Genomic DNA, 57,671 nt, shown 5'->3' on the forward strand with positions numbered 1-57,671 from the left:
GATAACGACAGTCAACTTGATGTTAATGAAACTTGGAGCTATACTGCTAACTACACAATTACTCAAACCAATATTGATACTGGTTCAGTAACCAATCAAGCAACTGTTACAGGTACAAGCACCAATGGAAATGACGTAAGTGATCTATCAGATAACGATAGTATTCTTGAAGATGACCAAACGCAAACTAATCTTTGTCAATCCGATGGTATTGCACTTATTAAAACAGCTACTTTCAATGACGAAAACACAGATGGATGTAGCAATGCTGGAGAAACCATAACATATAACTTTACGCTTACAAACACAGGAAATACTAGTATTGCTAATGTTGTTCTTACCGACCCAATGTTGGGTGGTACAATTGCGCTAGCTTCAGGTGATACCGACAACAACAATCAACTAGATGTTAATGAAACTTGGAGTTATATCGCCGATTACACGATTACTCAGGCCAATATTGATACTGGTTCAGTAACCAATCAAGCAACTGTTACGGGTACAAGTATCAATGGTAATGATGTAAGCGATCTATCAGACAACGATAGTGTACTTGAAGATGACCAAACGCAAACTACTTTGTGTCAACCTAATAACAGTATTTCTCTTGAAAAAACAAGCACTTTTAATGATACTAATGGAAATGGATATGCTAATATTGGAGAAACCATAACATATAGTTTTATCATATACAATACTGGAGATTCAGTTTTATATGATATTACTTTGCAGGATAACTTACCTGGAATTACAATTAACGGTAGCACCATTCCTCAACTTTTACCGGGGGAAATAGATAACACAACCTTTACTGCTACTTACAGTATAACTGAGCAAGACTTAATTAACGAATTCGTCACTAATCAAGCCATAATCACCGCTGAAGACTCCTCTGGAAACTCAATAACTGACACTTCTGACGACCCTAATAACTTAGATGATATTGATGTTGACAATGACGGTGACCCAGATGACCCAACAATAACAGTTTTACCCATAGAGGAAGTTCCTTTTGAAGTTTTTAATGCTGTTTCCCCTGATGGAGATGGGGCTAATGATTTCTTCCGCATTAACGGTATAGAAAATTACCCTAACAACAACCTTAAGGTTTTTAATAGATGGGGCGTTTTAGTTTACCAAACTGATGCCTATGGAACTAATGGAAACTTATTTAAGGGAATTTCTGAAGGACGAGCAACAGTTAGTAAAGATCAAAAGTTACCTACAGGTACTTATTTCTATATACTAACACGGTGGAACGCTAACCAAGAAGCTATGACTAACAAAGGGTATTTATACCTAAAAAGAAATTAAAAAACACAAAACCTAATGAAACATTATTATTTATTACTACTACTATTTATTAGTTCAAATGTGTGTTTTTCTCAACAAGACCCACAGTATACACAGTACATGTATAATACTCAAGTTGTAAACCCAGGTTATATTGGTTCTAAAACTACTCTTGGTTTAGGATTGTTATATAGAACGCAATGGGCAGGATTTGAAGGAGCTCCAAACACTGGTACTTTCACCTTTAATACCCCTTTAGGCACACTCAAACGAAATGCAATAGGACTCTCTATTATTAATGATAAAATAGGTCCTTCAAACGAAACAGGCATTACGATAGATTATGCATACTCTTTATTGTTATCAGGAAATTCAAGAATATCCTTTGGAATTAAAGGTGGTCTAAGCATACTTGATGTAGATTATTCTAAACTAAACATATATGATAATAATGATTGGCAGTTTGCAGAAAACATTGATAAAAAAGTACAACCTCAAATAGGTGTAGGTATTTACTATAACAACGACAGACTCTACCTTGGATTATCAGTACCTAATTTTTTCAATTCAAAACACTATAATTCAGATAGCACCAATAACAGTGACGAAAACGCTATAGCTATAGAACGTTTACATTACTTCTTAATAGCTGGTTATGTTTTTGATATTAGTGAAAACCTTAAGTTTAAACCTACAACAATGTTTAAATGGGTTAACGGATCTCCTTTACAGGCTGATTTATCTGCAAACTTCCTGTTCAATAATAAATTCACCCTCGGAGCCTCATATCGATGGGATGCTGCAATTAGCGCCATGGCAGGATTTCAAATAACTAATCAGTTATTCTTAGGAATGGGATATGATTTCCAAACTACAGACATCGAAGACCATAGTAATGGTACTTACGAGTTCTTTTTAAGGTTTGACATCTTTAATAACCCCGAACGCATACTAACACCTAGATTCTTTTAAACTCTTAATATCATGAAAAAGCATTATTTAATATTTTATTTTTTTGTTGCCTTAACAAGTACTTCTGCTTTCACTCAAATTGCACTAGTTGAAAAGGCAAATACCAAGTACAATACGTATGATTTTATAGATGCACAAAAAATCTATTTAAAAGTCGTTGAAGAAGACTATGGATCAGCTGAAATTTATAGAAAACTGGGAAATACATACTATTTTAACAGCAATTATTCAAGTGCTGCAAAATGGTATTATAATTTAATAGATCGGTTCCCAAATGAAGCCCTTACAGTTGATTATTTTAGAGCAGCTCAATGTTTAAAAAGCATTAATCAACCTGAAGAAGCTGAAAAACTCATGGAAGTTTACAGATTTAAAGGAGGAAAAGTTACCTCCTTAAAATCCTATAAAAATGTTGCTGACACTTTATTCAAAAAAGGTGTGCAGGATAAACTTTTTGAAATAGAAAAAGTTCCTGTAAATACAGAGTATTCAGATTTTGGCCCAGCCTTTTATGGTAACAATATTGTTTTTGCCTCAAGTAGAAAAAACCCAAATTTATCAAAAGAACAATCTACTAAACTTGCTGGGTGGGACAATCAACCTTTCCTAAACTTATATCAAGTTCCTTTAGATAAAGACATGAATTTTGGGCAAGTAAAAGCTTTTGACAGAAGTATTAATTCACCTTACCATGAATCTACCGCTATTTTTACAAAAGATGGAAACACCATGTATTTCACCAGAAACAATTATTTAAATGGTAAAAAGAAAAGAGACAAAGATCATGTTGTTAGACTCAAAATATATAAAGCCACCAGAAATGGAAATACTTGGGGAAATATACAGGAACTCCCTTTTAACAACGACAATTACTCCGTTGGGCATCCAACCCTTAACCCCGAAGAAGACAGACTCTACTTTTCCTCAGACATGCCTGGTAGCTTAGGAATGTCCGATATTTGGTATGTTAAAATTTTAGGAGAAGGCATTTATACAAATCCTATAAACCTTGGCAACAAGATTAACACTGTTGAAAGAGAAACTTTTCCGTTTGTAAGTGACGATAACGATTTGTATTTTTCTAGTGATGGGCATTCATCAGGCATGGGAGGCTTAGATATTTTTGTAACAAAACTAATAAAAGATTCTCATGGAGAAATTTCTACTTTTGGAGACCCTATAAACAGTCCTAAAGACGATTTTGGGTTCATTATAAAAGAGGATAGAATAGGATATTTCACATCCAATCGTGATGGTAAAGAAGGTAGTAAAAGTGATGATATTTATCAAATTTGGGAACGCTGTGAAATCACCATTCAAGGACCTGTAATTGATAAAAAAACAGGTGAATTAATTCCAAATGCCGAAGTTACTTTAATAGATAGTAACAACAAAGAAGTAAAAACAATGACTGTAGGTAACGATGCTACTTTTTCTTTCTTATTGGACTGCCAAGAACAATATACCTTAAGAGCAAAGAAAAAGGAGTATTTTCCGAAAGAAAAAGTTATAGAAACCCCTAGCAACCCAAAAACCATTAAAATGCCTATTAAGCTAAACATGCCTTTAGCTTTAGAACTTTCTGACCCTTGCCCTCCAAATGATTTAGGGTGTAGATTAACGTTACAACCTATTTATTTTGATTACGACAAATCTAATATTCGTCCAGATGCAGAAATTGAATTGGCTAAAATTTTAGCCGCTTTAAATGAGTACCCTACTTTGAAAATTAGTATTGAATCACATACAGATTCAAGAGGTAACGATTCTTATAATTTAAAGCTATCTGAAGACAGAGCACAAGCTACATTAAATTGGCTACTGAAAAAAGGAATAGATATAACAAGATTAACCGCTCAAGGATACGGAGAATCAAAGCTCATTAACAAATGTACTAACAAGACAGCGTGTGCTGAAGATGAACATCAACTCAATCGTAGATCTATGTTTATAATTAAAGATTAACTTAAGAAAGCTCTTTTTTTGTAGTATATATAACGGTAAAATCTCTTAAGAACAAGAAAGTTTTACCGTTACTTTTTTTATTTAACTTAGCTATAAAATAGGAGCTAATAAACGAGCTACTCTTTCTGTAAAACGTATTAAAACAGGTCTACTATTCCATTGTTTCATCTCTATTTTCTCACTGTACTTTAAATCTTCTAAGAAAGCATTTTTCAGCTGACTAGCAAAATCTTTATCATATATCAACGCATTAATTTCAAAATTTAGATCAAAGCTACGTTCATCTAAATTTGCTGTTCCCACAGAACAAACTAATTCGTCAAACACCATTGTTTTTGCATGTACAAATCCCTTTTTATATCTGTACACCTCTACTCCTATCTCTAAAACTTCTTTATAAAAAGAGTTTGACACTCCATTAACTAATTTCGAATCTGAAATACTAGGCACCAGTAGTTTTATAGTAACTCCACTCAAACTGGCTATTTTAAGAGCATCTAAAAAAGAAGCTCTGGGGACAAAGTATGGTGTAGTAATTAATATTTCTTTTTTTGACAACAGTATTGCTTGAATAAGCGCATACATAATATCTGGATGATCAGAATCAGGTCCGCTTGAAATCACCTGAACTAATTGCTTATGCTCACTAGTCGTTGCTTGGTTGCCTACAGGAAAAAGATCTTCTTCTACAATAACATTTTGATCTGCACAAAAATTCCAATCTGCTAAAAAAACACGCTGTAAATTCAAAACAGCAAGCCCTTCTATTTTAATATGTGTATCTCTCCAATAACAATTAAACTTGTTTGGGTTAATATATCTCTCTGAAACATTAACTCCTCCCACAAAGCCAATTTCCCCATCAATTACAATAATCTTTCTATGATTTCGATAATTAATTCTATTGGCTAATAACAACCACTTAATTTTATAAAAAGGATATGCTTCGACTCCACTATCAATTAAAGATTTCACAAACGATTTACGGATATCTTTACTTCCAAAATCATCGTAAATAAAACGCACTTTAACTCCTTGTTTAGCCTTTTCTTTTAAAACCTCTCCTATTTCATTTCCTATAGTATCATTTTGATAAATATAATACTCAATATGAATATGGTTTTTAGCTGCTTTTAAAGCCTCAATAACTTCTGGAAATTTACGTTCTCCATTCAAGAGTAAACTAACCTTATTGCTATTTGTTAATACATTTTCTTTATGTATAAACTTAGTTAAGTTGTAAAAGTGACCTAAATTATTTTTAGAAGTTGACAGTGTTTTTTCGGTGTAGTTTTTTAGCTGTTCTTTAAGTTCAAAAAAAATGTTTTTATCTACTTCAAGCTTTTTATTGTATAACTTATAGGTTCTATGATTTATCCCAACCATTAAGTAAATAATAACCCCTCCCACAGGAAACAGAATAAGTAAAAACAAATAAGCTATTGCCTTAGATGGTGTTGATGTATTAATTATAATAACCGCAACCGTAGCAACAATGGCTATGTATAGAATTATAAGTAGTGTTGTTATCAAAATAAAAATATTTTTTTCTGCTAAAGATATTTAAAATATTAGCACCTTATACTAAATCAGTAAAAACTAGATAATACTCTTAAAAACCTCAACCATAAAAAACAAAAAACCTTAACTCTATACGAATTAAGGTTTTTGTTTTTAAATAAGTACGGGCGGAGAGACTCGAACTCTCACACCTCACGGCACTAGATCCTAAGTCTGGTATATATTGCACCAATAAGACATAAATCATCTCATTTTCAATGATTTATCCTTTTCGTCATTTTATTTAAAGTCATTTAATATCAGTTAATTTCAACATTTGTTGTACCTATGTTGTACCCAAGTTTCCTAATAAATATGTATCTTTAGGAAGGTTTTAAAACCAAATGTTGTACCTGATTTGACTTTCGTACTCAAAACAGGTTTACAATGTCAACAAGCGCAAAAATTATACTCCGTAAAAAGGTCAACTCTAAAGGCCAATATCCACTTGCAATTAGAATAACTAAGGACCGTCGTTCTACCTACAAACATATAGGGCATTATATTGAATTAGAGGATTGGGATACAAAAAATCTTAAAATAAAGAAATCACATCCTGATGCAGAAAGTTTAAATAACCTCTTGACATCAAAACTTTCAGAAGCTAGAAAAGGTTTGATTGCCTTGCAGACCAACAATAAAGATGCGACAGCTTTCCAAATAAAAAAGGAAATTTACAAGCCCACATCAAGTCTTACATTTTTTGATTTTGCGGATGAACACCTTGAATCCCTTGAAGCTGAAAATAAAATAAATCGGCATTCGACAGACTCTGCTTGGCTTAGTTATATTGAGAAGTATAGTAAGGCTCGAAATCTTACATTTCAAGAAATAGATGAGCGTTTTCTCAAAAAGTTCAAAATATATTTAAAAGGCTCTTGCACTCTTTCTGAAACTACCGCTATGAATGTTATGGTCCTGATAAGACTTCTTTTTAACCGGGCAATAAAAGATAAGGTGGTCAGTAAGGAAATATATCCTTTCGGAACAAGTAAGTTTAAAATTAAATTCCCAGAAACTACTAAAACAGGCCTATCTGGTAAAGAAATTAAATCTCTTGAAAATTGCCCAGAGCTTTCAGATATGGAAAGACATTCACTAAATGTTTGGTTATTCAGCTTTTATTTTGCCGGAATGCGTGTTTCGGACGTTTTATTTACACGATGGTCACAAATTTATGACGGTAGATTACATTATAGAATGGGCAAGAATTCAAAATTATTGTCGCTAAAAATACCCAATAAGGTCGAAAAAATCTTGTTGGAATATATTTCAGACAAAGAAAATGATAACGATTTTATATTCCCAGAAATGAAAAAAGCAGATTTGACCGATGCAAAAGATATATATAGGAAGAAAAAGGTCGCTAATAAAAAGTTTAATGACCATTTGAAAAAAATTGCAAAAAGAACTGGCATTCAAAAAAAGGTAACTATGCATATTGCTCGTCATTCTTTTGGGAATATTGCCGCGGACAATATTCATCCATTAATGCTTCAAAAGTTATATCGTCATACAGACCTTAAAACGACAATTAACTATCAAGCTAACTTCATCCATAAAGATGCTGATGATGCCTTGGATAGCGTAGTTAATTTTTAATTTCCTCACTTTTTATAATTACGATTTTAGAACTGAAAACCTTAAATAAAACTATTTTTAGGAAAAATTTTAACAAAAAATATTTTGTTTTTTATACCTTTGCATCAAGAATGAAGCAAATTTTTCACAAAATATCATCCTTTTTAATGGCAATTGTAGTGCTTTTCTCTACAATGTCATTTACTATTGATATGCATTATTGTGGTGATAATTTAGTTGAAACTGCCATATTCCACAAAGCAAAAGGTTGCGGTATGGAAATGGAAAAACCTTCAACTGATGGTTGTTCCATTAAGGTAAAAGATTGTTGTTCTGACGAACAATTAATCATTGATGGTCAAGATGAATTAAAAATATCTTTTGACAAACTAACATTTGACCAACAAGTATTTGTTGCGTCTTTCGTTTATACTTATATCAACCTTTTTGAAGGGTTGGAAAAAAATGTAACTTCATTTAGGGATTATGTCCCCCCACTCGTCATAAGGCAAATCTACAAGCTTGACGAGACTTATTTAATTTGATTTTTAAGCAATAGACTTTTTTATCCAGTGGATGTTTTCCATTAGGATAATTCTTTGTATTCGGTGTTTTCTTAACACCATTGTCTAATTGTTTAATTATCAAGCCAATGCTAAACAAAAGCATAAAATTTCTAATAGAAAACAAACTTGTTGCAGTATTACTACTCGTTCTATTCATAGGATGGGGAATAGTAAATGCACCTTTTAATTGGGATACTGGTTTTTTACCATCCAATCCTGTAGCTGTAGATGCCATCCCTGATATTGGCGAAAATCAGCAAATCGTTTTTACCAAATGGGATGGTCGTTCTCCGCAGGATATAGAGGACCAAATAACGTACCCATTAACAACATCGCTTCTAGGCATCCCAGGAGTCAAAACCATTCGTAGTTCCTCTATGTTTGGGTTTTCGAGCATCTATATCATCTTTGAAGAGGATATAGAGTTTTATTGGAGTCGTAGCCGTATTCTCGAAAAACTAAATTCATTACCGAGTGGATTACTTCCAGAAGGAGTAAACCCAGCTTTAGGACCAGATGCGACAGGCTTGGGGCAAATATTTTGGTACACACTTGAAGGTCGCGACGAAAACGGAAAAGTTACCGGCGGATGGGATTTACACGAATTACGAAGTATTCAGGATTACTATGTAAAGTACGCCTTGTCATCTGCAAGTGGTGTTTCGGAAGTAGCTTCCATTGGAGGTTATGTTCAAGAATATCAAGTAGATGTTAATCCAGAACTGATGCGTCAATATAATATTGGCTTGCATCACGTTGTAAAAGCCGTAAAAGAAAGTAATAAAGATATTGGTGCTCAGACCTTAGAAATAAATAAGGCCGAATACTTGGTACGTGGCTTGGGTTATGTCAAGTCTATTGCTGATATAGAAAATGCCGTCGTCACATCAGAAGATTACACAGCAATTAAAATAAAAGATATTGGTAAAGTGTCTTTAGGTCCAGCAACTCGCAGAGGAATATTAGACAAAGAAGGTGCGGAAGTTGTAGGAGCAGTTGTAGTAGCTCGATATGGTGCAAATCCGATGGAAGTCATTAATAATGTTAAAGAAAAAATAAATGAATTAAGTCCTGGATTACCATCGAAAGTATTGAGCGATGGAAGAACCTCGCAAGTAACCATTGTACCTTTTTATGATAGAACAGAACTTATACAAGAAACACTTGGAACACTTAACGAAGCTCTGACTTTAGAAATACTAATTACCATTTTGGTAATCATCATTATGGTATTTAATCTTCGCGCTTCGGTTCTGATATCCGGGCTTCTACCTGTAGCAGTTTTAATGGTATTTATTGCGATGAAACTCTTTGGAGTTGATGCGAACATTGTTGCATTATCAGGTATTGCTATAGCAATTGGTACAATGGTAGATGTTGGTGTTATACTCTCCGAAAATATTATAAGGCACTTAGATGAAAATAATGAAAAAGCACCAATAAACACAGTAGTTTATAATGCTACTGCCGAAGTGTCTGGAGCAATTGTAACAGCAGTAATGACCACTATTATTAGTTTTATTCCTGTATTTACAATGATTGGTGCGGAAGGAAAATTATTTAGACCGTTGGCATTTACAAAAACATTTGCTTTAACGGCATCCATCATTGTGGCGTTGTTTCTAATTCCACCATTTGCGGCGTTCTTATTTAGAAAAAAGAGTATAAAAAAGACATCTGGTTATTTAATCAACGGTCTTTTGGTCGCTCTCGGTATTGTTGCAATAATCTTTGGTTATTGGCTAGGACTAATTCTAATTGCATTTGGAGTTACTGCCCTACTAAAAATGCAGGATAAAATAACAGAAAAACGAGCCAATCTTTTAAATATTGGAGTTTCTGCATTAGCAATAGTTTTTCTTTTAGCAGAATATTGGCGACCACTAGGTGTAGATAGAAGCATTTTTTGGAATCTCATTTTTGTTGGACTTATTTGTTTTGGGTTATTAGGAGCATTCACTGTATTTAGAAACTATTACACACGAATCTTAAGATGGGCTTTAGCTAATAAATTACTATTCCTATCTATTCCAACCCTTATCGTCGTAGCTGGTTTTTCCATTATGAAAAATACAGGGAAAGAATTTATGCCATCACTAAATGAGGGTTCATTCCTACTGATGCCAACTTCTATGCCCCACGCAGGGGTTGAAGAAAACAAACGAATTTTACAACAGTTGGATATGGCTGTAGCCAGTATTCCAGAAATCAAAACCGTTGTTGGTAAGTCAGGTAGAACAGAATCAGCTTTAGACCCTGCTCCTTTATCAATGTATGAAAATGTTATTCAGTACAAACCAGAATATGCATTGAATGAAGAAGGAAATCGTCAACGCTATAAAGTAAATGATGATGGATTATTTGAATTGAAGGACGGACGATTTATTGCAAATCCTAATAATTCTGAAAACGTTGCTTTCAGTACATTCGACAGCTCACAATTAATCGAAGATAGCAATGGCGAATTTTACCGAAACTGGCGACCAGAAATAAATTCTCCTGACGATATATGGAAAGAAATAGTAAAAGTAACCAAGCTACCAGGTGTAACTTCAGCACCTAAATTGCAACCGATTGAAACCCGATTGGTAATGCTTCAAACAGGAATGCGTGCTCCAATGGGAATTAAAGTAAAAGGACAAGATTTAAAACAAATTGAAGCTTTTGGAATTCAATTAGAAGATATTTTAAAGCAAGCTGAAGGCGTTAAAGTCGAAGCTGTTTTTGCAGACAGAATAGTTGGAAAACCTTATTTATTAATTGATATACATAGGGAAAAACTGGCTCGTTATGGTATATCTATAGATGATGTTCAAAACGTGCTGAAAGTTGCTGTAGGTGGAATGGTGTTAACGCAAACGGTTGAAGGTCGTGAACGATATGGAGTTCGTGTACGCTACCCAAGAGAATTGCGAGCCAACCCGAACGATTTAAAACAAATTTACGTACCTGTCGAAAAAGGAAGTCCCGTTCCATTGAGCGAATTGGCATCCATTCGATACGAACAAGGTCCGCAAGTCATAAAAAGTGAAGACACCTTTTTAGTGGGCTACGTACTGTTCGACAAATTAGATGGTTTTGCAGAAGTTAATGTGGTTGAAAATGCCCAAGCTCTAATTCAAGAAAAGATAGATTCTGGGGAATTAATTGTACCAAAAGGTATCAATTACCAATTCACGGGTACATATGAAAATCAATTACGGGCAGAGGCAACATTATCCGTGGTAGTGCCTTTAGCCTTACTCATTATCTTCTTGATTTTATATTTCCAGTTCCGTTCGGTAGCCACTTCATTAATGGTTTTTACAGGAATTGCCGTAGCGTTTGCAGGAGGTTTTGTAATGATTTGGTTGTATGGACAAGACTGGTTTTTAAACTTCAATTTTTTCGGAGAGAATTTACGAGACCTATTTCAAATGCACACGATTAATTTAAGTGTTGCTGTTTGGGTTGGTTTCATCGCCTTATTTGGTATAGCAACAGATGATGGTGTGGTTATGGCAACCTATTTAACCCAAACCTTTGATAGAAATACACCTGAAACAAAACAGGAAATAAGAGCATCTGTTGTTGAAGCTGGAGAAAAACGTATTCGTCCTTGCCTGATGACCACAGCCACCACCATATTGGCATTATTGCCAGTTTTAACATCAACTGGTCGAGGAAGTGATATTATGATTCCTATGGCAATACCAAGTTTTGGAGGTATGGTCATCGCTCTAATCACATTATTTGTTGTTCCTGTTCTATATAGTTGGAAACAAGAAGTACAACTTAAAAAAGTAGCGAAATGAAGAAAATAATTTTAATAGCGATTGGGCTTTTAACATTTGGTTTTTCAAATGCCCAACAATTGGAAACTCTCATTGAGGAGGCAATGAAAAACAGTCCAGAAATTCAAAAATTTGAATTACAGTACAGTATTGTTTCTGAAAAAGTGAATGAAGTCAACACGATTCCAAATACTGAATTTGGAGTTGGATATTTTGTTAGTGAACCAGAGACAAGAACAGGGGCTCAACGCTTTAAAGTATCAGCAAAACAAATGATACCCTGGTTTGGTTCGATAACTGCTAGGGAAAACTATGTGAGCTCATTGGCCGATGCCAAATATGAGGACATTGTTATTGCCAAAAGAAAATTAATCGCTGCCGTATCGCAATCCTACTACAATTTGTATGCGAACAAAGCAAAGCAAAAGGTATTAGTGCAAAATATTGAATTGCTCGAAACCTATGAGACTTTGGCATTGACTTCTGTAGAAGTTGGCAAAGCTTCAGCTGTAGACGTATTGCGATTACAAATGCGTCAAAATGAGTTGGAACAATTAAAGGAAGTATTAGCTCAACAATATTTGGCAGAGCAAACGGCTCTCAATAAACTTTTGAACCGTGATAAGGATATTGCTGTGAATGTAGTTCAAGAATTAACCATTCCTTCTGAAACCACTTTGGTAAATACAGAAAACTTATCCCTGCATCCAGAATTGATAAAATATGACAAGCTCTACCAATCTGTTGAGCAGTCAGAATTATTGAATCAAAAAGAAAGCCTTCCTATGATTGGTTTTGGTTTGGATTATGTCAACGTTGACAAGCGACCTAATATGAATTTTAGTGATAACGGAAAAGACATTGTAATGCCAATGGTATCAGTATCAATTCCAATTTTCAACAAAAAATACAAATCTCAAACAAAGCAGAATGAGTTTAAACAGCAAGAAATAACTGCACAGAAACAAGAACGATTGAACAAATTGGAAACTGTATTAGATAAAGCCGTAAACGATAGAATCTCAGCAAGAATAAGCAATGAGACTCAACTGAAAAATTTGGAGCAAGCCAATGATGCTGAAGAAATTTTAATCAAAAGCTATGAAACTGGAACAATTGATTTTAACGATGTTTTGGACATTCAGGAACTACAATTAAAGTTCCAAATGAACCAAATAGAATCGGTGAAAACCTTCTATGTTCAAACAACAATAATCAATTATTTAAGTAACTAAAAACAAGTATAATTTAAAATTAATAACAATGAAAAAAGTAAGATTAACAACAATTATGGTAATGGCATTTATAAGCTTATCAGCAATGTCTTGTAAAGATGCCAAAACAGAAAACAGTACCAACTCTGAAATGATTACTGAGGAAGACCATTCAAAAATGAACCACGATAATTCCGATGGTCACCACGATGTGGATAAAAAGGAAATGGCAATGAACGGAGATGGAAATTCCCAAACAATATTAAATGACTATTTCAACTTAAAGGATGCCTTAGTGGCAGATGATAATGCCAAAGCTAAAGAATTGGGTGCAACCCTCGCAACATCATTAGGAAAGCTTGACATTTCAAAATATACGGATGCCCAGCAATCAGAATTAAGGGACATTATGGAAGATGCTATCGAGCACGCAGAACATATCAGTGAAAGTGATATTAAACACCAACGCGAGCATTTTAAAGTTTTGAGCAAGGATGTTACTGATATGGTAGCTATTACGGGAACAAAAGTGAAACTATACGAGCAATTTTGCCCAATGTATGATGGCGGTACAGCTTGGTTGAGTACAAAAGAAGAAGTACGAAATCCATATTATGGAAGTCAGATGTTGAAATGTGGTAAAGTACAGCGAGAAATTAACTAAATGAAAATTGTAAAAATCATAGCACTGATTTTATTGGTTGGATTTGTGGGCATACAATTTGTGCCCACAGACCTCAATCAAAGTGATACTGTGCCTAAAACTGACTTCTTGTTGGTAAACAACACCCAAGAAAACATAAGCACATTATTACAAGAGTCCTGCTATGATTGTCATAGTAATAACACAGAATACCCTTGGTACAATATGGTACAACCTGTTGCTTGGTTTTTAAAAGACCACATTAATGAAGGAAAGGAAGAATTGAATTTCAATGAATGGGATGCGTATTCCAACCGAAGAAAAAACAGCAAACTAAAGTCAATAATTAGTCAGGTTAAAGATGATGAGATGCCACTAGCATCTTACACCTTGATTCACAAGGATGCTAAGTTGTCCAATTCTGAAAAGACCTTGATTATTGATTATATGAAGAACCTAAAAGAAAAATTAAAATAAAGCCCTGATATGGGAAGGAAATACTGATTGGTTGGTTAATAGCCCTTCCCATTTCAGGCACTATAAAAAGTATTATGAAACAAACCCTTAACATAAAGAATATGGTATGTGACAGATGCAAATCAACTGTATTACGGGAGTTGGAAGAATTGGGTTGTGACATAAAAACGGTTGAGCTTGGACAAATTGTTCTAAACAAAAAGACAGGCATCCAAACATTAGAATTAGAAAAAGTGCTGAGAAAACACGGTTTTGAAATCATAAAGGATGAAACAGAAATTTTGATAGAGGAAATAAAGATTGCACTCATAAAAAAAATCGAAAATCAGGACAATGCAAACCTTTCATCTTTTTTGACCAAAAGGTTTAATAAATCTTATTCGGCTTTAAGCAAATTGTTCAGCAAAACTGAAGGTGTAACGATTGAAAAATATGAAATCAATTTAAAGATTGAAAAGGTAAAAGAAATGATACAGTTGAGGCAATTAAATTTTTCTGAAATAGCCTACAGCTTGAATTACAATAATAGTAGTCATTTGGCAAGACAGTTTAAAAATGTAACAGGAATGTCAATGACGACATTTAAAAATCTACAAAAATGGAACAGAAAATCCATAGACCAAATTGTGTAAGGATTATCCAGAATTGTACAAATGAAGGTGGGTTGAAGAAATTAATTTTGTGTAATAATCATTAAAAAAAATGAACAATGACACATACATATAACATAACAGGAATGACCTGCGGAGGCTGTAAAGCATCCGTAGAAAAATATTTGGGTAATGTGGACAACGTTACCAACGTTTCTGTTAACCTTGAAAAAGCCGAAGCTGAAGTTACAATGGGTAGCCACGTTACTACGGAAGCCCTTAAAAAAGCGTTACCTGAAAAATATACTCTTTCGGAAAAGGATAACAAAAACGTTTTTCAGATGACATCCCAATCCTTGGATGCCACTGAGCAAAAATCAAAACTGCAACAATTACAGCCCTTGTTGCTCATCCTTTTTTACATTGCAACTGCGAGTATTTTGTTGCATTATAAGAATTGGGATGGTAATGCCGTAATGCTGGATTTTATGGGTTTGTTTTTCATAGTGTTCAGTTTCTTCAAGATGCTCGATTTAAAGAATTTCCCAGAATCCTTCAGAATGTATGACCCATTGGCAAAACGGGTTTCAATATATGGCTGGATATATCCATTCATCGAAACTGTTCTCGGGCTGATGTTCTTAATGCGTTTTGAAATTGAAATTGCTCTTATAGCCACACTTATAATATTAAGTATTACAACGATTGGTGTTACTAAAACGCTTCTGGATAAAAAATCAATTCGTTGTGCTTGTCTCGGAACGGCGCTAAAATTGCCAATGACTGAAGCCACATTTATAGAAAATGCCATTATGATTGTGATGGCGATTGTAATGTTAACCCAAATTATATAAAAGATGAAATCACATACACTTTGGATGATATTAGGTTGTGTACTTCCGTTGCTACTCATTTTTATTGCACCAAGTATAGGAATGGGCGAAAACGTATCCTTGTTCATTTTTATAATTCTAATGTTCGGATGTCATCTGTTAATGCCGCATCACAAGCATAATCACGATAAAGAAAACAACAATAAACCACAATTATGAAAACAATCAACATCAAAAAATTAGGATTGGCCACAGGCCTAACTGGAGCATTGCTCTATTTGGGTTGTATGGTGGTAATGTTTACGGTTGGCCGTGAAGGGTCTGTAAAATTCTTCAATAGCCTACTGCACGGACTGGATGTATCGACTGTAATTAGGATGGATATTCCACTTTGGGAAGCTTGTCTAGGAATTGTTCAAACGTTCATTTTGGGTTGGTTAATCGGTGCCTGTATTGCATCGCTTTATAATTGGCAAATAAAGAAATAAGATGAAAAATATATTAGTACCCACGGATTTTTCAGATAACTGCAATAAAGCAGCAGAATTGGCTATAGAAATGGCGGCACTTTTTAATGCAGAAATCCATTTTTTGCATCAAATAAGTACAGTAGTTAACTGGACAAAATTAACCAAGACCCAGGAGCAAAACTACCCTGATACCCTTGCAGCAATTGGCATAGCTAAAAGTAAATTGAGGGCTTTGGACAAAGAAGCTGAAGGTAAAGGTTTAAAGTCAAGGACGTTTTTAGAATTTATTACTGACGAAGATGCAATTGTAGCCCATTCCCACAACTTTAATCACGATTTCATTATTACCGGAAGTAAAGGCATACAAAATGGGTTTTTAAAGAAATTGTTAGGAAGCAATGCCCAAAAAATCATTCGTAAAGCAAGAGTACCAATTTTGGTTGTAAAAGAAGATACAGTAGCCTTTCCTTTTAAGGATATCGTATTTGTGTCTGATTTTAAGGAAGATATATCCAATGCCTTTATTGAGTTAAAAAGCATAGCCAAAAAGTGTAATGCTAAAATCCATTTGTTGAACATTAACACCACATCAGATTTTAATAGTGTTGAAAATGGATTGCAACCCATCAAAGAGTTTTTAACGCACTTCCCAAAATTGGAAAACTATGCAATGCACGTCTATAATGAATCTACCGTATTAGGTGGTATTGAAAAATTTGAAGGTTCAAATAATGTGGATTTAATAGCAATGTATACCCATAGTAGAAAAGGATTTGCAAGTGTCTTTTCAAAGAGTATTGCTGAAAGTGTTACTAATCATTCAAAAAAACCTGTAATGACAGTACATCTTTAAAATGGAAAAAGCAATCAATATCATAAAGTATTCAGGCGAGGTTCAAGCATTCAATATCGAAAAGCTAAAACGCTCTTTAAGGCATTCCAAAGCAAGTGAAAAACTTGTGCAAGAAATCGCCCAAGAAGTTCAGGAGCAATTAACTGAAGGAATGACAACCAAACGGATTTATGAAATAGCTTATAAGATGTTGAAACGCAAATCAAAATCAGGTTCTGCTAGATACAAACTCAAAAAAGCCATTATGGAATTTGGTCCAACTGGCTATCCTTTTGAGAAATATATTGGTAAAATCCTCGAATATGAAGGCTTCAATACAGATGTAGGTGTCGTTATGCAAGGTCATTGTGTAACCCACGAAGTAGATGTAGCTGCTTTGAAAGCTAACGAACATTATTTAGTGGAATGTAAATTCCATAGCGACCAAGGTAGAAATTGCAATGTAAAAATACCTCTTTACATACAGTCCAGGTTTAAGGATTTAGAAACTCAATGGTTAAAGCAAAAAGACCATTCACTAAAATTTCATAAAGGCTGGGTTTATACCAATACAAGGTTCTCAACCGATGCTATACAATTTGGCGAATGTTCAGGGCTTGGATTAGTAAGTTGGGATTATCCCGAAAAAAACAGCCTTAAAAGTAAAATTGATGGTTCAAGATTGTACCCGATTACGGCTTTACCTTCCTTAAGTAAGCAGGAAAAACAAAAGATACTAAACAAAGGCATTGTCCTGTGTAGAGAGGTTTGCGATAATCCAAAACTATTGGATGACTTGGGTATGGCATCATCCAAAAAGAAAACCATTCTTAAAGAAGCTAATGAATTATGTAACCATTAAAACAAAATGAAAAGCAATAAAATCATAAAAACAAATTGGTGTGTTATAACTGGTGGTCCTAGCACTGGTAAGACCACCACTATCAATATGCTTGCCGAACGAGGATATAAAACCACCATTGAACACGCAAGGCATTATATAGATACAATGCGTGTAAAGGGACAGACTGTTGAAGAATTGCGAAGCAATAAACGAGAGTTTCAACTTGGTGTTTTAGATATGCAAATCGAGCAGGAAGCATCGATAAACCCTAAAGATTTAGTTTTTCTGGACAGGGCAATCCCTGATGCATTGGCGTACTATCGGTTTTTAAAATTAGAAGTTGACGAAATTTTAAAAGAAGCAATGCGTAAAGTGAATTACAAAAAGGTTTTCGTTCTAGACAAACTGCCTTTAATCAACGACTATGCTCGATTGGAAAGTGAAAACGACCAAAATCAAATACATAATCTTATAACTGAAGTGTATGAATCATTACCGTTTCCAGTAGTACACGTCCCTGCATTACCACCATTGGAACGAGTGAATTTTATATTGAACAGCATTAAAAACAATTAAAATGGAACATCACGAACACCATAGCCACGAAAACCATTCCAAGGAGAAAGTAGAAATGGACCATAGTAAAATGGACCATTCTGGTCACAATCCTGCTCACGGAGAAATGGGACACGACCATCACAAAATGATGATAGAAGATTTTAAACAAAGGTTTTGGGTATCCACAATTTTAACCATACCAATTCTTCTATTATCACCAATGATACAGAATTGGTTGGGAGTGGACTGGAATTTCACAGGCAGTAATTATGTACTGTTCACTTTATCGAGTATTGTTTACTTCTACGGTGGATGGCCATTTTTAAAAGGTTTGGTGAGTGAGTTAAAGAAGAAGTCAGCAGGAATGATGACACTTATTGCCGTAGCAATTTCGGCAGCATATTTTTATAGTGTAGCGGTCATTTTTGGATTCGAGGGCAAAACGTTTTTTTGGGAATTAGCAACACTTATTGACGTAATGTTGATTGGTCATTGGCTTGAAATGCGTTCCATTTTGGGTGCAAGTAAAGCCTTGGAAGCTCTAGCGGCACTAATGCCAAACGAGGCGAATTTGGTAGATGGTAACCAAACTCGAAAAGTAAAAATAAGCGAGTTAAACGAAGGTGATATCATTCTCATTAAACCAGGTGAGAAAGTTCCAGCAGACGGTGTAATTGTAGAAGGTAAAAGTGACCTCAATGAAAGCATGCTTACTGGTGAAAGTAAGCCTGTAAGCAAAAGTGTTGATGAAGAAGTAATTGGTGGTGCTATTAATGGCAATGGGGTTATTAAAGTAAAAGTAAAAGGTATTGGAGAGGAAACCTATTTATCCAAAGTGATAGATATGGTTCAGACAGCTCAAAAGCAAAAGTCTAAAACGCAACGTTTAGCAGACGTAGCAGCAAAATGGCTTACAGTAATTGCATTGGTATTAGGTTTTGGTACATTCTTTACGTGGTTGGCTTTGGGAGAAACAGTATCATTTGCCTTAGAACGTATGGTAACTGTTATGGTTATCTGTTGTCCACATGCTTTAGGTCTGGCTGTACCTCTAGTAGCTGCTATATCTACTAGTATTTCAGCAAAAAATGGATTATTGATTCGTAACAGGACAGCTTTTGAAGCATCTCGCAAAATATCGACCATAGTATTCGACAAAACTGGAACACTTACAAAGGGTTCACACGAAGTAGTACGTATTGTTCCATTATCATCTGACTACGATAAAACAGAACTCTTAAAGTATGCGACGGCTGTTGAAAGCCCTTCCGAACACCATATCTCTAAAGGATTAAGACGAAAAGCAAAAGAGGAAAATATTGAGATTCCTTCAGTAACTGACTTCAAGTACAACGCAGGTGTTGGTGTTAGTGGAACAGTCAATGGAAAGAAAGTACAAGCTGGTGGTTATGTGCTAATGGAACAATTGAACAAGAATGTAACTGAAGATAAAGACGAGGGCATAGAAACCAAAATCTTTACGATTGTAGATGACGAAGTGATTGGCTTTGTAACCTTCGCAGATGAAATCAGGGAAAGTTCTTATGAGGCAATTGAAGTACTTCAGAAAAACAAAATTAAGGTCTCATTACTCACAGGTGATAATGAAAAAGTTGCTAAGGATGTAGCTGATAAATTAGGACTTGATGATTATATGGCTGAAGTATTACCAGACCAAAAACAGGATAAAATAATAGAGCTGCAAGCTTTGGGAGAATTTGTTGCTATGACAGGTGATGGTGTAAACGATGCTCCCGCATTAGCACAAGCAGATGTCGGTATTGCCATTGGTTCTGGAACGGATGTAGCAGCTGAGACCGCTGACATTGTTTTGGTGGATAGCAACCCAAAAGACATTGCCAACTTGATATTATTTGGTAAGGCCACCTATCGCAAAATGGTTCAGAATCTGGTTTGGGCAACAGGTTACAATATTGTGGCTTTGCCCTTAGCAACGGGGTTCATTCCTGGACTTATGATAAGCCCAGCATTTGGAGCTGCACTAATGAGTATCAGTACTATAATCTGTGCTATAAATGCACAATTATTAAAAGGAAACCTTAAGACAAAAACGACATAATGAAAAAACTAACCTTATTAATTGCAATAGCACTTCTAATAGTGAGTTGCAAAAACGAAAAGACAACTTCTGAAGAACAAAAGCACAATCATAATGTTTCAACTGAAAAAGTTGAACAATCAAAAAAGAAGCCTTTAAGTCCTCATACCGAAACAATGGCAATGATTGGCGATGCACATATTCACATAGACTATTCATCACCTGGAGTCAGAGGTAGAATAATTTTCGGCGGTTTATTGGCATACGACCAAGTATGGCAAGCAGGAGCACATATGGCAACTTGGATAGAGACCAATAAGGGCTTACGAATTAAAGGTAAAACACTTCCTGCTGGTAAGTATGGATTCTTTACAATTCCTTCAAAAGATGAGTGGACAGTCATATTTAATTCTAATTGGGAGCAGCACGGTAAAGATGAATATGATGAAAAAGATGATGTTATTAGGTTTAAAGTAAAACCTACTTTTTCTGAAGAAATAAAGGAACATTTAGAATACAAAGTCAGCAAAGTTAATAACGCTGAAGGGAAAATAAATTTGTCTTGGGAAAAAGTATCCATCGACTTCAATTTTAAAGTAGAACAATAGATGGTAAATAGGCACACAGCACAAAAAATTAGAAAAGTACACCGCTATTTGGGTCTCTTTTTAGGGATTCAATTCCTGTTTTGGACAATTAGTGGAATGTATTTCAGCTGGACAAATATCGATGATATACACGGTGACCACTTTAAAAATTTAGAGTATCAGCCCAAAGCGTTTAACAATCTTATAAGTCCATCACAGCTTGATGTTTCAGAAGGCGTTAATACCATTGCCTTAAGAGACATTGATAACGTGCCATATTATTGGGTAAATGGCAAGCAACTTTATAATGCTATTGATGGACATTTAAAAAATAAAATTACAAAAGACGAGGCACTTTATATCGCTAAAAACAATATGAAAAGCGGTCTAGAGGTAAATGCTATTGAGCAAATTAATGAGGTTGACAAACATCACGAATATAGAGAAAAGCTTTTGCCAGCTTTTGTGATTTCATATAAAACAGACGAAGCTCTTAAAGCCTACGTATCAATTAAAGATGGAAAATTTCAGACCGTAAGACATCGCAGTTGGCGGTGGTTTGACTTTTTATGGATGACCCACACAATGGATTACGATGGTAGGGATAATTTCAATACTACGGTCTTAAGAGCTTTCTCCCTTCTGGGTCTGATTACAGTATTAAGCGGCTTTTTATTATGGTACACATCATCACCCTCAGTTAGAAAATTATTAAAACGAAAAAAAACAAAGAAATGAAGAAATACACGATTTACATTGGATTAGTAGTCATAGGATTACTGTTGGGGTGGTTATTTTTTGGTAACTCATCAAACAACGAAGCAGAGCATAATCACAATGAAGTGGCAGAGGCCAATCAAATGTGGACCTGTTCAATGCATCCACAGATTATGCAACCAGAAGCAGGCGATTGCCCTATTTGTGGGATGGATTTAATTCCTGCCGAAAGTGGTGCGGATGGTTTGTTGGCAGACCAATTCAAACTAACGGAAAATGCTATGGCTTTGGCTAATGTTCAGACATCCATAGTTGGTAATGGTAGCGTGGAAAATAACGCCATAAAGTTATCAGGAAAAATAGTTGAAAATGAAGAATCCAACGCTGTACAAGTTAGTTATTTTTCTGGAAGAATAGAACGTTTGAAAGTGAGCTTTACGGGAGAAGAAATTCGTAAAGGGCAATTGTTAGCTACTATTTACTCGCCTGAATTATATGCAGCACAACAGGAGTTGATTACAGCTGCTTCCTTAAAAGAATCGCAACCAGCGTTGTACAAAGCCGTCAGAAATAAATTGAAACTCTGGAAATTATCGGAGAGTCAAATAAATAAAATTGAAACTTCTGGTGAGGTGTTAGAAAACTTTCCTGTATATGCTACGGTTTCTGGTACAGTATCAGAAAAATTAGTAGAACAAGGTGATTATATAAAGCAAGGCCAACCGCTATTAAAAATAGCGAAATTAAACACTGTTTGGGCAAATTTCGATGTCTATGAAAATCAGATTGATTTGTTCAAAAAAGGTCAAAATGTAATTATTACATCTAATGCCTATCCCAACAAAGAATTTAAAGGTAAAGTATCATTTATTGACCCAGTATTAGACACAAGAACACGAACGGTAAAATTAAGAGTGGTATTAAACAATAAAGATGACCTATTTAAACCTGGGATGTTTGTTGAAGGTAAAATTGATGGTGTTTCTTCAACCAAAGAGCAGTTACTAAGTATTCCATCAACGGCAGTTTTATGGACTGGAGAACGTTCAGTAGTGTATGTAAAAAGCAGTCCTGATGAACCAATTTTTGAAATGCAAGAAGTAAAGTTGGGTAATAGTATTGGAGATAATTATGAGGTATTAAATGGTTTGGAGAATGGTGATGAAATAGTCACTAATGGAACTTTTACTATCGATGCAGCGGCTCAATTGCAGGGTAAAAAATCAATGATGAACAAGGAAGGCGGAAAAGTAATGACCGGACACGAAGGACATTTGGGGATGCAAGAAACAACTTCAGACGACGGTAGTAATCACTCAGAAATGAATGAGAGAATAAAGGTCTCAGTGGATTTTCAAAATCAATTGAAGACTGCTTTTAATGATTATTTAGGCGTAAAAGATGCATTGGTAAAAGATGATGCAAAGAAAGTAGCTGACGATGCAAAGAAACTACTTAATAAATTGAATCTGATAGATATGACATTATTGAAGGACAACAATGCACATAATCACTGGATGAAGTTAGAGAAAGAACTGAAATCTTCAACTAAATCTATCGCAGAAACCTCGGATATAAAAGAACAGAGAAATCATTTTAAGCATCTATCATCACATTTGGGTAGTGCAATACAGCTATTTGGAGTAAACGAAAAGGTTTACAATCAATTTTGCCCAATGGCAGATAACAACAAAGGCGCTTATTGGTTGAGCAAAGAAGAAAAAGTTTTAAACCCATATTTCGGTGATGCAATGCTGACCTGTGGTGAGGTGAAACAAGTAATAGACTAATCAACCATTTAGCACAAAACTATTGTATTATGAGAACTCATATTATTTCAACAGGTGGCACAATTGAAGGTCTGGATTACGAAAATCTCAATCAAAAGCAAGCAAATACAATTGCTATTGAAGACATACTTTCTAATGCCAAAATCACTACTACTTATAGTATCGATAAAATACTGAATAAGGATAGTCGCTTTATTAATGATGATGACAGAGAACTAATAGCCAAAACAATCAAATCTTCTGACTCAGACAAGATATTATTGACTCACGGCACTATTACAATGGCTGAAACAGCCAAATTCTTGGGTAAGCTTAAAATCAACAAAACCGTCGTTCTCACTGGTGCATTTATTTTGGGAACAAAAAAGAATACCGATGCGCCTTTCAATTTAGGGTTTGCTATTTCTGCACTTCAGTTTCTAGAACCAGGAGTGTATATCGCTATGAACGGAACAATTTTTAATTGGGATAATGTGAAAAAAAATAATCAGAATAATCGATTTGAAATCATATAAGGTTCAGTATGCACTATGTTTGGAACCTCGATACATTGGACAACTTTTTTCTATCTTTTATTAGATACTGTCATTGTATTGTTTACGCTTTACTATTCTACTCGAAAGGATTCTAGCGGATATAAAAGATTTTTTTATTTGGGCATCCTGTTTATAACATACAATCTAACAGGTGGATTCTTACCTGTTGAAAATTTTCCAGGACCTTTTATTCTTCAGTATGTTATAACCTATGGTGTTGCTATAGCTCTCTGCGTTTATATCATTTATTATCTTTACAAAGAATATGATATTGTGGTTTTAAAGTATAATTCTTCTATCCGAAATTTAGCAATTTTAGTATCGATAAGTTTTATCATCCTCTTTTTAATTCCATACTTCTACACATCTTCCTTGAAGTCTTCAAGACTGCTTTTTACCATACCAATTTCGATAATCGCTTTTTTATTTTTAGGGATGTTTTACGAGAGGATTTCTAATCCGAGTAACCCAAATGAATATATTTTACGACGTAACAGATTATCAATGATTAGTGTGGCGAGTATTGCTTTATTACCTGTATTGACATTTATTGGAGATTACCAATGGTTGACTTTTACAGTTATGAATGCATCTTTTTACGCCATTACTATTATTGAGATAGATAGGCACATTTATTTTTTAGAAAATAAAACTAAAATGTATGAAGTATTTGCAATGAGCAAAGAACAGGCAATCAATTCAGCCGATGTGAAAATTATTTATGAAAATTTGACAAGAAGAGAAATAGAGATTACCTTGTCAATTCTCGGTAACCTTAGTTATAAACAAATCGCCAAGGATTTATTTATTGCAGAAAGTACCGTATCCAAACACGCCTCTAACATCTACAAAAAAACGGGTGCAAAGAATAGAAGACAATTTATTTCTCGCTACCGAAAAAAGTCTAAATAGCGTTATTCCTAGCTTGACAACAATTACCGTAGGAATATACGGCTTATTCCGTATATATCTACGGAATAAAATGTCTTTCTTTCAAAATTATGTTATTACATTTCATTAGTTCTTTAGCCGCCCCTTGTCGTAAAAACTCCTACTTTTTAAAGTACCTGTTCTACGCATTTACTAACTAAAGAATTCTAACAACAACTAACCCACCGAAACTAAGAATACCCACAATATTGTTGGGCTTAACTGTATTTATGGTTGCAAATGGATTTAGAAACGTTAGGCAAAAACCTTCTCGTAGCTTTAGACGAGATAAGGCTCGAAAATCTACCGATTTTGGAACAATCCTATCGTTCCATCGAGTTAAGTAGAAATTTGCTTACCGTTTTTAAAAGAAACATTTTGGTTAATGACTTTGAAAGTATCGAAAAAGAAATAGTCTTCTTCAAGAAAATCAAACAAATACCATTGGTCAAGCTCATATATTTTTCAGAGATTCATTCCTTTGAAATTCAATTTCCAAAAGTGGACAGGGCTGCTCAATTGAAATTTATAAAAAAGAAAATCAACAAATTAAACCGCTTCTTCCTTTATAATCTTGATTTTGGACAATATGTAAATTCTGGTGCAACACACTTCGACAAAGCTTATTATACCAGAGACCATCTTGACACCTATCATATTACTACTTCAAAATTCTATTTTCAAGACCCAGATTTTTGCACACCAAGAGATATGCTTTTGGGTAAGTTCAAGGCCTATACTTCCCTTATCAACTATATGGACCAAAAGAAACATTTTATTAAAAACAGAGTGAACGGAAGTGTTGTGAATATAAAATCTACAGAAAAAATTCCTTGGCCATTCACTAATACGGATTGGGTAGAACTTCTCTATGCATTATCCGCGAGTGGAATTGCAAAACAAAAAGGTCTAAGTATTATTAAATTATCTAAAATTTTGCAAGAGGTATTCGACTTTACCCCAAAGGAAATCTATAAAACCTATCAGGACATAAAGAATAGGAAAAATAGCCGGACATTGTTTCTTGACCAGCTAACTACTTCCCTTCTTTCGGAAATGGACAAAAGTGAGGAATAGTTATTGGTTTGTTTCTTCTTTTATTTGTTAAAATAAGACCGTACTACGGTTGACCTACGGTAATCATATTACACACCTGTTTTCCATAAATTTTGATACAATTTAAGAGTCTCTTAATTACAGAAACACTACAAAACAGCACTAAAACAAATCAAATTTCAAAATGTTAAATTTTAACCGTAGTACGGTTGTACTGGGGAATAAAATCCATTAAAGCTATTCAAATTTGTAGAACGAAAGTCAAATCAGGTCAGAGGCTATCAAATTAATTGACAACGATGCGATAGTCTCTTACTTTAAAAACCGTTCTATTATGCCGACAAGTATTATTACAACAGACGACCTTCGGGAATTCAAAATGGAATTGCTCGATGACATCAAAAAATTATTATCTAAACAAACTACTGGAAAACTCAAAAGATACCTCAAATCTTCTGAGGTTATGGATTTGCTTCAGGTAAGTCCAGGTACTTTACAAAATCTTCGAATCAATGGCACTTTGCCCTACACTAAAGTTGGTGGTATTATCTACTACGATGCCGAGGAAATACAAAATATAATGACTTCAAACCGTGTAGAGCACGGTTCAAAATCCTAAATAATGAACTATATAAAGCTACTTAATGCGGCTTTTGAAAAGTTCTATTTTGATGACCGCCTAAATCCTACCCATATCAGTCTGTATATGGCGCTGTTCCAAGAATGGAACAGTAGTCGCTTTGCAGATGAGTTTTATGTGAACCGTAGAGATTTAATGCGTTGTGCTAAAATAGGCTCAAAATCCACATACCACCGCTGCGTTACGGATTTGGACTCGTGGCTTTACTTATCCTATTTCCCATCTAACAATCCCTATAAAGGCAGTAAAATCAAGATGTCCATTATTGGTACAAGTAACGAACCAGATATGGGACGGTACAATCCCACATTAGAACAGCTTGCGGAACAGTACTATCCCATACGTGAACCAGTTGTGGGACAGCACCATCCCATAAATGGACAAGTACTGGTATCTAATACAAACAATACTAAACAAGAAAACTATATAAAACAGCCAAAAGGCAGGCAGGCGGTTATTGATTTTTTTGAAGAAAATAGTTTTGATGCAGATGAGGGGAAAAAGTTCTTTGAGCACTATGAAACTCGGAACTGGCAAACAAGCGATGGGCAAACAATTCGTGATTGGCGAGCTCTAGCCACAAATTGGATGGACAGAACAGAATTATTCGACGAAAAAAACGAATCAAACAAAAAACAAGCGTCCCAAATCAAGGACAACTTGCGAACCACTAAAAACAAAGATTATGGACAACCCCTCTAAAATTACCGAAGGTGGCGTAGAATATTCGCTAGGAAAATTTGATGGCAAAAGCATATTATACGATTTCCCAAAAATATTAATCTATTTGAATGCCAAAGGAAAACTACTTTTTGGTGAAAAGTTCAGGATTTATACCGAAGATAGAGATATACTTTTGAAGCTCTGCTCTTACTTCATTAAGGATAAAGATAATTGTGAAAAATATGGAATTGATATTGACAAGGGTATTCTACTTTCTGGTCCAGTAGGTTGTGGAAAAACCAGTTTGATGAAACTTTTAAAATATTTAGTTCCGCTGCAACGACCTTATTTGCTTGCGCCGTGTCGCAATATTGTTTTTGGATTTAATCATTTGGGCTATAAAACCATAGAAGATTATGGCGATAGTAGCTCCATCTGTTTTGATGATTTAGGCGTAGAACCGATAGGCCGTCATTATGGAAAGGACTGCAATGTTATGGGTGAAATACTTCTTTCTCGATACGAACTTTATCTTAAAACAAAAACAAAAGTAAAAACCCACGCTACTACCAATTTGAATGCAGAAGAATTAGAAGAACGCTATGGTAATCGGGTTCGTAGCCGAATGCGCGAACTGTTCAATTTGATAGCTTTTGATACTGGTGTTGAGGATAAGAGAGTTTAATCTTATAAAATCAAGAATCATTTACGGAAATGCGTAAGAAATTATGTTAAATTTTTAATATATTTAGAAGCGATTACACATAGAATAAAGTTTGACTGAGCTAATGAGTATTCATTGGCTTTTTTGTTTTTTATAAATAGTTTTTAGTAAACTATTGAATATACCAAATCAGAGGACAACAATATCCCCGAAGTTCAATATAAAGAGGTGTAGAAGAACATATTTGAGATATTCTGAAAGGTAGTCCAGAAGCTTTTGATAAGCGTAAAAAGAAATATAATTTTTAAAGAAAGAACCTGTAAAAAAAATTGAACGAAGAAGAAGAAAAAATATTCAATTTTGAGGAAGAAGCGTCAAAGCCTCAGACCTATCGAGCTCTATTTCCTAATGAGCGCGAAGGTATTGTAATTATTCATCTTTATGAAGGTATCGTTAGTGGCAGATACGAAAACAATAGGTTTACAGGTGAGGATATTCATAGGCTTTTTGAAGCTACTATGACTGCTAACCAAAAAAAAACCACCTATGTAAAATCATATAATAAAGACCGAATAAAAACTCTTCAAAAGTTTTTCCTGAGTTATGATGAAGAAACTCGTACCTATTCCTTCCAAGAATATGGCCTTAATTTCTGCAAGATTGCCAAAGAAACATTGGAAGGTAGTTTTAAACCCACTAGAATCAAGATTATATGTTCATCGTTAAAGACACAATTAGATGCAGCCCTAGGTTCGGAAAAGGCCTTGAAAAATTGGTTTGAAATACATTTTGAACATTATCATCCCACGCTAAAAAAACATATTGACTTTCTGGACCGGCAAATAGACGAGGCAGTGACCAAATTAAGAAAAGACACACTCGCACAACATCTTAAACCATTACAGCTTCTTCGCAATGTAAGTGATGACTTAAAAGAAGTCCAAAAGAAAAATGAAGACCTAAGAAATGCATTTACCGAAACCAATGCTATAAGCTTAATGTTGACGGAAATTGATTCTGAAAACAGGGAAATCCTAAACCTTATTGAATCTAAGGTTCATTTTTTTGATGGTGTTCAAAGCAGGTTACGAAGCACTGACAGAAGACTTGATAAAATTCAACCAAAAATAAAACAGTTATTCGCAGCATTCCGCAATCCAGAATATAGCGCACAGACCGATAGATTTATTCGATTTTTACTTAAATATGCAACACTTGAAAGAGTATCAAACGATAAGCAAGTAATCTTCCCGAAAGAAATACCGGAAGTTCTTTTGAAATTCAAAAGACCAAAATACATACTCTTTGATAGAGATAAAGATTTGTTTCCTACCCGTTCAAAACCAAGAAAGACGTATGAGCCAGACCTTGGTGCGGAAAAAGAAAATCAGGCCATCTTAGATAAAGCCTTTGACGATTATGAAACTATAGAAGACTGGGTGAATCTCATACTGGCAGAATTAAGGAAGAGCAAGCAGGTTAATTTATCAGAAATCTATTTTAGAATACTCGAAGAATCTGCAGATTTTTCGATAGCAACGAAAACATTTTTTAGCGTAATAGACTTATGCTACTCAAAAGAACAATATAATATCAAGATTGATAAAACCAATCTTATAAAAAAAGAAGGACTCATATTATGGAACACGATAGCAACGGAAAATTAGATTTTTTAAGGTTTCAAATAGCTCCAGACGCTCAAACCTATTTTGGCGAGGTGGATTATTTCTTAAAGGATGGTATCCACATACAAGAATATGGTGACCAAATACCTTACTACAGGTTTTTAAAAAAACATAAATCCCATCTAGAACAGTATTATCCGTATTTCTACGGTATACATTTAAAGGAAGAAAATCTTGAAGCAGATTCCTATTTCTTTTTAGACTTTAATACAACTAGTCGTGGAAAGATTCCTTGGACATACAGAGACACCCTAAAGAATGAATATGCAATTATCGGGATTATTACTTATAAGATAATTTTTTACGAAGGGAATTTAGAGTTAAATAGTATATCAAAACTGCAAGAAATGATTCGTAATGATTATGAAGAATACAAAGAAGGTCTTATTCGCCTGCTGGCGCAGTCGAGTGGTGATGTTAAAATTGATGATGATGACGAACGGATAGATGCTGTTGTCCTAAACGCTTTGAAAAACTTCAAACGTTTGGGTTGGATGGATTTAGACCAAGACTATTTTGAACCCAGGACATCATTTAACCGTATCAACTCAGTTTATGAAAAACAGATTAAAGATATAGATAACATTATTGCCAGCTATCAATGAAAGATTTCCCAAGAATACATAGTATAGGCACTGTAAACATTATTCATCATCAAAATTTTGATTATGAGTTACATCCATTTAGAACAGATTTTACTGGCGATAGTGGCGTAGGTAAAAGCATACTTACCGACCTTCTACAATTAATAATCATAGGCTCTACAGAATACGAATCTTCTACTAATAGTCAAGACGACAGACCGTTCAATACTTTAGTTATAGAGACAAGTGAAAAGGGTGATTATGGGTATGCTTATATTAATGTTGAAGTTGAAAAAGAGGAATACCTACTTATAGGTTGCTACATCGAGAGAAATTCAAAACAGAGTCAAGCATTTATTGTACAATCCGGATTAGACTTTAACCAGAATACTTTTGAAACTCTTCAAAAACCATTTACAGTTGATGATTTTGTTCAGGATGATACACTGTTGACGTTGGTAGATTTTGATGCAAAGCTGAATCATTCCGACCATTTTGGCTGTCATATATACCAATATTTTAGAGATTACCACGAGGCACTACTAAACAACAACCTTCTTCCGATAGATATTGCCAACAGTAAAAGTGCCCTAAAAGATTATGCTAAAATCTTGCAAGCATTTTCTAGGAAAGGAATTTCTGTAAAGGGTGACGTGAAGCTACAAGAGTTTTTATTCGGAAAAGAGAGAAACCAAATATTCTATAATAAATATTTAGATACGGTAAAGCAATTTGAAGATTCTGTAGCGATGCACCGTACCAACAAAAAAGACATTGATATTCTTACTTCCAAGAGCGATAGTATAAAATTGCTATATGAGCTAAAAAAGAAGAAAGACGCTTCTCAAAGAGAATTTATAGAGGTGAACTGGAACTATCAAAAAATAGTACTAAAAGCCAAGACTAAGGCTATCAAAAAATTAATTAATGACCACCTCTTAGCAAGAACGGCTATTGAAACACTCGATGAACTTAAAGATGAAAAACTTACTGAAACGAATAAAAAAAGTATTGAGTTACAGCCAAAACTGGATATTGCTAGAAAAGAAAGTGATGGACTTGGTGAGCGTTTAAATCGGGTGATTAATTGCCAGATTGTAAAAGATAAATTGAGCTTAAAATCCAACAAGCAATTATCAAATGTAGTTTTGGAATATCTCAACCGTCAGGAATTAGATAATGCCTTACAACAACTAAAATCTGCATTAGAAAATGCAGGGTTGTACACAGCCTTTGAGAAACTAGATTTCAATAAAGGAATTCAGACTGTTGTAGATAAGCAAAATGCTGAAATTAGCAACTTAGAGCATAAACTTTCCCTTTCAAAAGAATTGGTGAAGTTTAATGACTTTGATAATCCAGACACTTTATCCCATTGGATTTTAAAGAGGAACAAATCCTGTTCCCCAGACGAGGAAAGCGTATTACGACATTTTCATAATTTAAAAACTGTAGTACCTGATTTTCCAGAAGCGGGAACCAAATATATACCCGAACCGCAAAACCTAATATTAAAACTAAAAGAAAAGCAACACACAAAGGATGATAACGGCTTTTGGCTGAACCTTTCCGGACTAAGCATTTATATAGAATATGTAGAACAGCAAATTTTTGACACTAATGATAATTCAAGAATCAAAGAACTATTATCTGAATCAAAAAAAGCAGTTGAAGCAGAGGTTAAACGGATTAAAGAAGATATTTTAGAGCTTAAAGAGCTTCAATCTTTCTTACTATATGAAGTGCCAAATATTCCTAAAGCTATACCATCTTGGATAGCTAAAAGTGAAAAGCGTCTTTCTAAGGATGTAGAAGGCGCCATCTCAAAAATTGCACAAGAAAACCTTGAGCAAATACTCAAGGATTTGGAAAATGAAAAGCAACTGAGACAACAACATACATCGGTCAACGAGACTAAAAGTGAGCTAGAAAATTCGCTATCGATTTTAGACAGTATAGAGCGGCAATTGCCTACTATAGAAACTGTGATAATTGAACCTTTAAGTAAAAAAATTGAAAAATTAATAGAAGATTTAGAAATCTCGCAAAAGCAAAAAAGTTTGAAGTTCTCTTTTAAACAAGATTTATATGCTGTGGAATATCAGCAAGAATATCTCAAACAAAAAGAGATTTTAAATGGTATAGCAGAGCTAGATATTCTTTTGGAATCTAAAGTAAGTGCGGAAAACAAAATTCTAGAAATTGAGAATACATTTTCAGATTGGCGGCCTGAGTTCAACAGTATCAATATCGAAGAAACAGATTTTGAGAATTCTAGTCGTAAATACCAAAATGATTCAGACGCCTATTCAAAACAATTTGACGGCATTTTAATTGGATACCAACTCACAGATAAATCGGAACAATTTAAAGATGACAAGAATTTTATGGAATTGGTTCGACTATTACTACCACATCAGCTATTCAAGGAAATCTCATTTGACGAAGCGGCAGTAATTCCAAAAATCATAGAACGCCTTGATGAAATCAACGAATCAAACGCCAGACTAAATCAAAATAAGCTTATAAGCATCAGAGACCTATTACAAGACCTTCAAGGGGCAATTAACAAGCAAGTATCACATAGCAAAAAAATGAATAGCTTTTTTAAGAAAGACTATATGGCAATTACTGGTGACAACACAGCATCTTTAAAAGCAGAGTTACGCAAGGATATTTCTTTACAATGGATAAGTGCTTTTCTCATCAATCTTGGTAAGCTAGATTTTGGCTTATTTGACAGAGATAATAGCCTAACGTCAAAGCTGCAGGATTCCCCAACAATTGAAGAAAAAATTCTGTTGGCTTACAAAGAACATAGTACAACACCATTACCCAACGTAACTATTAGACAACTGCTCAACCCTTTTTCATATTACACGCTAAATTATGAACTTGTAACTAAAAGTGGTAAAAAAAATTCTGGAAGTACAGGACAGACCTATTCCTCAATAGCACTATTGTGTATCGCAAAACTCTCGTTGATTAAAGACGGAAAAGTGAACAAAAATCCTGGACTACGTTTCTTAAGTATAGATGAAGCAGAAGGCATTGGTTCAAACTTTGATATGTTAAGAGAATTAGCAGAAGAATTCGATTATCAGGTCATATCACTTGGCATCAACCCAAATAAGTTAAACCGAAAAAATCAGTACATCTATAGGCTTTCAAAAAGAAAAGACCTAGAAAGGATTAACCACCATCCTTCAGTAATATTTTGTGAACTTTAATTCTATGAGAAAAGAAATAACTTGGCGACAACTTAAAGGACTACACCAGCTTTACGAAGGCAAAAGCACTCGCATTAAACTTATGAGCAACGTATTCGTAAAAAAGGTTCTACATAAAAATCGTCATCTACTAAAGCATAAGGATGGTAGTCAAGACATCATTGTGAAAAATGAAGGTTTTAACGAGTATTTTAAAGAGAACCTACTTGACCAATACGAATACTACGCTGAATTTTTTGAGAATGCGGGCATCGAAATTTCAGCAAAAAGAACCTATTCACAAGACATTTTAGAGACTCTTATTCTAATTCATAAAAACAGAAAAACGCTTAGAAAAAACCTGTCGACACCTCATATATTTTCAAGTAACTTTTTTAAAGATAAAGACTCTAAATTCCTTGATAGCAAACCACGATTAAAAGATGATATTCTCACGATATTAGGTGTAGAGAAGTTTCCTAGAGAATCCCCAAAAGACCAACAATATAGGTTGGTAGTAGATTGTCTAGACCCAAAATATATTTTGCTTTGTGAGAATATAGACTTTTTAAAAGACCCGTTTGAATTTAGAAAAAACCATATTGAGCTCTGGTATCTTGGTGGTAATAATACAAAGAAGTTATACGAAGTTCCTGTAGATAAGATTAGGTTTCCTATGTATTATGTTTGCGATTGGGATTTTCACGGGTTGGACACCTATTCCCGTATAAAAAAAATTATAACTGAAAAAGACAAAAACATAACTCTAATTATTCCACCTAGTCCATTATTAAAACCAATTAAGTCTGGTAAGCACGACAGTAAGTGGAAAGAGGGATTGTTGTCTAAGTTGGATGCAGATGCCTTTACTGAAGAAGAAACGCAATTAATAGACCAGCTCATCGAGAAAAATAAATGGATAGAAGAACAAACCATCAGTCCAATCTCATTAATAATAAATGCAGATACATAGTGAATTACAATCTGCGCTCATAATTTTCTGGACTTACCTATCAGCTTTAACTCTTTTATAAAAGTGCTTGCGGTAAGAGGAAATAAAATAGACATTCAATTGTTTACATTTTAGGTTTACTTGCCTAATTTCAAAATCCGGAACGCACCTTGAATGACCAAAATAAATACGATTGTTCCGATAATCAAATCAGGCTTATTAGAATTTAGCCAATTGACCAAAACTCCTGCGGTTATAACTCCTAAGTTGATAATTACATCATTAGAAGTGAAAATCATACTCGCTTTCATATGTGCCTCTTCTTTACTTTTTGACCTTTGTAAAATGTATAGGCATAGGCCATTCGCAATAAGCGCAAAAATTGAAACGATAATCATTGTCGAAAAATCGGGAAGCCTATCGGCTCCAGAGAATCTTCTCAATACTTCCACAAATCCGATAATCGCAAGTATTATTTGAAAATAGCCAGCAATTTTGGCTATCCGTTTTTTCCGTATCAACGTTCCACCAACCGCAAACAAGCTAATTCCATAAACAAAACTGTCCGCAAGCATATCCAAACTATCGGCTACCAATCCCATTGATTTTGAAATTAGTCCTGTCGTCATTTCGATTATGAAGAAGGCGAAATTGATTACAAGTACAATCCAAAGTAGCCTTTTTTGGTTTGTATTTTCGTTAAATTCAGATTGGTCGGTTTGTTCTGTTGAAATTTTCTTTCCGTTTAATTTCAATTCGTCAATCGACCTTTCAATTTGGTCTGCCTGTCCGTCGTGAAAAACGGTCAGTATTCGGTTGGCGATGTCGAAATCAAGATTTTTAATTTCTGAAATTCCGTCCAGTTTCATTCGGATTAGGTTTTCCTCGGAAGGACAATCCATCTTGCTAATTTCAAATACCGTTTTGTTCATTTTAGTCTTCATCTTCGTTTCCAAAAGGTTTAATAATTACTCCTACACTAAAAATAAAACCGTCCGTAGGCGCATAAATTTCTGGAAATTCTGGATTGTCGTGTGGTGGTAAAACCAAAGGTGAAAACCTACTTTGTCTTCTGTCTGTAAAGTTTTCAAAATTCACAAAGGCACTTCCAAATTTGAAATTTCGCATTAAAAGTAATCCCATAGTTATAAAATCCGTGGTTTCTGTGCCATTAGACAAAAACTGCTTTCCTGTGTAAAAAGTTTCATAACCTATGCGCCATTTATCAGATTCGTACATTAAAACGCTACCTGCATTATGTTTTGCTGTGAGCGGTTTTTGCGGATTTCCTGCCAAATAGTTCAGCTTTGTGTCGATGAGTGCATAGTTTAAAAACCATCTAAAATCCTTGTACGTAAATTTAATATTGGTTTCCGCTCCCTTGCTTATTATTTTATCGGTTGCATTTTCAAACATAAAAAATCCATCGTCTGTTGAATTTAATAATAGCCCGTTGTTAATAGCTGAAACGTAGAAGAGTTGGTTAACACTAAAACCTACCGCATCGAATAACCTTGTTTGGTAATTCACATCAAAATTGACACCATAGGAACGTTCTGCCTTTAAAGCAGATTTATCTATAGCAAGTACATTTTCAAAACTGATATATTCCGCCTCTTCGGTGAAAATATCTGGTATTTTATAACCTAATCCACCACCAATTCTGCTCGAAAATCCGCTGTCGTTCTTGTAAAGCAAGGAAATTCTTGGAAGTGGAAAAAAACCGAAATCTGTATTGTAGTCTGCTCTTAATCCTGTTTCTAAAATCCAACTATCTGAAACGTCGTAAATGTTGTTTACAAATGCTCCATAAGTAACGTCTGTTTGGTCTCGTTGTAATGTCGCATTATCATTTTCATCAAAATTAGATGTGTATAAATTTGCACCAAAAATCCAATCGGTTTTTTTGGATGCCTTTTGATAGTTGATTTCTGTGAATGTATTGGTTTGTTTGCCGTCAAAACTGAAATCGGTAATAGATAGTTTTCTATCGAAAAATGAGATGCTATTCTTGATGTTCAATGAACTGACCGAATCTATCTGTGTTTCGTAAACAGCCTGACTGCTCAATCTTTTAGAAAGATTTTCTTCGGTATATTGATGAATCCCATTTTCGCCACTTTCAATTTTTATAATGTCTCCACCAATTCTGTCGTCATAAGTTCCATTTAAACCTATCCAAAAAGTTGTTTTTTCTGAAGGATAATAAAAGAATTTGGGGTTAAAAGATAACGAAGTTGTTTTTGGTAGATTGCTGAAACCATCATCTTCTGGGTCATACGCTTTTTGGTAATGACCAGAACTGTATAATGAAACTCCAAATTTTTCATTTCGCTTACTATAAAAGACATTTGCTGTACTACCCAACGCTTGTGTTTGAGTTAGCATAATATCCAAAGATGGTTCTTCATCAGGTGTTTTTGATACCATATTTATTAAACCCGCAATAGCCCCTCCTCCATAAAGTGTAGAAGAACTTCCTTTTATTATCTCAAATTGTTGTAGGTCTAGAGGCGGAATTTGTAAAATACTCAAACCACTTGAAAATCCACCATACAAAGGAAACCCGTCTCTTAGAAGTTGAGTATATCTACCGTCAAGGCCTTGAATTCTAATGTTGGTGTTTCCACTACTTAACGAGGTTTGTTGCATTTGTATTCCGGTACTTTCACGAAGTACCATTGAAATATTGGTTGGATTCATTACTGCTTTTTCGCCCAACTCTTCCACACCTATAAATTCTATTCTCGTGGGTATTTTTTTAACAGTTCGTGTACTTCTTGAAGATTGTATAACGACTTCATCCAATTCATTTCCTCCCGATTCGAGCTTGAAAGAGAACTCTTTTTTTGTGCCAACCTCAATAGTGGTTTCAATGGTTTTGAAACCTACATATAAAATTTTTACGGTTTGGTTTCCATTTGGGATTTCTGTAAATGTGGCAATTCCGTCAAAATCTGTTACTGCTCCTTTCTCTAATTCTTCAAAATATACAGTCGCTCCCAATAATGGCCCATCTGTTTCGGCATCGCTCACAGAAATGGAAATATCACTCGTTTGTGCGAATGATATAATTGATAACATTAAAAATAATGTGTTTAAAAATACTTTTTTCATTTGCTTATTCTGGTTTTTAAGAATATTGCAAATGTATTTAGCATTTACCGCAACTCGATTGCAAAGATTATCTGTTGCAGTTGTCGCACAGGCCTTTCACGACCATATTTGCTTGTTGTAACTTGAAATTTTTTGGAAGTTGAATATTGGGAATAGGAACGTCGAAAAGACAAAACGTTTTGTCGCAGTTAGTACAATAAAAATGATAGTGCAAATCTTTTGGGTCGCAGTTACAGCCTTCCGCACAAACTGCATATTTGGTCATTCCAGAGCCATCTTCAATGCTGTGGATAACTTTGTTTTCCTCAAATGTTTTTAGTGTTCTGAAAATAGAACTTCTATCCGTATAGGGCAGCGCATTTTCAATATCCTTTAATGATTGAGCTTTTTCTAGGCTTAAAAGATGGCGCAGAACAACCGTTCGTACTGCGGTGTTTTTTACTTTTTTTATTTTTAGGATTTCTTCTTCCGTTTGCATTTTCCTAATATATCATTTTTTAGAGTATTGTCTTTTCAGCAACAACTTTTGTTTTCTTGAATCGGTGGACAAGGCACAGTTCCGTAAGAACAATAAACACAACAATCTCCTTCATTTGGTTTTAGAACCGTTTTGCAACTCTCACATTCATAAAAGAATTGACAGGATTCTGTTGGCATTTCTTCTACTTTTTTATGTCCGCAGTTTGGGCAAGTTATTTCAGATGTCAATATAGTTTCCATTATTTTTCTTTTTTGTCGGTCACTTTATAACCTGTAGAATTAATTGCTTTCTCAATTTCCGCTTCATTGGTCTTGGTTTTATCAAATTCAATGATTGCATTTCCACTTTCGTATGATGCTTTTGAGCTCACGATTCCGCTGAGTTTATTTACTTCGTGGTTTACGTGTTCCTCACAACCCGCACAGGTCATTCCACTAATTTTAAATTCAGTTGTTTTAATATCCGATTTATCTACTACGATAATGTGTTTTGCCGTGTCTGGGTAAAAAATTCCTGAATAGTATGGAAATGCCAACATTACTATTGCAAATACAGTTATAATTCCTAAAAAAGTTTTGGACTGTGTGAATTTTGGTTTTTCGTCTGTCTCACATTCACAATCGATTTCCTTTTTAGGCTTTAGCATTTGATACCAGGTAAAACAAAGAACTAAAATTGTAAGCCCGATTAGGTAAGGTCTAAAAGGTTCTATCCAAGAGAATGTTGAAGCAATCCCACTTGTTCCTGCGATAAGAGCCAAAACAGGCGTAATACAGCATAAGGAAGCTGTAATTGCAGTTAGCAAGCCTGCTCCAATTAATTTATTTTCACTTTTCATATTGCTTCTAAAACTTTGTTCTTATCAAGTATTGCGAAAAACGGATTGAGTAGTTTTTCATATTCAGCGGTCAATGAGTAATAAATCGTTTGGGCTTCTCTATCGGTTTCTAATAGATTTCGGTCTTTCATTTTTCTCAAATGCTGGGAAATGGCCGAAATATTCATTCCAAGAATATCACTTAAATCACAAACGCAAAGCCTATCTTCTTCAAAGAGTAGGTATAGTATTTTAAGTCTTACGCTATTCCCAACTAATGAAAGTCCATTCGCCAAATAGTCGAACGATTCGTTTAATTCCGAAACCGTGTCTTTGCAACGATTAATTTGTTCTAAATCGGCTTGTTGTCTTATGCAAGAATTATTGTCCATAAAGCAAAGTTACATTATTTTCTTATTTAAGCAAACACTTAAATATATAACATTTAATATAGCAATTATTTGATTAATAGAACTGCTAGAAACAAATGGCAGTAGTCTAGTTTCTAAAAGACTTATATAATAAAACTACTTCTGCAATAAATTGTAGTACAATAGCTTTTAAACTTTTTGTCAACTCTAAAAATATATCTTTCATAATAGTATTAGTTTTTAATAGATAATAAAATGGCTAAGGCAATTAATTTGATATTCTTAGAAACAGAAATATAACTGCTTTCATCCCTATTACTCAAAAAACTCAGTTCCAAAAGAACCGAAGTACAATAGTCAATAGTTTCACGTAGTACCTGAAAATTTGCAAACTTCACTCCTCTACTTTTATATCCTATGGCTTTGCAAAGTGCTTTTTCAATTTGATAACCTGTATAAATAGATTCTTTGGAATTATTTGTTCCCTTTTGTGAAGCATAAACTTCTATTCCTCTTGCATCTGGATTATCTGAATGATTACAATGTAGAGAGACAAATAAATCAACTTTTAGAGCTTTGGCCAGCTTGGTTCTATCTGATAGTGAAATGAGTGTATCACTATACCTGGTTAAATAAATATCCAAAGGTTTATCTAAGTCATTATTTAGCTTCAAAATGGCATTTGCAATATCCAATACAATATCCTTTTCTTGGATTTTATTGATGCCTATGGCACCAGTATCTTTTCCACCGTGACCAACGTCAATTATAATTCGTTTTTGAGTACTTGCTTCTTGTCCCAAAACGATACACATTTTTAGAAGCAAAAAGACAAAACTGACGTTTTTGAGCACTTTTTTCATTTTAAGTTTTTAGGTTATCAACAATTTCCCTTCAAAAAATCATAGAATTTGATGCCAAATAATAGCAATTAAATTCAATCGATTCCAAATAATATTTTTTTCACAAATATTTGATTTTCAAGTATTTATGTACAAATATATGTAAATTTCAGAAAGAGAAAATGAATAAAAAATTTAAACAGTTTTATTATGAAAAAATCAATCTATTTAGCAACTTTTTTATCGTTGCTCTCAACATCACTTTTTGCACAAATTGGTGGCATTGAAGATTCCGTTAATGATGTGGGCGATACCATACGCACCATATTTCCAATTTTACTTGGTGTCATTTTTTTAGTTGGTTTCCTGTTTAATGCAGGACATTTCTTTGGGGAAAACGCAGACCTTAAAAAAGGGATTACTAGAGTACTTGTGTTTGTTTTGATTGCTGGCGCAGTTGTCGGCATCTTCACATACTTAATAGGCATCGTTGTTTAAGATGAAACGCTTCGAGGTCTATAAAAACATTAGGAAACGGGCGGTCATTTTTGGACTGCCTATTTCCCTGTTTGCGTTAATGATGGTTTCCATTTTGGCTTCGCTGCTCATCATAATCTTCTCTTTCAGCTTCGGGATAATAATTGGCATACTCGTTTTCAATGCTGCCTTGTACGTAGCCTTAACGAGAATAACACATAACCCACAAATTTTTCAGATGGCTAATGCTTTTCCAAGAATAATAAGTAACAAAAGAAACTCTGGCTTCAACTATGAACAAGATTAATCTTTCAGCATATCAACCTATTGTAGATATTCAAGACAATATCATATTTGCCAACAATGGTAATGTTGTCCTGTGCTATGAAGGTACGTTACCAGAAATTTATTCACTATCCGAAAAAGACTTTGAAGATATACACGGTGCTTGGTTTCAGGCTTTGAAATCATTACCTATTGGTACTGTAGTGCAAAAGCAGGACATATATCTTAAAAAAACATACAATTCAGAAGCACTTCCCAATACAACGTTTTTAGAAAAAGCGACACACGACCATTTCAAAGGACGTGATTATATGGAACATCGTTGCTTTTTGTTCTTTACGCTCACTAAGAATAAAGCGCTGAACAATTCAAAATATGTCAACCCTTTCTGTAAAGTTTCCAAAGGGATTACACAACAATTGGATGACAACGTTAAGAGCTTTGTCGGTTCTGTTAGTGATTCTGTTTCCTTCATAAACAATAGTCGAAAAATGAAATTTGCTTCGCTTAAAGCGAAAGATATTCAGCAGTTAACGAATGGATATTTCAATGGTTTTAATGAAGGGTTTGACACCGATATCATATTAGATAAAAAAAGCGTCAATATTGGCGAAAACCATTTTGATGCCCTGGCTATCAATAGCGAACTGTGCTTTGGCGAAAGTGTACAGAGTAGCAAGACCAATGAGAAATTTACTTCTGACGATTTTGTGTTTCATCAAGGGTTTATTGATGGCTTAGGGCTTACGCTTAATGAAAATCATATTGTCAATCAAATCCTTTATCTGGATGACAAACAGAAGTGGCGCAAGCTACTGGATAAGAAAGTTGAAGAACTTAATAAAAGTTCCAACTTCGGTTCGCAGAATAAAGTAGTCCTCGGTAAAATTCAGCATATCCTTGACCAAATCAACGCTGATGATAATGCACGTATTATTCGAGGTCATTTAAACATCATCTATTGGGACAAGAACCCAGAAAATTTAAGTCGAATCGGTTCAAAAATAAAGACCGAGTTTAAGGAACTAGACATTATTCCTTACTATCCTAGAGGTGAGGAACGAAAGAATTATATCCTAAATAGTTACTGCTGTTTTTCTTCAAACTTTTCAAATAACGATTTATATGTTACCGATTTAAAACACGCTTTATGCCTGTTCATCAATAACACCAATTATAATTCTGATACTACCGGAATCATCTTTAATGATAGGGAACATAATGTGCCTGTTCTTAAAGATGTTTGGGACGAACGCAAGAAGCGCATTAAGGCAAGAAACTTTGCCATTTTTGCACCTACTGGCGAAGGCAAGTCCTTTTTGGCAAATAACATTCTGCGCCAGTATTTTGAAAGTGGTGTCCGCCTGGTCATAATTGACCTTGGTGGATCCTACACCAAATTTGCCAAACTCTATCCCGAAAAATATACTGTGCTTCGCTATGAAAGTGGCAAAAATTTAGGCATCAATCCTTTTTATATAAGTGATAAAAATGACCTAACACCAGAACGTTTGGAAGACTTGTCCGTTTTCTTGTTTGAACTTTTCGCCTCAGATTTAAAAGTTACCAAAGCACAATCGGTTTCGGTTAAAAAGATATTACGCCATTATTACAATAATACTTCAGAAAATCATTCCTTAGATGGTTTCTACAACTTTATAGAGAGGAATCAGAAAGACCTTCTGGACACCTTAAAAATCCATCCCGACTACTTCAATATTACAAGCTTCTTGCACGTAATGTCCGAATATGTCGGCGATGGTCTATACAGCTTCCTTTTTGAAGTAAGTGAAGACCAGACCTATAAAATTGAGGATAAACGATTGATTGTTTTTGAGCTGGATGAAGTAAAGGATAACAAGGAAATCTTGTCCGTTATGTTGAAGTTGATTAAGTCAGCCATCCAAAGAACGATTTGGAAAAACAGAGCTGAAAAAGGCATCATACTTTTCGATGAGTTTGCAAAGCAACTGAAGTTCGAAAACGTACTGGAAAGTGTTGAATTCTACTATCAAGCGATTCGTAAACAGAATGGTGCGATAGGCATTATTCTTCAATCCATAAATCAGCTTCCCAACAATTCAACATCGGCAAGCATACTAGAAAACACACAAGTCATTTATAGCCTAAACAATGAAAAAGGTTATGACGAATTGGTCAAAAGGCTCAATCTATCTAGCCACGATTTAAATCAATTAAAATCCATCAAAAACAATCTTTCTGGACCACGGAAGTATACAGAAATGTTCATCAAAATAGGAAAGGAAAGCAACATTTTTAGGCTTGAAGTTCCTCAAGAAGTGTACGCAGCCTACCTAACCGATGGACAGGAAAACGAGGCCATAATGGCCATTTATGAAAAGACCAATGATATGGAATTGGCTATTAAAGAATTCACATCTAAAACATAATATTATGAAAACAAAAATCAAAACAATCTTGTTCGGGCTATTCTTAATGGTTGCCCTTTTATTGCCTAGCGGTGCGACCGCCCAGGGAATGCCAGTTTATGACAATACCAACTTTGTAAGTTTGGTAAAATCGCTAGTGGAATCAGCAAAACAAACCTCACAACTTATCAAGTCCGTAAAGTTCTTGAAAGATGCAAAAGAAAGTATTGAGAAAGTATCAAGTGTGGTACAGCAACTCAGGGCGGTTCAGGAAATAGCACAGAACAATCAACGCCTTATCAATGTAATGCAAAATGATTTGCAGGATATTTTAAACTCGCCTTACATCAAGCCCGAGGAAGTTACACGGGTTGCAGAATCATTTGATGCCATAGTCCAAAACTCTTTGGACACGGTTGATTTTATGGGCGAAATATTATCTAGCGATAATCTTAAAATGTCTGATGCCGAACGTGCTGAAGTCCTAAAGCAAAAAGAACAGGAATCAAAAGAAATGGTTTCCAATATCAAGACAAAAACTAAGCGCTATCGTGATATCATTTCCTTTAGAAAAATGCAGGATAAAGTGAATAACCGAGAAACAGAATATTAATAATGACCGCAACCATACTTTTAGGGATTGGACTGGAATACGTTGACGCAGTGTTTCAAACCATACAGAACAGCAGTTTCTCGCAATATACTATTGCAGGAATGAAAACGCTTGCCGTTTTGTTCTTTCTGGTCAATATCCTTAAAAAATACAATGAAGGCATTGCGGATAAAGATGGTTATACTTGGGGATTAAGCCCAGGGGAATTGACCAAGAATTTTGCTGTTGTTCTTCTGGTCATATTTTCAACACAGGTCCTGGGCTTTTTCGATAGTATCTTGGTTTCTATTGAAGCGCAATATCGTGGTACAGCACCAGCTTTATTGCCTTTACAAATGCAGGATATTCCTATTGAAGAGGATGTAAGTATCATCGAGGTTGCACAAGCGGCAATGACGCTGTTATACGAAGCCTTGGTCACACCACTTTACGGTTTCAAAATATTCGCATTCATCATAAGCCTTTTTCTTTGGATTCTGGATTTGTTCATCTATCCACTATTTCTTGCTGAACGCTATTTCCTTTTGGGTATAATGCAAGCCTTCTTCCCGCTCGTAATAAGTCTGGCGGTTTTTGAAAAATTCCGTTCGCTTGCTTATACATTTTTCAAATTGTACGCTGCTGTCTATATGTTGGTGCCGGCTTTCTTTTTGGTCAATGTATTTGTAAATGCACTCTATACTGAAATCAATACGAACTTCTGGACAAACCTTTTTGGGACAGATGTTGGCCAGGGCTTTTTTGCGCCTGTGGTTCAGCTTGGTTCAGTTGGTTTCATTGTTTTTCTAAAATTCAAATTATACAAACGTGCCACATCATTTACCCTCAGATTATTTACCAGTTAATTCCAATAACAATGAAAACACCTTATAAAAATATCTATGCAGTCTTAAAATTGAACAGATTTATCGTGTTGGCAGTTGTCATTTTTGCAATGCTATCCAGCACCTTTTCACTATTTATGGTATATAAAACGAATAAAGAAACTCTTAATAGTGCCTTTGCCATTAATACTGATGGAAGTATTATTCCCCTGAAGCTCGTAACCCAAAAAGAAAACTTCAAGGTAGAAGCGTTAGCCCATTTAGACCTGTTCCATAACTACTTCTATAATATTGACGCCAGTAATTATGAGCGTAATTTAGAAAAGGCACTTTGGTTGGGGAATAGTTCCGTGGACAATCTATATCGTCAGAAAAAAGCGGATGGTGTCTATAACCGTTTGCTACAATATTCGCTAGTTCAGAAAGTACTGAGTATTGATTCACAAATCGAAGAACAAAACGGAACATACGTTTTTAGAACTGTTACCATTTTTGAAATCAATAGAGGTTCAATAATCGATACCTACGAACTTGTTTCTAGTGGAAACTTAATTCCGGTAGACCGAAACTTTCCAAACAATCCCCACGGATTGTTGATTACAAACTATTTCGAGAACACCTTAAAAAAAATAAACGATGAAAGTTGAAAAAAATAAAATTGTATTTGCAGCTGTATTGGTTGTGATTTTCATATTCCTGATATCCTATTCTATGATGGTAATGGGCGATGACGAAAGTGATAATGAAAATCTTGAACAGACCTTGATACCCGATTTAGATGAGAACCAAAAAGAGTATGATTCAAAATTGGATGCCATAAATGATTTAAAGGAAGTACGAGAAAATAATGCACCCAGCATCTATGACGAAAAACTGATTGATTCCTTGGGCTTTTATGACCCTGACCTTCAGGAACGGGAAAAAGAACGCATTGTAGATAGTATTTATGATGCTGGTAAGATTCAGTACTCTGAAAAGAAATATCAAAACCTTGGACAAAAGAAAGTTGCCCAAAACAATATCCAGCAAATAGATTCTGCCGAAATAAGACGAGAACAAAAAATTGAGGCTAAAGAATTGGGGCTGGAACATCAACTGTTCTTTGCCGCTTCGCCTAAACCCAATGAAATTTCGATTATAGGCAATACAGATGCAACTATTTATGTGGTTGTAGATGGTGACCAGGTTGTCAAAGCAAATACTCGATTACGAATGCGCCTTACTAAATCAGCGACTATTAACGGTAAGCTGATGCCTAAGAATACACTTGTTTTTGGGTTTATCAGTTTTCAGCCCAATCGTGCTTTAATCGAGATTGAAAACATAAAGCACCATCCGACGAAACTTAAAGCTTTCGATTTACTGGATGGTAGCGAAGGTATCTATGTGCAAAACAATTTTCGTGCAGAGGCTACCACGGAAGTACTGGATGATGTTATAGGTGATATCAACATTCCAACTGTTCCACAAGTGGGTGGCATTACACAGGTATTTAGACGTCGTAATAGAAGCGTGAAGGTAACTGTGCTTAACAACTACAGACTAATTCTAAAACCAAAATTATGAAAACCCTATTTTTAATATTGATATCATTGATTTCCGCTTTTGCAAAAGCGCAAACAGACATAGTACTAGACACAATTTATGCGAACGACACTAAAAATGTTGCGCTATTTTTCCCAGAACCCATACGACAGGGTATAACTGGTTCAGATAATTTCATCTTTACCTACAATCGTGAAAAAGAACAGTATTTCGGATTACTTCAGGCAAAGCCTGGTAAAGAAAGTAATCTGCTGGTAATCAACAGAAATGGCACAATTTTTTCGTATATTGTAAGATATAAAAAGCAGCTGTCAAAGCTCAATTATTTCATTCCATTATCAAATAGTATAGGGAATGAAAAACCAATTGTAACCGATTCGATTCAGGTTGTAACTTCTGAAAAAAATATAGATAACAGAACCTACTATTATCAAAAATTCTGCTCCTATCTTCTTAACAGAAACCAACGTATTGGTCGGATTAAGAAGCGAACACAAGGCATTGTCTTGAATGTTAAAAATGTTGTTTTTGATAAAGAAGAACTCTACTTCGTTATCCAGATTGAGAATAATTCTACGATGGATTACGATTTGAATTTTTTGAACCTCTCCATCGAGACTCGACAAAAAGGGAAAAAGAAATCTTTACAGAGTTTGTATCAAGAACCTATTTACAAGTACTATCTGCCTTCAAAAATTGCAGAAGGTAAAATGGTACGGTTTGTTTATGTAATGCCCAAATTTTCGTTATCGAATGACCGTAGGGCAATTTTGGAATTGAATGAGAATGATGGCGAACGCAATATAAAACTGAATATATCACATAGATATATCAATAACCCAAATTAATATTATTATGAAAAGATTACTCATTTGCTCAATCGTACTTCTATTTATTTCCTGCGCAGGAAATAATAATATGTCACACACCGAAACAGCACAAATTGTTGCTGAAAGTTTTTTCTCAAAAAATGAATCAACTCTTAAAAAGCACACAACAGCAGATGGATACGCCAGTTTAATTACGGTTCAAAATATGCTTCCAGAGTCAGACAAAGAAATCGAAGTAGAAATTTTGGATGAGGCTATTGAAGGCGAAATTGCCTGGGTAAAATACAAAACGTCTTTTGATGGAAAGTCGGGCATCTTTAAGCTCGTTAAGGAAAATGACCAATGGAAAGTGACTAATAAAGATCCGAGGGAAAAAGGGCCTTTTTAAAAAGAAGTTTTAATTTAGTTTTTCTCAAGGTTAATTTCCCAATAACCTCTAGTATCTCCGTGGCGTACTAAAAATCCTTTATTCTTGATAGCTGTAATATGTTTTCCTACAGCAGATTCATTAATACCTAAAGCTTCAGCTATATCATTATATGTTATTGAAGGGTTAGCAGCAATTAGTTTAAGTACTTCTTTTTGTCTTTTAGTTAGAGCTCCAGTTGCATCAATTGCACCACCTTTTACACTACCTATTACACCACCTATTACACCACCTTTTTTATCAGCTTCTTTATCATCAACTTTAACAGAAGTTTCATTGGTATCTTTTTGAACAGCAAAAGTCATTCTTAGAAAATTATCGGAAAAACTAAAACTTTCTTTTCCATAATGTCCCAAAATACGAGGGATGCCAGAACCTAATTGTTCTACTAATTCTAAATCTTTAAAAATACGCATCAGTTCCTTATTGCGTGGAACTGAAAAGCCTTCGAAAAATTCTTGCTTACTCAACCCTTCAGGTAAACCACCTGCCGATGTGATTTCAATTCTATCGGTAAAGATTTCAAACTTTGGGGTAATCTCATTTGTATAATCATTATGCACAAAGGCATTGATGATAGCCTCACGCAATGCAATGGGATTCCAGAGACTAGTCTGTTGCCTTTCTTTCGATGTAATTTTTGTTGTAGTTCTATTTTCTACGGCAATTTTATCAATTACCTGTTTAGTAGCTTTTACCAAACATTCGTGACCGTATTCGTTACTTTCTATCAAGTCTGTTCTAGTTGTCCCAGAATACTTAGCAACCTTGATAGAGGTATTGTTTTTATCTGCCAAAAGATAGGCGGCATAATTAAATGCACCATCTTCAGTCAATAGTTCCAGGTTCTTTGCAAATGCTTTGCCAAGGGTATATCCTGATTCTTCATAGTAAATCTTTAACTGGCTAAAGCTTAAATCTTGTCTGCCAGCTTTAATTTTACTTATAGAATTCCTAGTGCGTTTGGCAAATAGCTCGTCAATCATTTTTTGCGGCATCGGTTCAGCTGCTGAACCCAAACGAATGAAACAACCCTTTTCACTCATCCCGTATTTTTTAAGATGATAAGGTTTTTCTGGACCGCTTGCAACAATGACTTTTAGAATGTTCTTGCTGTCCTTTTCCTCACTCACAATATCGAACAAACCAAGTGCTGAAGGACGGATATTATTTTTGAGTCTATCCTTGATTTTTAATTGGTCGCCATCAGCATCTGCCAAACCATAAGTGTTCCCTTCTTTATCAATACCTATGTAGAGAATGCCACCTTCGCGATAATTCAAAAAAGCAATGACCTCTTTTTCAAGCCCATCAGACAGTTCACGTTTGTATTCTATGCGGTTTGTTTCGGTCATTTTACAATTAAAATCGGACAGTAAAGATAATGATATTAAGTTGTGGAAATTGATTTTGCCATTTGAGATAAAGTACCAGTCATTTTTAAATATGTAAATCATATTTTATTCTTTCTTTGTAAAAAATAATTTGATATCCGCATTTTCTAATGACACCTTCTGAACAGTACGTTTCTGACCTATGCCAAAAATCGTTTCTTCCTTTTTGGAATTTCCCCAATCCAATAGGTAAAAAGAATAAAGAACTGTGTGATGTTTTAGTTGTGTGTGGCAATTATCTATTAATTATATCCGTAAAGGATATTAGAGTATCTAACCATACTGATAAAAAAGTTCAATACGAGCGTTGGGTAAAAAAAGCTGTTGAAGACTCAGCAAAACAAATCTACGGTGCTGAGCGCTATCTTAAAACTGTCGATGAAGTTTATGCTAAAAACAGAGCGAACAAAATTTCCCTACCACCAAAAAATAACAGAATAATACACAAAATTGCAATTGCTTTTGGAAGTGACAAAACATTCCCATTACCGTATGGGGATTTTGGTCAAGGCTATGTTCACGTTTTTGATGAAGAAACTACTTCTATTCTTTTAACCGAATTGGACACTATAACCGATTTTACAAGATACCTTACAGATAAGGTTAAATTCTTAGAAGGGAAATATTTTTCAATGCCCAAAGAATCCGATTTTCTGGCTTTCTACATTCAAACTGGTCTTGATATTGATAAAAAAGTTGATTCGATAGTATCTGATGGTGGCTTATGGGATTCTTATGTAGAATCTGAAGAATATACAGAATGGCAAAACCTTTTACCTCAAAGCTATATTTGGGACTATATGATTGCCCAATTGCACGACTACCACATTTCTGAAGATACAACAGATAAACGCAGAAATGAGCTAGAGGAAGCCATCAGAGTTATCAATCAAGAACCTCGTATAAATAGAATAGAATTAGGTGGTATTCTCGACAATGCAATTCAAAGAAAATCAAGTGCAAGAATGTTAAGACCTTTGAAAAATGCCAAACATTGTTACGTTTTTATGCCCTTGACTTCCAAGAACTGGGAAGGCAAAGAAAAAGAACTAGAGCTTAGATGTGTTGTCGCCAGAATGGAAAACCCAACCGTAGAAAGAGTTATCGGTATCGGTTTTGGGAATAATGGTAGTGGACAAGAAGTCTATGACATCTGCTCACACTATATCCCAGAAATGAGCGAGGAATTTATTTTAGGTGCTAAAGAAGTACAAGACGAATTAGGTTATTTCAAAAACCCAACTATCTCACACAGCAAAGAATACAGAAAGGAAGATTTTAAAGGATTTGGGCTTTAATGATAATTCTTCTTTTTATGCAGGATTAACTTTGTTAAATTTATCGGCTAAACCAACCACCAACTTGCGTATGTATTTAGCCAAACTTTTTATTAAAAATTTTAGAGGAATCAAAGAAATGGAACTTAGTTTCAACCGAAGTATTAATATACTAATCGGTGAGAACGGAAGTAACAAATCGGCGGTTATCGATGCAATTAGATTACTGTATAACATGGGCGAACCCATACGGGACATTTCTGTTGGTTTCTCTGATTTTCACGAAAGTGTGGAAAAAGATGGCGAAGGTAACATCACAATCTCAAGAGAAGAGAAGATTATGATTATCTTTCAATTTAAGGGTTTATCAGCCGCTCAAAGAGGTGCGCTCTATGAGTATATGGTTATAGATGACGATGCCAATGAATATGCCCAGGCTACATTAACATACGAAGACAAAGGTGGTAAATATCCTATTTCATCCTACTATACTGGCAATGTTGAAGGTCAAAAAGCTGACTACAATACATTTTCTATTTTCCAACATTACTATTTGAGTGGCTTACGAGATAGTACGCGCGATTTATTGACTAATCGCGGAAATGTTTTAGGTCGTGTAATAAAAAGACGTGTAGAAAAAAATGAATCTGAAGCTGTCATTGAAGGCATAATGCGAACTGCAAATGATGAGCTTTTAGCACAAGACGAAGTTTCTGAAACTCGTGATGGGGTAAATAATAACCTATCGGGTATATACCAGCGATTTAAGGATAACCAAATAGGGCTTCAAATTGAGCAATCCAAAACCGAGTATATCGTAAATGCTATAAAGCCATTTTTACCCCACGACCGAGACAGTTTAGCTGGTGAAGGATTTTCATTACGGCAAAATAGTTTAGGTCAAAATAATCTCATTTACATTGCAACAGTACTTGGCGATATAAAAGACCAAATTGAAGAAAATAAAGTGCCTCATTATGCTTTACTTATAGAAGAACCAGAAGCGCACCTTCATCCGCAGCTTCAATTAAGTTTATATGGCTTTTTGCGAGATTCCAGCAAATCCAAAAACAGTCAGTTGTTCATTACGACACATTCGCCTACATTGACATCAAAAGTCCCTCTAAAGAACCTAATTTTACTTGATGGCAAGGCGTTCCAACTAAACAAACAATTTCAAGATAGAGTTTCAGAAGAAATTGTGGAAAATACTGTTAAAGACAAAAAACTAACTGCTGCCAATTTTAGATTGAAAAGAAAGCAGCTAGAACGATATATCGATGTCACGAAGTCCCAATTGCTTTTTGCTAAAGCTATTCTTTTCGTTGAAGGTATATCTGAAGAACTTTTGATTACAGCTTTTACAGCAATTAAAAAATATCGTTTAGAAGATTATAGAATTGAACTCGTCAACATTGGTGGTACAAGTTTTTATCCGTTCATCCATTTGTTTAATTCCAATCAACCAGAGAAATCGATTGACAAGCCTATTTCTATTTTAACGGATAATGATAAATTTCCGGACTCAAAAAAGAAAGAATTTTCATTTAACAATTTGCTCGATGAAGATTACAAAAAACTCAATGAGCTAGACGCTGCCATTCAAGCAGCAGATGTCTCGTCGAGAATCCCAAATATCACATCTGCTAAAAATGGAAAAGATACCATCGAAATATTTCCTGCTGAAAAAACATTGGAATATGAATTAGCACTTGCCAATATACCGAAGACAAAAGAAGGCATTGAAAATAACTTTCTCTTCAAATATATTAACAAAATAAGGTCCGACAAAGCTGAAGCGATACTCGAATATGTTGATGCGGTTATTGACGAGGAACTAACCGAAGAACAACAGCGTAAAGTTGCAATTCTGCTATGGAAGTCTTTTCCATCGAAAGGTACTTTTTCTCAAAACTTCTCACTTTACATCCTCAAAAATTTAAAACGTGCTAGGAAAGAATTTGTTATCCCAAAATACATTCGTAAAAGTCTAAAACATTTGAAGGGATAGGATGAAGTTAGATATTACAGAAGAATTACAAGATTATTTGGATGCTAAGGGCAAGGTCGTTTTAAATGCTTGCCCTGGTGGTGGAAAAACAACTGCCATTTCTCAAAAGATAATCAACCTAGAAGAAGAGTATAAAAGTACTTACGGCAGTCATTCAGGAATAGCCTGCATATCGTTTACCAACGCAGCAAAAGATGAACTCAATCTAACGTACAATCAACTTTGTGGTAGAACTTTGCAATATCCGCACCTCGTAAGTACCATTGACAGCTTCATCAATACTTTCATAACGTTACCTTTTTATTACCGTTTGGAAAGAAATTTTGCCAGACCTCAAATTTTGGAAAGCAATGAACGATTAGATTTATTTTGGAAAACCAAATATAGAAACAGAAGTGGAAAGTTAGTTGATGGTCTTAGAAATCCAATGAATTCTTTTAAGGCGAAGACTAATAGAAGCATATACTACCAATACCAGCCATCACAAATAAGACTTGAACCAGATGGAAGCTATACCGTAAACGGAAATGCACCTGCTGAAGAAAAAGTAGATTTAGATGTTTTTGAAAAATACTGTAAATACATCAAAGGATGGCAGTTTGAAAAAGGCCTTATCACTACTAATGATTCTGCATTTATTGCATTAAGGCTCTTAAAGAAAAATCCCAGTATTGGTAAATGGTTATCAAAGAGATTTCCGCACATAATTGTTGACGAAGCACAGGATAATTCTTTAATGCAGCATCAAATTTTTGAAGAACTAAACAATCAAGGATTAGCTAACATCGAATTTATTGGCGACCCATATCAAAGTCTTTATGAATTTAGGGATGCCAACCCTCAATTATTTCTAGATAAGTATAAAAATGAAGATTATTTAGGTTTAGATTTATCAAATAACAGAAGGTCGCCACAGCGCATTATAGACTGTTTCTCATTATTGCGACCAGAAGCTGAACGTACTATAAAAAGTGCTTGCGAAACAGACCTAAAAGAGCCCTTACTTGTATATAGATACAAAGCCGATAATAGAGGCGATATAATAAATCATTTTGAACAATATTGCAGTGACAAAGATTATAAAAAACTGAAGGTTGTTGTACGCGGTAATAGCGTAAGGAACAAAATGCTTGGTAGAGACGCACAACAGCGACCTTGGCACAACTCAATGGCTTACGAACTCATAGCTGCTAAAATAGAATACGATGATAAGAACTTAAAGGACGCCATCAACATAGCAAGAAACATAGTAATCCGTTTGGAAAACCAAGACCTCTCTTTTGCTGAATTTGGCCATTTAAGAGCTGAACTAAAAACCGACTTTTTATTCAACGCTCATATTATAAAATTTGTAGAAGGGTTGCCAGAGCTGTCGCATACTATAGAGGACTGGTCAAATCTATGTCCGGCTTACATAAAGGAAGCTCTAAATCTTGACTTTGATATAGATTTTGGAATGAAAAAAACCTCAACGTATTTTGCTAAAGCTACACGTACGGAACCTGTTTCAGCACACTTTAATCGAGTTGATATAGATAAAACTAGTTCACTCACCACGGTCCATCAGGTCAAGGGAAAAACGTTAGATGCCATCCTTATCTTTTTTGACGAAAAAAACCACGCAAGTAATATTAATTTCAGGGATTTAGAGCCTGAAAACGGTGGATTTTTAAAGGAAAAGAAACGTATTATATACGTAGCTATGTCGAGACCTAAACATTTATTGGCGATGGCATTTCCTGAAAAAATTACTGAAGCTCAATTGAAAGAAAAGTTAGGTGATGATATATCAATTATCAAGCTTGAATGAAACTCTACCGAAGTACAACCAAATCTTACTCAAATATCGACTTCGCTTCCTCATAAACTCTCTCAAAATTAGCCTCTAAATCAGCCTGAGAAAACGGTTTGGACACCCTTGGTAATTCTCGTTCAATGTCAGTCAATCTAAACTGTACTTTTTTATCCTTTCCATCAGCATAAGTAATAAACTCGCCTTGCTTTAGCCTAAAAAAAACATCTGCTCTAATTTTTGGAATTTCTTTTTCGCCAGTTGTAATACGTGTATCAAAATCGAGATTGTGTCCACGACTAATACTTTTGGTAGGGTCTTTAATGATTTCAAAAAAGCGTTCGTAGTATTTGGCTGTGTCCGGGTCATTTACCTTTCCAAAAAACTGATAGGAAAGATTGCTCAAAATAGCTTTGCTTGCCTTGTCGCCATACATCATATCGTTCTGGATTTTATCCTGCATCACATAAATTGTAGCTATATCATAACTACGTAATGTTGCTGGAATACGATGCATATTCAATAATCGAATGGTAGGTGCTTCTTCCATCAACAAAAATGAAGGTTTAGAATTTCTCACGCTCATTTGTTTGGTAATGGTGTGAATAATAGTAGCAATTACAGACGAGTAAGATGTTTCATATTTTGGATTGTTTACTACCGAAATGATTGCAGGGTTTTCCTCGCTATTGATATTTAATGGTACTTCGTCTGCAGATAATGCCATAAATATGCGTTGCGTACTAATACGTTTCAGGGCATTGGCCAGGGTGCTTTTCACACCAGCTGTCTGCCTATCCGAATCCTTACCACTAATAAATGCATCTGCCATTGCTCGTGATGTGGTGTTGGTTTCTAAAAACTGAATAAGGCTATCCGTGTCCAATAATTGATAAATTGCTATTAAATGTGGTAGCGTACAGTATTTAGGATAGTCGGTTTTCAGTTTCCAAATCAAACCACCAATCAATCCTTCAGCTGCATCGTTAAAGAATTTTGTTGTGCCAGTCGTTCCTGATTCCCTTTGCTCCAAAAGGTTTTCAATCAACACCCTCGACACCTCATTTACGCTTTCCTCGTTCTCTAAATAATGAGGAGCAATAGGATTTACCCGATGGATAATTTTATCGAAGGAAATGACCTTAAACGGAATATCACTATCCTTGAAAAGTGGATATGCCATTTCGGTCAGCTCAAAGTCCTTATAGTCGTGTATGATTCCGCAAAAACTCTCTTTCTGGAAATGTTTTAGAAATCCATAAACAACACTTTCGGTTTTTCCACTTCCGGCGGATCCGATGACGGATGCGCCACGTTTGATATTATCTAATTTGAAGTTTCCTTTATTCGTAGAAAAACTGACCTGATATTTAGTATTTCCATTTTGTGCGTTTTCAGTTTTATGCAGAAAAACATACAGTCCTATATTAATTAGCATAAGAGGACACACCAAATACAATAATATTGATACTAATTCATTTCCTTCAGAAATATATAAAACAAGAAATGAAAGCATAGTGATATTTAATAAAAACGCATATTTGCTTACTCGAAACATCGCATAGAAAACAGTACTGGTCAAACCAATGATTGAAAGTATCGTTATAAGATTGTCTATTCGCATAGCTACTATATTCCTATTGAACTTGATTTTATGGCCACTTCAGCGCCACGTCTTAACCGTTTGAAAACTCGAAGTGCCATTTGCGCTTGACTAACTGGAATGCTGGGAACGATTGGCAATCCCGTTTTTGTCATCATTTTGAAAGCCAATGCTCTTTCGTTAGCTGGTAATTTCATCAAAGCAGCAAAGTAGAGCTTTGGATTTTTTACAAAATCCTTTCGTGCCTTATAGGTCTCGGCAAAGTTTCGTTTATAGCCAAAAGTCTTGTCAAATGTCTTTTCTGTTTTCTCAAAAAATTTGTCTCTGTCAAAACCTCGTTTCACGTTCTTACCGTGCATTTCAACTTCGGAAGCTTTATGCTTGCTTCCTGGGGAAAGGCTAACAGAGTTGGAAGCGTCCTTTCTGCTCACGATGATATGGATATGACTTTGGTTTCCATCTTTTCGCATTCCCTGGACTATCCGTTTTCCATTTTGTTGATGTGGTGCTTGGCGTTCCAGTTTAGCAATTTCCTTTTTCATCTTTTTGATATTCCCTTCAGCTCGTCCTTCTTGGATGTTTCGGATATCCGTTTTGAGCTGAAGTATTTTTGTAGCAAAAGGTTGATTTTCTTTTATCTGCTTATCCGTTCCTTTAAAGGTGCGTTGGTGTTCTATTTTAGCATAGTATTTTATGTCATCGATGGTTATGGGTCGCCCATTAATTTCCCTATTGAATGAAGCCACATAATCCTTCATCAATTCACGAGTGTACGTTTTTAAATCTTGGCTGTTGTTCTGAAGTTTTCGTAATTCATATTTTGAAGGACTGACTGTAATCGAATAAAACTTAGGTTCTTTCTTTTTCAATTTTGCGGTGTTTCCATCAATTTCTTTTACCACTTCTTCAGCAGAAATTTCATCGCCATATTGATTGAAAAAGTGTTCCATATCATGCTGTTCCAAGCCTTGATTTTCTTTCTCTAAATAGCCTACAAAATCAGCCGAACTTTGTGAATAATTGTTGCCTAATTTTTGAGGTGTTATTGTAATGTACATAGCTCAAAAATTTATAGTTGGTTGCTTTGGTTTTGCTTTTCTCGAAAGCGAACTTCCTTCTTTTCTTCTGCATATTTCTTTTCCACAATCAGAGGTTTTTTCGCTGGTTCTTCTGTTTCAAACAGCGATTGAATCATAGCCACAGTAGGCTTGGTTTGGGTCTTTTCGACATCCCGCATTATGGCAATGACCGCATTGATTCTTTTGAGTAATTTGGCTTCAATTGTACGTCCAGTTGGCCCTAATTTTTCCTTTGGCGAAATTTCATTATAGAAGAAAAAATCGAGCATCGTGGACATCGCTTCGGTATGCGATTTGAAGTAAGTGCGTGAGAAAGTTTGGAAACGCTTTGCGGTTTCCTTTTTAAATCTAATTCCAGTAAATGAGTCCATATTTCGCCGATTTGTCGCAAAATCTTCCCTAAAAATGGGCGTTTCCAGCCCGTTTGTCGCAAATCGTTGATTGTCAAGAAATTATAATAAATTTAATTAACTGACAATCAGTTAATTAAAAACGAAAAGGAACCCGAAACATCGCGCAGCGTGTTACCCTCTTGCTATTCCTTTTCGTCCCGCTCGCGGGACAAAAATCCATACAATCCGGCTAAAAAGCCGATTGCCATTTTCAAGGAAAATGATTTTCCAGTATGTTAAATTTCGATGTGTAAGGGTATCGGCGAAAGTCAAAAAGTGGATAACCTTACTTTAATTTGTGCGCTGAATTTCAGCAATGTAAAGATACATTTTTTTTCTTGAATTGGATATCATTTGCATACAAAAACACCTCTAAAAATTCAGAGGTGTCAGGTTTAAAAATTGACAAAATTATATATTGAAAACGTATGTATAAGAATACAAATTCCGAAGTGCTTCTTCCTCAATAATCGTTTCAAAACAGGTGTAATTTCCCTTTACGTATTTGCGGATAGCATCCCCAAATTTTCGTTCCACATCTTTTTTAGAATTTTCTAAAAGTCGGTTTTGAGCCTCTTCGCTCAAGTCCGTAAAATTGAGATATACCATAGCTATTTGTTTTACAAAATTCCGTTATCAGAAAAACTATAGTAATCGCCATTAGGCGCAAATATCAAATGGTCAAGAATGGTAATGTCGAATAGTTTGGATGCCTTTTTAATCTTATTCGTTAAATTCTTATCTGCATCACTAGGTTGTAATTTTCCACTTGGGTGATTGTGCGTTAAAATTATAGCTACTGATAGAGATTTTAAAATAACCGCAAACAATATCCGAAGGTCTATTAACGTACTTGTAATT

The 57,671-nt window shown here is 34.9% G+C and carries 55 protein-coding genes (1 of these 55 running past the window's edge); 41 read left to right on the forward strand and 14 right to left on the reverse strand.

Annotation, left to right across the window (positions count from 1 at the left end; translation table 11 throughout):
* The 3 genes from Q4517_RS06385 to Q4517_RS06395 all read left to right on the forward strand — a co-directional run.
* Positions 1 to 1,314 (forward strand): gliding motility-associated C-terminal domain-containing protein (locus Q4517_RS06385; protein WP_303507549.1); only part of this gene is annotated, 1,314 nt, incomplete at its 5' end.
* A 15-nt stretch (positions 1,315 to 1,329) separates the two neighbouring features.
* A complete protein-coding gene (locus Q4517_RS06390) occupies positions 1,330 to 2,265 on the forward strand; it encodes a type IX secretion system membrane protein PorP/SprF (protein ID WP_303507551.1) in 936 nt (311 codons plus the stop codon).
* A gap of 12 nt (positions 2,266 to 2,277) precedes the next feature.
* Positions 2,278 to 4,230 (forward strand): OmpA family protein, encoded by a 1,953-nt coding sequence (locus Q4517_RS06395; protein ID WP_303507553.1) that lies wholly within the window; start codon positions 2,278 to 2,280, stop codon positions 4,228 to 4,230.
* 90 nt (positions 4,231 to 4,320) lie between these two features.
* On the opposite strand, the gene cls is transcribed toward Q4517_RS06395, so the two are convergent.
* Positions 4,321 to 5,763: a cardiolipin synthase gene (gene cls, locus Q4517_RS06400; protein WP_303507554.1), complete on the reverse strand. Its 1,443-nt coding sequence runs from the start codon at positions 5,761 to 5,763 to the stop codon at positions 4,321 to 4,323.
* A 414-nt stretch (positions 5,764 to 6,177) separates the two neighbouring features.
* Here cls and Q4517_RS06405 point away from each other — a divergent pair, with 414 nt between their 5' ends.
* The 27 genes from Q4517_RS06405 to Q4517_RS06535 all read left to right on the forward strand — a co-directional run bounded on the left by Q4517_RS06405 (position 6,178) and on the right by Q4517_RS06535 (position 34,264).
* Positions 6,178 to 7,392: a site-specific integrase gene (locus Q4517_RS06405; RefSeq protein ID WP_286107213.1), complete on the forward strand. Its 1,215-nt coding sequence runs from the start codon at positions 6,178 to 6,180 to the stop codon at positions 7,390 to 7,392.
* Between the two features lie 110 nt (positions 7,393 to 7,502).
* Entirely contained in the window at positions 7,503 to 7,916 is a 414-nt protein-coding gene (locus tag Q4517_RS06410) for an HYC_CC_PP family protein (RefSeq protein ID WP_303507559.1), read from the forward strand.
* A gap of 107 nt (positions 7,917 to 8,023) precedes the next feature.
* On the forward strand, positions 8,024 to 11,731 hold the full coding sequence (locus tag Q4517_RS06415) for an efflux RND transporter permease subunit (RefSeq protein ID WP_286107215.1): 3,708 nt from the start codon (positions 8,024 to 8,026) through the stop codon (positions 11,729 to 11,731).
* Positions 11,728 to 12,945 carry a TolC family protein gene (locus tag Q4517_RS06420; protein ID WP_303507561.1) on the forward strand — a complete coding sequence of 406 codons (1,218 nt, stop codon included), beginning with the start codon at positions 11,728 to 11,730 and terminating at the stop codon, positions 12,943 to 12,945. Before Q4517_RS06415 ends, Q4517_RS06420 begins: the two co-directional genes overlap by 4 nt.
* A gap of 28 nt (positions 12,946 to 12,973) precedes the next feature.
* Complete coding sequence (locus Q4517_RS06425) at positions 12,974 to 13,588, forward strand: DUF3347 domain-containing protein (protein ID WP_303507563.1); 615 nt, start codon at positions 12,974 to 12,976, stop codon at positions 13,586 to 13,588.
* A complete protein-coding gene (locus tag Q4517_RS06430; RefSeq protein ID WP_303507565.1) occupies positions 13,589 to 14,044 on the forward strand; it encodes a heme-binding domain-containing protein in 456 nt (151 codons plus the stop codon).
* Positions 14,045 to 14,118: 74 nt separating this feature from the next.
* Positions 14,119 to 14,676 (forward strand): AraC family transcriptional regulator, encoded by a 558-nt coding sequence (locus Q4517_RS06435; RefSeq protein ID WP_303507567.1) that lies wholly within the window; start codon positions 14,119 to 14,121, stop codon positions 14,674 to 14,676.
* Positions 14,677 to 14,753: 77 nt separating this feature from the next.
* Positions 14,754 to 15,488, forward strand: coding sequence for a heavy-metal-associated domain-containing protein (locus tag Q4517_RS06440; RefSeq protein WP_303507569.1), 735 nt, complete (start codon positions 14,754 to 14,756; stop codon positions 15,486 to 15,488).
* Between the two features lie 3 nt (positions 15,489 to 15,491).
* Positions 15,492 to 15,686: a hypothetical protein gene (locus tag Q4517_RS06445; RefSeq protein WP_123897393.1), complete on the forward strand. Its 195-nt coding sequence runs from the start codon at positions 15,492 to 15,494 to the stop codon at positions 15,684 to 15,686.
* Positions 15,683 to 15,955, forward strand: coding sequence for a DUF5676 family membrane protein (locus tag Q4517_RS06450; RefSeq protein WP_246901734.1), 273 nt, complete (start codon positions 15,683 to 15,685; stop codon positions 15,953 to 15,955). Before Q4517_RS06445 ends, Q4517_RS06450 begins: the two co-directional genes overlap by 4 nt.
* A 1-nt stretch (position 15,956) precedes the next feature.
* Positions 15,957 to 16,790, forward strand: coding sequence for a universal stress protein (locus Q4517_RS06455; RefSeq protein WP_246901735.1), 834 nt, complete (start codon positions 15,957 to 15,959; stop codon positions 16,788 to 16,790).
* Between the two features lies 1 nt (position 16,791).
* Entirely contained in the window at positions 16,792 to 17,631 is an 840-nt protein-coding gene (locus tag Q4517_RS06460; protein ID WP_303507578.1) for an ATP cone domain-containing protein, read from the forward strand.
* A gap of 6 nt (positions 17,632 to 17,637) precedes the next feature.
* Entirely contained in the window at positions 17,638 to 18,189 is a 552-nt protein-coding gene (locus Q4517_RS06465; protein WP_303507580.1) for an ATP-binding protein, read from the forward strand.
* Between the two features lies 1 nt (position 18,190).
* A complete protein-coding gene (locus Q4517_RS06470) occupies positions 18,191 to 20,251 on the forward strand; it encodes a copper-translocating P-type ATPase (RefSeq protein ID WP_303507582.1) in 2,061 nt (686 codons plus the stop codon).
* Entirely contained in the window at positions 20,251 to 20,838 is a 588-nt protein-coding gene (locus Q4517_RS06475; protein WP_303507584.1) for a DUF2911 domain-containing protein, read from the forward strand. Before Q4517_RS06470 ends, Q4517_RS06475 begins: the two co-directional genes overlap by 1 nt.
* Positions 20,839 to 21,555, forward strand: coding sequence for a PepSY domain-containing protein (locus tag Q4517_RS06480; protein ID WP_303507586.1), 717 nt, complete (start codon positions 20,839 to 20,841; stop codon positions 21,553 to 21,555).
* Entirely contained in the window at positions 21,552 to 23,324 is a 1,773-nt protein-coding gene (locus Q4517_RS06485) for an efflux RND transporter periplasmic adaptor subunit (protein WP_303507589.1), read from the forward strand. Before Q4517_RS06480 ends, Q4517_RS06485 begins: the two co-directional genes overlap by 4 nt.
* 29 nt (positions 23,325 to 23,353) lie before the next feature.
* Positions 23,354 to 23,839, forward strand: coding sequence for an asparaginase domain-containing protein (locus Q4517_RS06490; RefSeq protein ID WP_303507591.1), 486 nt, complete (start codon positions 23,354 to 23,356; stop codon positions 23,837 to 23,839).
* A 138-nt stretch (positions 23,840 to 23,977) separates the two neighbouring features.
* On the forward strand, positions 23,978 to 24,772 hold the full coding sequence (locus Q4517_RS06495) for a helix-turn-helix transcriptional regulator (protein ID WP_303507593.1): 795 nt from the start codon (positions 23,978 to 23,980) through the stop codon (positions 24,770 to 24,772).
* A gap of 258 nt (positions 24,773 to 25,030) precedes the next feature.
* Positions 25,031 to 25,867, forward strand: coding sequence for an RteC domain-containing protein (locus Q4517_RS06500; RefSeq protein WP_303507595.1), 837 nt, complete (start codon positions 25,031 to 25,033; stop codon positions 25,865 to 25,867).
* 313 nt (positions 25,868 to 26,180) lie between these two features.
* Positions 26,181 to 26,465 carry a helix-turn-helix domain-containing protein gene (locus Q4517_RS06505; RefSeq protein WP_246906187.1) on the forward strand — a complete coding sequence of 95 codons (285 nt, stop codon included), beginning with the start codon at positions 26,181 to 26,183 and terminating at the stop codon, positions 26,463 to 26,465.
* A 3-nt stretch (positions 26,466 to 26,468) separates the two neighbouring features.
* Positions 26,469 to 27,188, forward strand: a complete 720-nt coding sequence (locus tag Q4517_RS06510; protein WP_246906190.1) for a hypothetical protein — start codon at positions 26,469 to 26,471, stop codon at positions 27,186 to 27,188.
* On the forward strand, positions 27,172 to 27,834 hold the full coding sequence (locus Q4517_RS06515) for an ATPase (protein WP_303507600.1): 663 nt from the start codon (positions 27,172 to 27,174) through the stop codon (positions 27,832 to 27,834). Before Q4517_RS06510 ends, Q4517_RS06515 begins: the two co-directional genes overlap by 17 nt.
* A 308-nt stretch (positions 27,835 to 28,142) precedes the next feature.
* Positions 28,143 to 29,480, forward strand: a complete 1,338-nt coding sequence (locus tag Q4517_RS06520) for a hypothetical protein (RefSeq protein ID WP_303507602.1) — start codon at positions 28,143 to 28,145, stop codon at positions 29,478 to 29,480.
* Positions 29,453 to 30,103 carry a condensin complex protein MksE gene (locus Q4517_RS06525; RefSeq protein WP_303507604.1) on the forward strand — a complete coding sequence of 217 codons (651 nt, stop codon included), beginning with the start codon at positions 29,453 to 29,455 and terminating at the stop codon, positions 30,101 to 30,103. Before Q4517_RS06520 ends, Q4517_RS06525 begins: the two co-directional genes overlap by 28 nt.
* The gene (locus Q4517_RS06530) at positions 30,100 to 33,312 is read left to right on the forward strand and encodes a hypothetical protein (protein ID WP_303507606.1); all 3,213 of its coding nucleotides are present in this window, start codon (positions 30,100 to 30,102) and stop codon (positions 33,310 to 33,312) included. Before Q4517_RS06525 ends, Q4517_RS06530 begins: the two co-directional genes overlap by 4 nt.
* Positions 33,313 to 33,394: 82 nt before the next feature.
* Positions 33,395 to 34,264, forward strand: coding sequence for a hypothetical protein (locus tag Q4517_RS06535; protein WP_303507608.1), 870 nt, complete (start codon positions 33,395 to 33,397; stop codon positions 34,262 to 34,264).
* A gap of 116 nt (positions 34,265 to 34,380) precedes the next feature.
* On the opposite strand, the gene Q4517_RS06540 is transcribed toward Q4517_RS06535, so the two are convergent.
* The 7 genes from Q4517_RS06540 to Q4517_RS06570 form a co-directional block, all read right to left on the reverse strand.
* Entirely contained in the window at positions 34,381 to 35,175 is a 795-nt protein-coding gene (locus tag Q4517_RS06540; RefSeq protein ID WP_303507611.1) for a cation transporter, read from the reverse strand.
* A gap of 1 nt (position 35,176) precedes the next feature.
* Entirely contained in the window at positions 35,177 to 37,360 is a 2,184-nt protein-coding gene (locus Q4517_RS06545; protein ID WP_303507613.1) for a TonB-dependent receptor, read from the reverse strand.
* A gap of 67 nt (positions 37,361 to 37,427) precedes the next feature.
* The gene (locus tag Q4517_RS06550) at positions 37,428 to 37,838 is read right to left on the reverse strand and encodes a Fur family transcriptional regulator (RefSeq protein ID WP_246906203.1); all 411 of its coding nucleotides are present in this window, start codon (positions 37,836 to 37,838) and stop codon (positions 37,428 to 37,430) included.
* Between the two features lie 35 nt (positions 37,839 to 37,873).
* Positions 37,874 to 38,080, reverse strand: a complete 207-nt coding sequence (locus Q4517_RS06555; RefSeq protein ID WP_073240407.1) for a GDCCVxC domain-containing (seleno)protein — start codon at positions 38,078 to 38,080, stop codon at positions 37,874 to 37,876.
* Positions 38,080 to 38,679: a mercuric transport protein MerTP gene (gene merTP / locus Q4517_RS06560; RefSeq protein ID WP_303507624.1), complete on the reverse strand. Its 600-nt coding sequence runs from the start codon at positions 38,677 to 38,679 to the stop codon at positions 38,080 to 38,082. The genes Q4517_RS06555 and merTP overlap by 1 nt, the downstream gene beginning before the upstream one ends.
* Positions 38,676 to 39,050, reverse strand: coding sequence for a metalloregulator ArsR/SmtB family transcription factor (locus Q4517_RS06565; RefSeq protein ID WP_246906207.1), 375 nt, complete (start codon positions 39,048 to 39,050; stop codon positions 38,676 to 38,678). The genes merTP and Q4517_RS06565 overlap by 4 nt, the downstream gene beginning before the upstream one ends.
* 212 nt (positions 39,051 to 39,262) lie before the next feature.
* Positions 39,263 to 39,892 carry an N-acetylmuramoyl-L-alanine amidase gene (locus Q4517_RS06570; protein WP_303507627.1) on the reverse strand — a complete coding sequence of 210 codons (630 nt, stop codon included), beginning with the start codon at positions 39,890 to 39,892 and terminating at the stop codon, positions 39,263 to 39,265.
* A 189-nt stretch (positions 39,893 to 40,081) separates the two neighbouring features.
* On the opposite strand from Q4517_RS06570, the gene Q4517_RS06575 reads away from it, so the two are divergent.
* The 8 genes from Q4517_RS06575 (at position 40,082) to Q4517_RS06615 (ending at position 47,223) form a co-directional block, all read left to right on the forward strand.
* Complete coding sequence (locus tag Q4517_RS06575) at positions 40,082 to 40,369, forward strand: hypothetical protein (RefSeq protein ID WP_073243663.1); 288 nt, start codon at positions 40,082 to 40,084, stop codon at positions 40,367 to 40,369.
* A 272-nt stretch (positions 40,370 to 40,641) separates the two neighbouring features.
* Entirely contained in the window at positions 40,642 to 43,044 is a 2,403-nt protein-coding gene (locus tag Q4517_RS06585) for a TraG family conjugative transposon ATPase (protein WP_303507631.1), read from the forward strand.
* Between the two features lie 4 nt (positions 43,045 to 43,048).
* Complete coding sequence (locus Q4517_RS06590; RefSeq protein ID WP_303507633.1) at positions 43,049 to 43,636, forward strand: conjugal transfer protein; 588 nt, start codon at positions 43,049 to 43,051, stop codon at positions 43,634 to 43,636.
* Positions 43,637 to 43,638: 2 nt separating this feature from the next.
* Positions 43,639 to 44,481: a hypothetical protein gene (locus tag Q4517_RS06595; protein WP_303507634.1), complete on the forward strand. Its 843-nt coding sequence runs from the start codon at positions 43,639 to 43,641 to the stop codon at positions 44,479 to 44,481.
* 11 nt (positions 44,482 to 44,492) lie between these two features.
* Positions 44,493 to 45,107 (forward strand): conjugal transfer protein TraK, encoded by a 615-nt coding sequence (locus Q4517_RS06600; RefSeq protein ID WP_303507636.1) that lies wholly within the window; start codon positions 44,493 to 44,495, stop codon positions 45,105 to 45,107.
* A complete protein-coding gene (gene traM, locus Q4517_RS06605; protein ID WP_303507638.1) occupies positions 45,097 to 46,026 on the forward strand; it encodes a conjugative transposon protein TraM in 930 nt (309 codons plus the stop codon). Before Q4517_RS06600 ends, traM begins: the two co-directional genes overlap by 11 nt.
* Entirely contained in the window at positions 46,023 to 46,853 is an 831-nt protein-coding gene (locus Q4517_RS06610; protein ID WP_303507640.1) for a DUF4138 domain-containing protein, read from the forward strand. The genes traM and Q4517_RS06610 overlap by 4 nt, the downstream gene beginning before the upstream one ends.
* Positions 46,854 to 46,860: 7 nt before the next feature.
* Complete coding sequence (locus Q4517_RS06615; protein WP_303507642.1) at positions 46,861 to 47,223, forward strand: hypothetical protein; 363 nt, start codon at positions 46,861 to 46,863, stop codon at positions 47,221 to 47,223.
* Between the two features lie 14 nt (positions 47,224 to 47,237).
* Here the strand turns inward: Q4517_RS06615 and Q4517_RS06620 are convergent, their stop codons facing one another.
* The gene (locus Q4517_RS06620; protein WP_303507644.1) at positions 47,238 to 48,617 is read right to left on the reverse strand and encodes an RNA-binding domain-containing protein; all 1,380 of its coding nucleotides are present in this window, start codon (positions 48,615 to 48,617) and stop codon (positions 47,238 to 47,240) included.
* 149 nt (positions 48,618 to 48,766) lie between these two features.
* Between Q4517_RS06620 and Q4517_RS06625 the strand changes: the two genes are divergently transcribed.
* Genes Q4517_RS06625 through Q4517_RS06635 form a run of 3 tightly spaced genes read left to right on the forward strand, consistent with a single transcriptional unit; the run spans position 48,767 to position 53,754 of the window.
* Positions 48,767 to 49,954: a hypothetical protein gene (locus Q4517_RS06625; protein ID WP_303507646.1), complete on the forward strand. Its 1,188-nt coding sequence runs from the start codon at positions 48,767 to 48,769 to the stop codon at positions 49,952 to 49,954.
* Entirely contained in the window at positions 49,944 to 51,944 is a 2,001-nt protein-coding gene (locus tag Q4517_RS06630; RefSeq protein ID WP_303507648.1) for an ATP-dependent endonuclease, read from the forward strand. The genes Q4517_RS06625 and Q4517_RS06630 overlap by 11 nt, the downstream gene beginning before the upstream one ends.
* A 1-nt stretch (position 51,945) precedes the next feature.
* A complete protein-coding gene (locus Q4517_RS06635) occupies positions 51,946 to 53,754 on the forward strand; it encodes a UvrD-helicase domain-containing protein (RefSeq protein ID WP_303507650.1) in 1,809 nt (602 codons plus the stop codon).
* A gap of 25 nt (positions 53,755 to 53,779) precedes the next feature.
* On the opposite strand, the gene Q4517_RS06640 is transcribed toward Q4517_RS06635, so the two are convergent.
* The 5 genes from Q4517_RS06640 to Q4517_RS06660 all read right to left on the reverse strand — a co-directional run.
* Positions 53,780 to 55,360: a type IV secretory system conjugative DNA transfer family protein gene (locus tag Q4517_RS06640; RefSeq protein ID WP_303507652.1), complete on the reverse strand. Its 1,581-nt coding sequence runs from the start codon at positions 55,358 to 55,360 to the stop codon at positions 53,780 to 53,782.
* A gap of 5 nt (positions 55,361 to 55,365) precedes the next feature.
* Positions 55,366 to 56,397, reverse strand: coding sequence for a MobB family relaxase (gene mobB, locus Q4517_RS06645; protein ID WP_303507654.1), 1,032 nt, complete (start codon positions 56,395 to 56,397; stop codon positions 55,366 to 55,368).
* Between the two features lie 11 nt (positions 56,398 to 56,408).
* Complete coding sequence (locus Q4517_RS06650; protein WP_303507656.1) at positions 56,409 to 56,789, reverse strand: BfmA/BtgA family mobilization protein; 381 nt, start codon at positions 56,787 to 56,789, stop codon at positions 56,409 to 56,411.
* Positions 56,790 to 57,221: 432 nt separating this feature from the next.
* Entirely contained in the window at positions 57,222 to 57,419 is a 198-nt protein-coding gene (locus tag Q4517_RS06655; RefSeq protein WP_303507658.1) for a hypothetical protein, read from the reverse strand.
* A gap of 11 nt (positions 57,420 to 57,430) precedes the next feature.
* Positions 57,431 to 57,671, reverse strand: the 3' portion of a protein-coding gene (locus Q4517_RS06660; RefSeq protein ID WP_303507660.1) for a RadC family protein. The gene runs 209 nt beyond the window's last position; only the last 241 of its 450 coding nucleotides appear in the window; its start codon lies off the right edge, out of view — the gene reads right to left on this strand; the stop codon is at positions 57,431 to 57,433.

The sequence above is a fragment of the Tenacibaculum sp. 1_MG-2023 genome, assembly GCF_030547425.1.
In the GTDB taxonomy this organism is placed as follows: Bacteria; Bacteroidota; Bacteroidia; order Flavobacteriales; family Flavobacteriaceae; genus Polaribacter.

What these genes read in the sequence shown, in the direction of transcription:
- Q4517_RS06390 (WP_303507551.1), top strand. Translation starts at nt 1,330, where the DNA reads ATGAAACATTATTATTTATTACTACTACTATTTATTAGTTCAAATGTG.
- Q4517_RS06395 (WP_303507553.1), top strand. Translation starts at nt 2,278, where the DNA reads ATGAAAAAGCATTATTTAATATTTTATTTTTTTGTTGCCTTAACAAGT.
- Q4517_RS06405 (WP_286107213.1), top strand. Translation starts at nt 6,178, where the DNA reads ATGTCAACAAGCGCAAAAATTATACTCCGTAAAAAGGTCAACTCTAAA.
- Q4517_RS06410 (WP_303507559.1), top strand. Translation starts at nt 7,503, where the DNA reads ATGAAGCAAATTTTTCACAAAATATCATCCTTTTTAATGGCAATTGTA.
- Q4517_RS06415 (WP_286107215.1), top strand. Translation starts at nt 8,024, where the DNA reads ATGCTAAACAAAAGCATAAAATTTCTAATAGAAAACAAACTTGTTGCA.
- Q4517_RS06420 (WP_303507561.1), top strand. Translation starts at nt 11,728, where the DNA reads ATGAAGAAAATAATTTTAATAGCGATTGGGCTTTTAACATTTGGTTTT.
- Q4517_RS06425 (WP_303507563.1), top strand. Translation starts at nt 12,974, where the DNA reads ATGAAAAAAGTAAGATTAACAACAATTATGGTAATGGCATTTATAAGC.
- Q4517_RS06430 (WP_303507565.1), top strand. Translation starts at nt 13,589, where the DNA reads ATGAAAATTGTAAAAATCATAGCACTGATTTTATTGGTTGGATTTGTG.
- Q4517_RS06435 (WP_303507567.1), top strand. Translation starts at nt 14,119, where the DNA reads ATGAAACAAACCCTTAACATAAAGAATATGGTATGTGACAGATGCAAA.
- Q4517_RS06440 (WP_303507569.1), top strand. Translation starts at nt 14,754, where the DNA reads ATGACACATACATATAACATAACAGGAATGACCTGCGGAGGCTGTAAA.
- Q4517_RS06445 (WP_123897393.1), top strand. Translation starts at nt 15,492, where the DNA reads ATGAAATCACATACACTTTGGATGATATTAGGTTGTGTACTTCCGTTG.
- Q4517_RS06450 (WP_246901734.1), top strand. Translation starts at nt 15,683, where the DNA reads ATGAAAACAATCAACATCAAAAAATTAGGATTGGCCACAGGCCTAACT.
- Q4517_RS06455 (WP_246901735.1), top strand. Translation starts at nt 15,957, where the DNA reads ATGAAAAATATATTAGTACCCACGGATTTTTCAGATAACTGCAATAAA.
- Q4517_RS06460 (WP_303507578.1), top strand. Translation starts at nt 16,792, where the DNA reads ATGGAAAAAGCAATCAATATCATAAAGTATTCAGGCGAGGTTCAAGCA.
- Q4517_RS06465 (WP_303507580.1), top strand. Translation starts at nt 17,638, where the DNA reads ATGAAAAGCAATAAAATCATAAAAACAAATTGGTGTGTTATAACTGGT.
- Q4517_RS06470 (WP_303507582.1), top strand. Translation starts at nt 18,191, where the DNA reads ATGGAACATCACGAACACCATAGCCACGAAAACCATTCCAAGGAGAAA.
- Q4517_RS06475 (WP_303507584.1), top strand. Translation starts at nt 20,251, where the DNA reads ATGAAAAAACTAACCTTATTAATTGCAATAGCACTTCTAATAGTGAGT.
- Q4517_RS06480 (WP_303507586.1), top strand. Translation starts at nt 20,839, where the DNA reads ATGGTAAATAGGCACACAGCACAAAAAATTAGAAAAGTACACCGCTAT.
- Q4517_RS06485 (WP_303507589.1), top strand. Translation starts at nt 21,552, where the DNA reads ATGAAGAAATACACGATTTACATTGGATTAGTAGTCATAGGATTACTG.
- Q4517_RS06490 (WP_303507591.1), top strand. Translation starts at nt 23,354, where the DNA reads ATGAGAACTCATATTATTTCAACAGGTGGCACAATTGAAGGTCTGGAT.
- Q4517_RS06500 (WP_303507595.1), top strand. Translation starts at nt 25,031, where the DNA reads ATGGATTTAGAAACGTTAGGCAAAAACCTTCTCGTAGCTTTAGACGAG.
- Q4517_RS06505 (WP_246906187.1), top strand. Translation starts at nt 26,181, where the DNA reads ATGCCGACAAGTATTATTACAACAGACGACCTTCGGGAATTCAAAATG.
- Q4517_RS06510 (WP_246906190.1), top strand. Translation starts at nt 26,469, where the DNA reads ATGAACTATATAAAGCTACTTAATGCGGCTTTTGAAAAGTTCTATTTT.
- Q4517_RS06515 (WP_303507600.1), top strand. Translation starts at nt 27,172, where the DNA reads ATGGACAACCCCTCTAAAATTACCGAAGGTGGCGTAGAATATTCGCTA.
- Q4517_RS06525 (WP_303507604.1), top strand. Translation starts at nt 29,453, where the DNA reads ATGGAACACGATAGCAACGGAAAATTAGATTTTTTAAGGTTTCAAATA.
- Q4517_RS06530 (WP_303507606.1), top strand. Translation starts at nt 30,100, where the DNA reads ATGAAAGATTTCCCAAGAATACATAGTATAGGCACTGTAAACATTATT.
- Q4517_RS06535 (WP_303507608.1), top strand. Translation starts at nt 33,395, where the DNA reads ATGAGCAACGTATTCGTAAAAAAGGTTCTACATAAAAATCGTCATCTA.
- Q4517_RS06540 (WP_303507611.1), bottom strand. Translation starts at nt 35,175, where the DNA reads ATGAACAAAACGGTATTTGAAATTAGCAAGATGGATTGTCCTTCCGAG.
- Q4517_RS06545 (WP_303507613.1), bottom strand. Translation starts at nt 37,360, where the DNA reads ATGAAAAAAGTATTTTTAAACACATTATTTTTAATGTTATCAATTATA.
- Q4517_RS06550 (WP_246906203.1), bottom strand. Translation starts at nt 37,838, where the DNA reads ATGCAAACGGAAGAAGAAATCCTAAAAATAAAAAAAGTAAAAAACACC.
- Q4517_RS06555 (WP_073240407.1), bottom strand. Translation starts at nt 38,080, where the DNA reads ATGGAAACTATATTGACATCTGAAATAACTTGCCCAAACTGCGGACAT.
- merTP (WP_303507624.1), bottom strand. Translation starts at nt 38,679, where the DNA reads ATGAAAAGTGAAAATAAATTAATTGGAGCAGGCTTGCTAACTGCAATT.
- Q4517_RS06565 (WP_246906207.1), bottom strand. Translation starts at nt 39,050, where the DNA reads ATGGACAATAATTCTTGCATAAGACAACAAGCCGATTTAGAACAAATT.
- Q4517_RS06570 (WP_303507627.1), bottom strand. Translation starts at nt 39,892, where the DNA reads ATGAAAAAAGTGCTCAAAAACGTCAGTTTTGTCTTTTTGCTTCTAAAA.
- Q4517_RS06575 (WP_073243663.1), top strand. Translation starts at nt 40,082, where the DNA reads ATGAAAAAATCAATCTATTTAGCAACTTTTTTATCGTTGCTCTCAACA.
- Q4517_RS06585 (WP_303507631.1), top strand. Translation starts at nt 40,642, where the DNA reads ATGAACAAGATTAATCTTTCAGCATATCAACCTATTGTAGATATTCAA.
- Q4517_RS06590 (WP_303507633.1), top strand. Translation starts at nt 43,049, where the DNA reads ATGAAAACAAAAATCAAAACAATCTTGTTCGGGCTATTCTTAATGGTT.
- Q4517_RS06595 (WP_303507634.1), top strand. Translation starts at nt 43,639, where the DNA reads ATGACCGCAACCATACTTTTAGGGATTGGACTGGAATACGTTGACGCA.
- Q4517_RS06600 (WP_303507636.1), top strand. Translation starts at nt 44,493, where the DNA reads ATGAAAACACCTTATAAAAATATCTATGCAGTCTTAAAATTGAACAGA.
- traM (WP_303507638.1), top strand. Translation starts at nt 45,097, where the DNA reads ATGAAAGTTGAAAAAAATAAAATTGTATTTGCAGCTGTATTGGTTGTG.
- Q4517_RS06610 (WP_303507640.1), top strand. Translation starts at nt 46,023, where the DNA reads ATGAAAACCCTATTTTTAATATTGATATCATTGATTTCCGCTTTTGCA.
- Q4517_RS06615 (WP_303507642.1), top strand. Translation starts at nt 46,861, where the DNA reads ATGAAAAGATTACTCATTTGCTCAATCGTACTTCTATTTATTTCCTGC.
- Q4517_RS06620 (WP_303507644.1), bottom strand. Translation starts at nt 48,617, where the DNA reads ATGACCGAAACAAACCGCATAGAATACAAACGTGAACTGTCTGATGGG.
- Q4517_RS06625 (WP_303507646.1), top strand. Translation starts at nt 48,767, where the DNA reads ATGACACCTTCTGAACAGTACGTTTCTGACCTATGCCAAAAATCGTTT.
- Q4517_RS06635 (WP_303507650.1), top strand. Translation starts at nt 51,946, where the DNA reads ATGAAGTTAGATATTACAGAAGAATTACAAGATTATTTGGATGCTAAG.
- Q4517_RS06640 (WP_303507652.1), bottom strand. Translation starts at nt 55,360, where the DNA reads ATGCGAATAGACAATCTTATAACGATACTTTCAATCATTGGTTTGACC.
- mobB (WP_303507654.1), bottom strand. Translation starts at nt 56,397, where the DNA reads ATGTACATTACAATAACACCTCAAAAATTAGGCAACAATTATTCACAA.
- Q4517_RS06650 (WP_303507656.1), bottom strand. Translation starts at nt 56,789, where the DNA reads ATGGACTCATTTACTGGAATTAGATTTAAAAAGGAAACCGCAAAGCGT.
- Q4517_RS06655 (WP_303507658.1), bottom strand. Translation starts at nt 57,419, where the DNA reads ATGGTATATCTCAATTTTACGGACTTGAGCGAAGAGGCTCAAAACCGA.